This window comes from Acinetobacter sp. YH12200, from assembly GCF_013418175.1.
GTDB lineage: Bacteria > Pseudomonadota > Gammaproteobacteria > Pseudomonadales > Moraxellaceae > Acinetobacter > Acinetobacter pseudolwoffii.
The window spans coordinates 1-57,671 of record NZ_VPCO01000008.1 but is presented as its reverse complement, the minus strand read 5'-3'; the positions used below and the strand labels follow the sequence as shown (position 1 = coordinate 57,671).

Genomic DNA, 57,671 nt, shown 5'->3' with positions numbered 1-57,671 from the left:
GGATCATGGGGCTGGAAAAATCAATACCTGTGGAGCGCCGTTATTATAACCGTCAGGACTGGAGTATTGTACCGCGACGACTCACGCAACGCGTTGAACCGATTCCGCTGCAGTGGATGGGGACACAATATGATCCTCAGGCTGTAGGTCAATATCTCGCGCGAATCAATACCCAGGTACAGCGCAGATTCGACCCTCAAGCGCAGCAGCTGGCACAACGCCTATATACGCAAAGTGCTGAAGATCCACGCCGTTATGTGCAGAACATTCTGAACTGGTATCAGCAGAATAACTTTGTTTATACCCTGAAACCGGGCCAGTTGGGACAAAACCGGATTGATGAATTTCTATTTAATTCGCGGCAAGGGTTTTGTGAGCATTATGCATCGAGTTTTGTCATGCTGATGCGTTATGTCGGGATTCCTGCACGTGTGGTGACTGGTTATCAGGGTGGGGAACTGGCACCGGATCGTAAGAGTTGGGAAGTCCGGCAACTGGATGCTCATGCCTGGACAGAAGTCTGGTTAGATCAGAAATGGCAGCGCTTTGATCCGACCGCCATGATTGCGCCGCAACGTATAGATGGCGGAATGCAAAACCTGCTGTCTCAAGATGAAAGAGTCTGGTCAAATAATTCGACCTGGACATCGCAGAATAATCAGTGGATGACCAAGATGCGGGTCTGGAGCGATTATGCCAGCTACCAGTGGCAAAGCAAGGTGGTGGGTTATAATGCAGAATCGCAACAGAACTGGCTATCAAAATTAGGTCTGAGTTCGGTTTATTCGAGTATTATCGTTTTGCTCGGCAGTATTGCATTACTGATTCTAGCCTATGGACTCAGAATTTATCTAAAAGCCCGACAGGCTCAATCCCCATTTGATCGTGCTATCCAACAGTTGAATCAATCTTTAGCTGATGATCTCAAAAAACAGCCTGCGGAAACTTTTCATCACTGGATGCAGCGTTTATCCCAACAGGTTAAGATTGAAAATCAGTCTGCATTTATAGAAGCAATCCGGATTTTTGAAAAATATCTTTATTCAGGAGTAGAACTTACTGATCAAGAATTGAAAAAATTCAAGGATTTGCTTAAAACTTGTGCTGATAGTTTGAAAATCAAATGAAAAGACTTGTCTTCAGTCAGAAAAATTTATAATATGCCATGCATTCTAGGTGTATAGCTCAGTTGGTTAGAGCGCTACGTTGACATCGTAGAGGTCAGCAGTTCGAGTCTGCTTATACCTACCAAGATTCAAAAAAGCCCATTCAAAGAATGGGCTTTTTTATGACTTAATTTTAATGTAATAAATTTAATTGTTTCATAAAGTCCAGCCCGCACTCAGAAAATACAAAAATAGCAGGACTAAACTCTTAAAGTATATAAGGATTATGGCTGGTATTTTTTAGGTCATTTTAAAATCAAGATAAAATATATTTTATAAAAAATCTTTATTTAAACCTGACATATTTTAACTGAACTATTTAAAGTATCTAGTGTTCTGTATTCCGATCTAAACAAATTTAAAGCATACTCCAAGGATGTTCATCTGGCTTCATTTTAACTCAGGATGCATAAGTGAAATATTCATTTATACAACAGGCTTTCACTGGCCCCGTGGATATCGTTGGGGATATTCATGGCGAGATTGCAGCACTGGAACAACTGATTCATGTATTGGGTTATGACCGGCACGGTCGTCATCCTGAACAGCGTAAACTGATTTTTGTTGGTGATCTGTGTGATCGGGGGCAGGATAGTGTCGCGGTGATCAAGCGGGTCAAACAGCTAGTAGATGAAGGCTATGCACAATGTGTGATGGGGAATCATGAATTGAACCTGTTGACCGATACTTTTCGGGAAGGCAATGGCTGGTTTTTTGGTTCACCGCATCAGGATGATCTGAAACCTTTTGATTCCATACAGGCTTCAGCCACAGACCGTAAGTGGATTCTGGATTTTTTAAATCGCTTGCCGGTGGCGCTCGAGTCTGAGCAGCTGCGTGTGGTACATGCCTGTTGGCATCAGCAATCCATTGATCGATTACGTGATTCTCATTTCAATTCGCTCAGAGAAGCTTATGATCATTTTGTTCAGCAGACGGTGCAGGATTTACAAGCCTTAGGAATTAATGAATGCATTCAGAAAGAACAACAAAGCCATCAACATCAATTCCAAGATCCTGCCGCCACCATGCCATTACTACAGCATCTTGCGGAAAAAGAGCTGCGTGAGCAAATGCACAATCCAATTCGGGTCATCACTTCAGGTGCAGAACAGATCGCGGTGCAACCCATTTACGCCGGTGGCCGATGGCGCATGATCGATCGTTTGCCATGGTGGGACAGCTATACCGATCAAATTCCAGTGATTACCGGGCATTATTGGCGAAACTTTAACACTACTGAAGAAAAGGCCGGACTATTTAAATCGATCAATGCACTGCAATGGTATGGACAACAGCAAAACGTATTTTGTGTGGATTATTCAGTGGGCAAACGCTATCTCGATCGTCAACAGGGCATTGCGTTCAGACATCGACTTGGCGCTTTAAGATTTCCAGACAATATTCTGATCTTTGAAGATGGCACCCATTACCTGGTTCAAGGAACTTAATCAGATAGAGTCTTCAGAAGTTTTCCCCGGCAATTTGTTGAGATAAAAAAGCAGCCATTCAGGCTGCTTTTTTTAGAAGATTGCAAGTTTATTCTGCTTCGATAATTTCATAATCATGGGTAATTTCAACGCCGCCATCCGAAAGCATTTTGCTGGCAGAGCAATACTTTTCTGCAGAAAGTTCTACGGCTTTTGCCACCTGTTTCTCTTTAATGGCTTTGCCTGTCACGACAAAATGTAAGTGAATTTTCGTGAAAACTGCCGGAATTGTATCCGCACGTTCAGCCTTTAACTCACAACGTACATCGCTAATATCCTGACGAGCTTTCTTCAAAATGGTCACAATATCAAAAGATGCACAGCCACCCAGACCGGTTAAAAGGAGTTCCATTGGACGGGGACCACGGTTTTCACCGCCATATTCCGCTGAACCATCCATAATGATGGTATGACCACTTTGAGTTTTTGCTTCAAAAGCAACATTCTCTAACCAATGAACGCTTGTTTGCATTGCAACTACCTAAAAAAAGCTATAAATTTGTCAAGTAACTGTACACTAACATAAATTGGGTTGATACGGAATTTCAATCCCACTGTGTGACAAGTTCACATTAGGTCTTGTGCGATCTATACATTATCCATATTCGGAACCGTAAGCATGACTTCAAACTTTTCACAATTGAGCACAGATGCGCTTTCTCCGGGGCAATTACCAGAATCCGTGAAAGCACTGTTAAAACGTGCATATATTAATCGTTATCCAAAACGTACTACGATCATTGATGCAGGATCAGAATCTAAATCTTTGTATTTGATTTTGAAGGGGTCTGTATCCATCATTCTTCGTGAAGATGATGATCGTGAGATTGTCGTGGCATATTTAAATCCAGGTGACTTTTTTGGGGAAATGGGTTTATTTGAGGTAAATCCACAACGTACTGCAGAAGTTCGTACACGTGATGTGTGTGAAATTGCTGAAATCACCTATGAAAATTTTCATGAAATCAGCAAGCAATATCCTGATCTGAGCTATGCGGTATTTGCTCAGCTGGTACGCCGTCTGAAAAATACCACACGTAAAGTGACTGATCTGGCATTCATTGATGTTTCAGGCCGTATTGCACGTTGCCTGATCGACTTGTCTTCTCAGCCTGAGGCGATGATTTTACCAAATGGCCGTCAGATTCGTATTACCCGTCAGGAAATTGGCCGTATTGTCGGTTGTTCCCGCGAAATGGTCGGCCGTGTACTGAAGACACTTGAAGAACAGGGGATGATTGAAACCGATGGTAAAGCCATTCTGATTTTCGATGTTTCTCTGGAGGAGCCAGAAACGGTCAGTGCCGGTGAGCTCGAAGACGAATAAGTCAAAAATAAAAAAAGCAAATCTTCTGATTTGCTTTTTTTATCCCTACTTTAAAAGCACAAATTCATTTGAACATAACAATTTGGCACAAGCTTTTTAGAAAAGATAATTTAAGTCCCCTTATCATTCCGATAGGCTATAGCGCATGTGATCGCAATAAACGACCGATAAATTTTAAGGATATTTTTTTATGCAGTTCAGACCATTGGCAGATACAGGCATTCTTTTGCCGGAAATTTGTTTGGGCACCATGACATTTGGTGAGCAAAACACACAGGAAGAGGCTTTTCAGCAACTGGATTATGCTTTGGATCAGGGAATGTATTTCTGGGATACTGCGGAAATGTATCCGGTTCCGCCGAAACCTGAAACCCAGGGTGCAACCGAGCGTATGATTGGTAACTGGATTGCCTCTCGCGGTGGCCGTGACCAACTTTTTCTGGCCTCAAAAATTGCCGGTCCTTCACAAGGCGGCAGTCATATCCGGGATGGCAGAACCCGTTTCGTTGCAGATGAAATTGCATCAGCGATTGACCAGTCCTTGGCACGTCTGCAAACCGATTATATCGATTTATATCAGCTGCACTGGCCGCAACGTCCAACCAATTTCTTTGGCAAGCTGGGCTATGGTAATGCAGAAGCGGCAGAAGATCGTGCAGTAACAGATCTGGAAGAAACCTTAACCGCTTTACATCAAGAGATTCAAAAAGGCCGCATTCGTTATATCGGCCTGTCCAATGAAACCCCATGGGGCACCATGAAATTTTTACATCTGGCTGAAAAACTTGGTTTATCTAAGTTTGTCAGTGTGCAAAATCCCTATAGCTTATTGAATCGTACTTATGAAATGGGCATGTCAGAAATTGCCAAATACGAAGGTGTAGGCCTGTTGGCTTATTCACCTTTGGCATTCGGTTATCTGACCGGTAAATTCCGTCATGGTGCGCGTCCTGCCAATGCTCGGGTTACTTTATATTCGCGCTTTAGCCGCTATAGCAATCCGGAAAGTGAATGGGCGACCGAACAATATGCACAACTGGCCGAGCAGCATGGTCTGACTTTGACGCAATTGGCTTTGGCCTTTATCAAACAGCAGTTCTTTGTAACCAGTACTATTATTGGGGCCACCAATCTGGATCAGTTAAAAGAAAATATTCAGGCCTTTGAAATCGATTTATCTGAAGACGTACTGAAAGGTATTGAAGCGATTCACTGTCAGCAGCCAAATCCGGCTCCATAATTTTTATCGTTATTTAGACGCACCCTTGATTGAGGGTGTTTTTTTATTGTTGATTACACGCTTATTTTAATGAAAAAGAGTATGGGAAAGGATCGTCAAATCCGCATAATTAAAACATCATCCATAAAAGATGCTCTTATAAAAATGAATCATGAAACTACTTTGTCCCAAACAAAAGTATGAGCGAAAGCCATACGGAAGTTGCTGAACTAATTTTTCTTTATCAGTGATAAGGCCATTAATCACCTCGAGTATTGATTCAAACTGAACAGAAACTCTCTGAATTTCTTCATTTGGTAGAAGGGTTAGGACAGCATATGTAAGCCAATTTTGTTTTAAATTATCCCGATACAACTAAATAGCTTAATCAAGATGATGAGTTAGCGCTAGTCTTGGGGTCTCATTAAAAATTCTCTTTCGCTTACTTGAAATATGATTTGACTACACCAATATTATAATTGAAATCTGTATATTTTTTGATAATAAGTTTTTGAAAAATATACAAAAATAATTTGAAATCTGATTAATCGCACCCATATATCCATCAAGTAGAAAATTTGTTGTGAGGAATAACAAAAATGCGTTTTGAGAAATTTACCAATCGCCTGCAGCAAACCCTTTCCGATGCACAATCATTGGCCATGACTAAAGACCATAGCTCGATTGATGGGATTCATATTCTGGCCACCTTGATGGATGAAGCATCCAATGTCAGCTTGCTGCAGCAGGCCGGCGCCAATCTGCGTGAATTGCAAACCAAGCTGCAAACGGCCCTAAGTAATGCAGCAACCCTGAGCAATCCCTCCGCGGATATCAATCTCAGCCCTGAAGCGGCAAAAGTATTACATTTGGCAGACAGCTTCGCGCAAAAAGCCGGAGATGAGTTTCTATCTACAGATTGGGTACTGTTGGCGCTGGCAGAAACAGGTAACACAAAAACCTTATTAAACAGTGTTGGCCTAAAGGCAGAAACCTTAGGCCAGATCATTAATCAATTTCGAGGCGATGAAAAAGTCATGAGCAATAATCATGAAGATCAGCGTGATTCACTGAATAAGTACACCATTGATTTAACTGAACGTGCTTTGGCAGGTAAGCTTGATCCTGTGATTGGCCGTGATGATGAAATCCGCCGTACCATTCAGGTTCTGTCACGCCGCACCAAAAATAACCCGGTACTGATTGGTGAGCCGGGTGTGGGTAAAACGGCAATCGTCGAAGGTCTGGCACAGCGGATTATTAATGGTGAAGTACCTGAAGGACTGAAAGGTAAACGTGTTTTATCGCTGGACCTGGGATCTTTACTGGCCGGTGCCAAATACCGTGGTGAGTTTGAAGAACGCTTAAAAGCCGTTCTGAAAGATATTGCCAAACACGAAGGCGAAATCATCTTATTCATCGATGAGCTGCATACCTTGGTGGGTGCCGGTAAGGGTGATGGTGCGATGGACGCCGGTAACATGCTGAAACCGGCGCTGGCACGTGGCGAGCTGCGCTGTGTCGGTGCGACTACGCTGGATGAATATCGTCAGTATATTGAAAAAGATGCAGCGCTCGAGCGTCGTTTCCAGAAAGTCTTGGTGGATGAACCGAGTGTGGAAGACACCATTGCGATTCTGCGTGGTCTGAAAGACCGCTATGCAACGCATCACGGGGTACAGATTCTGGACTCTGCGATTATTGCTGCAGCGAAAATGTCACATCGTTATATCACCGATCGCCAGTTGCCGGATAAAGCCATCGACCTGATTGATGAAGCAGCATCACGCATTAAAATGGAACTCGATTCCAAACCAGAAGCTTTGGATAAACTGGAGCGCCGTCTGATTCAGTTAAAAATGCAGCTGGAAGCGGTGAAAAAAGATGAAGACTCAGGTGCCAAAGCTGAGATTCAATATCTGTCTGACCAGATCGCCACGGTTGAAAAAGAGTATCAGGACCTAGAAGAAATCTGGCGTGCCGACAAAGCCTTGGTTGCTGGTAATAAAGACATTCAAGTCAAACTGGATCAGGCCCGTATTGCACTGGACAAGGTGCAACGTGAAGGTGATCTGGCTGAAGCAGCACGGTATCAATATGGCGTCATTCCAGAGTTACAAAAACAGCTGGAACGTATTGAAGCAGCTGAAGAAAGTGAAGCACCGAAACTGCTGCGTGACAAAGTCACCGACAATGAAATTGCCGAGGTGGTCAGTGCGGCCACCGGTATTCCTGTGGCGAAAATGTTGCAAGGTGAACGTGACAAACTGCTGCATATGGAAGAGTTCCTGCATAACCGTGTGGTGGGGCAAGAAGAAGCCGTGGTGGCAGTATCGAATGCGGTACGCCGTTCACGTGCAGGTCTGTCAGACCCGAACCGTCCAAGTGGCTCGTTCCTGTTCCTGGGTCCAACGGGTGTGGGTAAAACAGAATTGACCAAAGCATTAGCCAACTTCTTGTTTGATAGTGACGATGCCATGATTCGTATTGATATGTCTGAATTCATGGAAAAACATTCGGTGAGCCGTTTGGTCGGTGCGCCTCCGGGCTATGTGGGTTATGAAGAAGGCGGGGTGCTGACGGAAGCGGTACGTCGTAAACCCTATAGCGTGATCTTGTTCGATGAAGTCGAAAAAGCGCATCCGGATGTGTTTAACATCTTGCTACAGGTGCTGGATGATGGTCGTTTAACTGACTCGCAAGGCCGGGTAGTGGACTTTAAAAACAGCGTGATCGTTATGACGTCGAACCTGGGTTCGCAGGATGTGCGTGAACTGGGCGTTAATGCAACACGTGATGAAGTTCGTACAGTAGTGATGAATGCGGTCTCGGAACATTTCCGTCCGGAGTTTATTAACCGTATTGATGAACTGGTGGTCTTCCATGCGCTGGAAAAAGACCAGATTCGCGGTATTGCCGATATCCAGTTGAATCGCTTGCGTCAGCGCCTGGCAGAGCGTGATATGCGTCTGTCGGTAGATGACAGTGCTTTCGATCAGTTAATTGATGCCGGTTTCGATCCGCTGTATGGTGCGCGTCCGTTAAAACGTGCGATCCAGCAACGTATTGAAAATGGCCTGGCTCAAAAAATCCTTGCAGGGGAATTCCAGCCGGGTGATACGATTCTGGTCCAGGCCGAAGCGGGTGATTTAATCTTCGAGAAAATGAAAGTTAGCTAATATTGCCTGTCCTTTTAATTTTCAGAAAACCTAGCTTCGGCTAGGTTTTTTGATGGCTGACAATTCAGGTCATATCAGTAAAAAAATTGCTTAAAAGTGACAGCTATTTTTAATATTTTGTGATGAATATTATGTTTAAGTGATTTATTTGCAAAACAATTATCTTTATTTTTTAAGATTAACTATAATTTATGTTCAATAAAAATAGATAAATTCTGAGCAAAAACTATGTCGAAAATAGTATGGGGTGGAATTGGTGTCGTGGTGTTGGCGGGGGCTGTGAGCACGGGTAATTTATATGCAGATAAGAGCTTGAAAGCGCATTATCAACAAAATTTAAAACCAGCGCCGAACATTAGTGTGCAATATACTGACTACGCTATGGGGGCTCTACAAGGCACGGCCAAGTGGAGCATGAGCATTGTGCCAGACGCGTGTAATGCCAAAGAAAAATTAGTATTTAATGGTCAAGACCAAATTCAGCGTACCTGGAAAGGCTATACCATTCATTCTCAACTCGATTTAGCACAAGGACAGGGCGCATATGCTGAATTTTTTCAGCAACCTTTAAAAGTGACGACGCAAGTCAACTGGTTGGGTGTATCGACCACACAATTACAAACCCCTGTCATCGAAAAAAAAGAAGCAGGTTTATATACCAGAATTGACCCTATACAGATCAAGTTTCAGGCAAAACAGAGTCAGGGACAACATAAAATTTTAAATATGAGTTTTGATGTGCCAGAATTGTCTATTCGTGATCAGTCTGGAAATACACAACTCAAGGGTGTGCATTTTAAAACCAATCAGGCTCTGAATGCGCAGTATTTAGAACCGGGTTATTTCGAGTTCAATATTGTCAAAATGCAGCGCCAGGATGCTAAGGCAGAAGGCTCAGGACAACTGAAAGACCTGAGCTGGCGTATGGATACCCAACTGCATGAGCGTACAGTAGATGTTCAATCAAAATTTAAAATTGCCGAAATGGGCTTAAATAATGTCCCTGCGATGCAAGATTTAGAACTCAATTGGGAGCTCAAAGACTTACAGCGTCAAAAAATGCAGATATTATTTGATATTCTGCAAAAGCAAAATAACTCTTGTCTGGAAGCAGGAAATTTTGAAAAAGATGCGATACAAGCCATGTTGGCGGTGATTAATGATGGCTTCAAGTTTGAATCGAAGCAGAATCAGTTAAAGTTAGGCACAGGCAGTATTCAGGCAGATTTAGTCGGAAAAGTAATGCCAGGCCATCAAACCACCTTGGAAAGCTTGGCAAAAATGTTCCCAAATCTGTTAGAAGTGCAAACCGATATCAGTTTCAATAAACAGGTAGTAAAAACCTTCACTCATCATTATATGCGTGCCGCAGGTAAAAATATGTCCGATCAAGAGCTGGAGCAAATGCTGAGTGCGATGCAAGCTAATCAGCAAATTCAGCGAGATGGTGATGTGTTTAAACTATCCATGCATTATCTGTATGGTGAAAAGAAGTTCTTAACTGCACAATAAGTTGTAAGTCGCTTTTTAACAGCGAATCTAAGAAGAAAAAGCCTGTTCAACTGAACAGGCTTTTGTTTTATCACAATCTAATACCAGTGATTACACTTTAGGATGGCCGATTTTCCAGGCACGGTGAATCTTCTGGTTACGCTTGAAATCAGGCCCAATGGTTTCTTGAGTAATTTCTTCGACATCATAGAACGCCAGAATTTCTTCATCCATCTCGAAACCACGATAGTTGTTCGAGAAGTACAGGGTACCATCGCTGGTTAAACGGTTCATGGCGCGTTTAAGCAAGGATAGATGGTCGCGCTGTACGTCAAACGTCCCGTAGAATTTTTTCGAGTTTGAGAAAGTGGGTGGATCAATAAAGATCAGCTCATATTGCTCATGACCTTCTTTGAGCCATTCAAAACAGTCAGATGCAAAGAACTGATGTTGTTCATCGGCGTGATCTACGGTTAAACCGTTCAGCACGAAGTTTTCCTTCGACCAGTTCAAATAGGTATTGGAAAGATCGACACTGGTGGTACTTGCAGCACCACCCAAGGCAGCATGTAGGCTCGCCGTAGAGGTATAGCTGTAGAGGTTCAGGAAGTGTTTGCCTTTGGCCTCACGGGCAATACGCAAACGCATTTGACGATGATCCAGGAACAGACCGGTATCCAGATAATCGGTCAGGTTAACCAGAATCTTGGCCTTACCTTCCTGTACGATAAAACGCTTCGATGCGGTACTTTGTTTGGTGTACTGGTTTTTACCTTCCTGACGTGCGCGGGTCTTGATAAAGATCGCATCACGGCCCAGACCGGTCACAGCGCGAATGGCTTGCAGTGCCAGGTTAAAGCGTTTCTTGGCTTTTTCAGGGTCAATCGTTTTAGGTGGAGCATATTCTTGCACATGCAGGCGCTCACCATACAGATCCACCGCGACATTAAAGTCTGGTAAATCGGCATCATACAGACGTAAACAGTGTACGCCTTCTTTGACTGCCCATTTTTTCAGGGCTTGCATATTTTTGGTCAGACGGTTGGCAAACTCCATCGCACCTTCGATTGGTTCGAATTGTTGCGGCTGCCAACCTTCCAGAAACGGACGCACCACAGCCGCAGGTTTAACCGTACCAAAGCGGATATAGATCGGCAATTTACCATTCATCAAACGCAGGATTTGCGGATCATTAAAGGCCAGCACGTCAGCCTGTTCGACTTGAGAGGCAATCACCGCCGCTTTTTGATTCGGGAAATTCTTTTGCAGTAAAGCCGATAAACCAAGATATAAAGAACGGTTCTGCGCTTTATCACCGAGACGCTCACCATAAGGCGGGTTGGTTACGAAGAAGACTTTCTTGCCTTCAGCCTGAAAATCCGGCCAGTCATTTAAAGTACGCTCTTCGATCATGATATTGTCGAGAGCAGCTTCAAAACCTGCCGCGATGATATTTTGACGTGTCGCTTTTACAGCTTCCCAGTCTGCATCGAAGGCATAGAATTGCGGTAATGGATTTTCCATTGCCGCTTGGTGGCGTTCAGCTGCTTCAGCTTTAATGCCCATCCAGAGTTCATGGTCATGGCCATTCCAGCCATTAAAACCGAAACGACGCACCAGACCCGGCGCACGGTCGGTCAGGATCATCAGTGATTCAATGATAAAGGTACCTGAACCACACATTGGATCGACAATGATGTCCGGATTAATCTGTTTAAGCTGACCTTTTTGCAAAATTGCAGCAGCCAGATTTTCCTTGATTGGTGCATCGGTCATAAAGTGGCGATAACCACGTTTATGTAATGAGTCGCCGGACAAGTCCAGACAATAGGTATGTTCTTTCTTCCCAGCCAGAATATACATGGTAATTTCTGGCTGTTTGGTATCGATACTTGGGCGTTTACCCACAGCTTCCATGAAGGAATCTACGACACCATCTTTGGCACGCAAAGTTGCGAACTGGGTATTGACCTTGATGTCACGCTCGACATGCAAGCGAATCGCAAAGGTACTTTGTGGTGCAAAAATGAGCGACCAGTCAAAGCTGATTGCACCTTCATATAGCTCTTCTGCCACATCACGGGCATCGTGAGAAAATTCAATTTCATGGGTATGAATTGGCATGAGCACACGTGAAGCCAGACGTGACCACATACAAATCCGATAAGCATTTTCCAGACTGCCTTTAAAGATTAAACGACCGGGAAAACGCTCAATATTCTGAACACCTAAGCCTTGTAGTTCTTCTTCTAATAAGGTTTCCAGACCATCGGCACAGGTGACCCAATAATTGCTTAAACGTGGAGAGGTATTCATATAATAGAGAGACCAAAAAAGATAAATAAAAAACTGCGCCAAGTTTACCGTATTTTTATATTGAAAGCTTTTTAAATTCTCTGAAAGGCCTTGCCGTGTACGAGTGAAAAATAATATTCACATGATAAATTGATGAACTGGTACGCATTTTGCTCTATACACAGCAAATCAGGCAGTCAGTCGGAGGAGAGCGATGGCTGCCTGATTTTTCAATTTTATAATGGGGGTTAAAATGTTGGACAATCAGTTACGCAACCATGACGCTTTTTCAGTGGCCACTTTAATTTATACACGTTTGAGACGTGTGTCAGGCCGGGTCGTGGATGCGCTTTATCTGGCAGAAAATCTGGACTATGCGCGGCATGTGATTGAGCTGGTAGAACAGACCCAAGATCCAGAGTTGCAGCGTTTAATCGAGCGTTTAAAACAGGTTTGGGATCTGCCTGTGGTTCGGCAGCAACAGTTTGAAAAATCTGCACATCTGCCACAGCAGGAGAAATTGGTCTCGGTTGAACCCGATCAGGACGATATTTACCGTGCACAGGTTGCACATCATTATATCGGTGCGCTGCGATAAAACGATGGGTGTGAATGTGCCAGACTGAAGCACCCATAATTTTGTACTGAAAGTCAGCAGGATGGAAAATGGTTAAATTATCTTATTGAAAAAATACATAGGAATTTCAATTTCTATTTTTATTATCGAGGTGGTTTTTGTACAAGTAGTCACATTGCCAACTACTCAGACTGGCCAATCTCTGTATAATATGTTGACTTAACGCATAAGGAATCTCTCATGCACTTGGCGGCATTGCATACACCGAGCCAGATTCAACTCAATAAAGAAGGTAATCTAAAACACTTCTTGACCATCGAAGGTCTTTCCAAAGAAACCCTGACAAAAATATTGGACACTGCGCAGTCCTTTTTTAATGACCAAAATCAGCTCATTACCAATAATTTGCTGGAAGGCAAAACGGTGATGAACCTGTTTTTTGAGAACTCTACCCGTACCCGCACTACTTTTGAAGCCGCTGCCAAGCGCCTTTCTGCCAACGTTCTGAATATCGATATTGCCCGTTCGAGTACCTCTAAAGGTGAAACCCTGCGTGACACCTTATGGAACCTTGAAGCGATGGCCGCCGATATTTTCGTGGTGCGTCATTCATCTTCAGGTGCGGCGCATTTTATTGCCAAAGATGTCTGTCCGACGGTGGCGATTATTAATGCCGGTGATGGCCGTCATGCCCATCCAACCCAGGCGATGCTGGACATGCTCACCATTCGCCGGGAAACCCATAAAAAATTTGAAGAGATGTCGATTGCCATTATTGGTGATATCAAACATTCACGTGTCGCGCGTTCAGATGTAGCTGCCTTGCAAACCTTAGGCTGCGAAGATATTCGGGTGATTGCACCAAATACCTTGCTGCCATACGGTTTTGAAGAATATGGTGATGGTGTTCGTCTATTTAATAACATGGAAGATGGCATCAAAGATTGCGACGTGATCATTACCCTGCGTATTCAAAATGAGCGGATTGATTCTCCGGCACTGGCATCGCAAGCTGAATTCTACAAGATGTATGGCCTGAACAAAGAACGTTTAGCGATGGCCAAACCGGATTGTATCGTGATGCATCCGGGTCCAATGAACCGTGGGGTGGAGATTGACTCCAGTATTGCCGATGGACCGCAGTCGGTGATTCTGAATCAGGTGACCAATGGTATTGCGGTACGTATGGCGGTGTTGGCTTTGTCAATGCAGGGCCAGCTTCAGGAACAGGGTTTGATTGCAGCGATTGCGGGTTAAGGAATAAGTCATGACTATTGTAAAAATTGAAAATGTTCGTGTGCTCGATCCAATCCAAAACACTGATTCTGTTCAGACCGTGTATCTGGAAAATGGTAAGTTCGTTGCGGAAACGGCTGCTGTCTCTGAAACCATTGATGGTCAGGGCAAATGGTTGATGCCCACCATGGTCGATCTGTGTGCACGTTTACGTGAACCGGGTCAGCAGCAACATGGCACCTTAAAATCTGAAGGTAAAGCAGCACGTGAAAATGGGATTTTGCACGTGTTTACGCCACCAGATTCAAAGCCGATCGTGCAGGACAATGGCGCACTGATTCATGGTCTGGTTGAAAAAGCCATGCTGGACGGTGGTATCTATCTTGAAGTGATTGGTGCTCAAACCCAAGGCTTGCAAGGCCAGCAACCTGCCAATATGGCCAGCTTGAAAAAAGGCGGATGTACTGCGGTGTCCAATGCCAGTGCGCCTTTTGCCAATGATGACGTGGTATTACGTACCCTGGAATATGCTGCAGGTTTAGATCTGACTGTGGTGTTCTATGCAGAAGAGCCGCAAATTGCCAAAGATGGCTGTGTGCATGAAGGCTTTATTGCCTCACGTCAGGGCTTGCCGATGATTCCAGCACTTGCTGAAACCGTGGCAATTGCCAAATACCTGTTAATGATTGAAGTGACCAAAGTTCGTGCGCATTTCGGTTTATTATCTTGTGGTGCGTCAGTAGAGCTAATCCGGATTGCCAAAGAAAAAGGCTTGCCTGTCACCTGTGATGTGGCCATGCACCAATTACATCTGACCGATGCCTTAATTGACGGTTTTAATTCGCTGGCACATGTACGTCCGCCATTGCGTGCTGAACAAGACAAAGAATTGCTACGCCAAGGAGTAAAATCTGGGGTGATTGATGCGATTTGTACCCATCATGAACCGCTGAGCAGCTCTGCGAAAATGGCGCCATTTGCTGAAACCCAGCCTGGCTTTAGCGCTTTTGATACTTATGTACCTTTTGGGATTCAACTGGTCAATGAAGGTTTGTTTACACCACTGGAATGGGTAGAAAAAGTGACTTTGGCTCCGGCACGTGTTGCACAAATGGCAGATCGCTGGACAAAAGAGGCGGGTTGGGTGCTGGTAGATCCAGAGCTAGAATGGACGCTGAACAAAGAAAGCATCGTGTCTCAAGGTAAAAATACCCCGCTGATCAATCAAAAAGTGCGAGCTAAAGTTTTAAAAACGTTCCTCGCTTAATAGATCCAGCTTTTATAAAAGTCAGCTTCGGCTGGCTTTTTTGTTTTTTGAATTCTGTGTCAGTAAAATGAGTACTCAACAAAAACAGTGAAACTTTATGATATTCATACAATTATTTACATTTTCAAAAAACTGGCATCGTTACACTGATTGAATATTAAACATTAGAAAAATCAAAAGAATGGTGACAATATGAATGTAGATCTGATGGAACGCTTAAAAAGCGATGTTACAGCGATTGTGCTACAAGGTGAAACCGAACATCTATTTGCCAAAGATCAGGCACTGAGTCAGTTCTATCCCATATTCTTAAGTATATTGCGTGCACGTCCTGCATGGATTGAAAGTTTAAGCCAGCAACTCAATCCAAAAATCCATGAACTGTTTAATGGAAATTCGGCACTCAAGCAGCAGTTTCTGGATCAACTTGATCAGAGCGCGCCACAAGATCAAATAGAGCAGACCCTGAATCGGGCCATTGTACCGACCCTCAATTTTTTACAGACCGAAGCCGGTGCTTCAAGTCCAGAAGCGATTAGTCATTTGCTGGAAACCCACGCCGACTCGATCCAGCGTGCATTACCTGTTTGGGCCGGATCGATTTTAGCGGCATTAGGTGTTTCTCCATTGGCGGGGCAGCATTTGAATCAGGCGCCTGAACTAGAACCAGAACATGCTGTTGTGGTACAGCAGCAGAAAAAAACCGGTTTTTTATGGCCGTTTATTATTTTTCTGATTCTGGCAGCTTTAATCCTGTTTTTTGTTCGTAGCTGTATGCAGGATGATGCTGAGGATTCGGCAAACCCCCAAACGACCCGTGAAATTGCCGCAGTCCAACCCGCTTCTTTACAGTTGAGTACCGGCACTAATGGTGAAATTATCAGTTGTCAGTTACAGCTGAATAATCCCCAGTATATGCAAATTTTGCAAACCGAGATTAAACAGATCTTTAATTATAATATTGGTTGTGGCGCGCTCAGCAGTGAGGTTTATCATTCGGAATTTATTGATCAGGATAGCATTCCTTCCGTTTTGAAACTGATTCAAGGCATGCCAAATGTCTCACTAGACTGGATTGGTAATCAGGTTGCTATACGTGCAGCGAGTAATGCAGAAGCAGAACGTCTGGCAACACAAATTCGTAATCTGGCCAAAAATGTCACTGTTGTGACTCAACAGCCGGTCAATAGGAGTGAGGCGATTCAGGCTGCCAATAGCGATGCAGAACAAGCATTGGCGAGTATCGAAACTGATCATGTTCAGGCCTTAGATGTTGCGACTGCACTGAATTTGCAGATTATTAATTTTGATACTGCATCGACTGCCGTACCGGAAGTGAATAAATCGCTATTGGATCAGGCTGCTGCATTATTGCAGCGTGCACCGCATGTTATTCTCAAGGTCAAAGGACATACCGATGCGCAAGGAAGTGAGGCCGAGAATAAAGTGCTGTCTGTGCAACGCGCGCAAGCAATTGTGGGTTATCTGATTGAAAAGGGGGTTGATCCTGCGCAATTGCAAGCTGTAGGCGTGGGAGAGGGCCAGCCTGTTGAACCGAATGCGACACCTGCCGGACAGTTTCAGAACCGCCGCGTAGCTTTTGAAGTGGTTAATACTGAAACAGGTACTATACGCGCAGTGGATAGCGAGGGTGTTGTAGAAAAGAAAGCCAGCTGAAATAATTTTCCAGATGAAAAAGGACGAATGATTCGTCCTTTTTATATAGCTTAAATTAAGAAAAGACCGGTGGACTATAGGTCAAAGTTCGGCCGAGGAACCAGAGTAAAAACAGCACCAGCGGGATATGAAAAACCAGTTGGGTCACGGTAAAACCGATCACATCTTTGGCCTTTAACTTCAGGATGCCCAGCATCGGCAACATAAAGAAAGGATTGATCAGATTAGGCAAGGCTTCGGCAGCATTATAAATCTGCACTGACCAGCCCAGATGAACTTTCAGATCATGCGCAGCCTGCATTACATAAGGGGCTTCAATAATCCATTTACCTCCACCGGAAGGAATGAAGAAACCCAGGATTGCCGAATAGAGACCCATCACGATAGCAAAGGTTTCCTGTGAAGCAATCGAAACGAAAAATTCGGCAATATAGTGTGATAGGGACAGATCGGCAGAATTCAGCGCATTGGTCATCATAAAGGCAATGCTGCCATATAAAGGAAACTGGATCAGCACACCCGAAATTGCTGGCACAGCCTTGGAAACGGCATTGAGAAAATTCCGTGGTGTGCCATGTAGTGCGACACCCAAAATCAGGAAGATAAAGTTATAGGTATTTAAACTGGAGATGGCCAGAATAGGATTGCTTTCGGAAAATTCGTTAAACATCCATACAGCACCTAGCACCACAATCAGAATACTTAAAATAGGTGAGTTTTCCAGCCAGTCGCCCGGACGTTTTGATGAAGATTCTTCCGGTTTTCCTTCTTCAATCTGAACCGGAAAATGTTCAATGGTTTTAATATGACTGCCTTTCGGCGCTGACCAGTAGGCAATGGCAATCGAGGCAATAATTAGAACCGCCGTCATGATCATGGATTGCGGCAGGAAAATCGTTTCGGTAAATGGAATGACACCGGTCAGATTGTAAATCGGTTCAGGCAGGCTGCTTTTATTGGCCTGTAATTGTGCAGCAGAGGAACTGATGCCGAGTGCCCAGGTGGCTCCCATCCCGATAATCGCTGCTGCGGCTGCAGCGCGGTAATCCATATTAAGTTCTTTACGTTGTGCCAGTGCAATCACGAGTAATGCAGTTAGAACTGTGCTCATGGCCCAGTTAATCAGGGAAATGAGCAGGCTGACTGTCGCGACCAATACAATCGCACCACGCCCTGAATGGGGCAGACATGCCATTTTTCGGATCAGAAGCTGCATTGGTTTTGAAACCGAAACCACATAACCGACCACGATCAGCATGCACATCTGCAAGGTAAAGGGAATCAGGCTCCAGAACCCGTCACCAAAGGAAATGGCAACGTCCTGTGCCGGCGCGCCAATTCCGATAGCGGCAATTGCGACAATGATGACACCGAGCAGGGCAAAAATATAAGAATCGGGAAACCATTTTTCTGACCAGTCACTGACGCGCAGGGCGAAGCGTTGTAAGATATTTTGTTCTGTTTGCATGATTAAAATTCATTTATTCTGCATTCATTTTTAAAATTAGAGTTTTCTTTGGTCGAAAAGAAACCCTTAAAATTTTTCATTTTAAGGGCCGGGAAAATCAAGCTGCTATTTTTTGTAAAGCCACACCCGTGACTTTCTGAATCTCCTCAAAACTGACCTCTGGTGCCAGCTCAACAAGTTGAATACCATCTGGAGTGACATCCAGCACACCTAAATCGGTAATGATCCGGTTGACCACAGCCTGTCCGGTAAGGGGCAGACTGCATTGCGCAACAATTTTAGGCGTGCCATCTTTGGCGCAGTGTTCCATCAACACCACGACTTTTTGTACCCCTGCGACCAGATCCATGGCACCGCCCATACCTTTGACTTTTTTGCCCGGAATCATCCAGTTGGCCAGATCGCCAGTTTCGGACACTTCCATGGCACCTAAAATGGCGATATTGACATGACCGCCACGGATCATGGCAAAGGAATCGGCACTGGAAAAGAAAGAAGCGCCCTTACGGGCAGTCACGGTCTGTTTACCAGCATTAATCAGGTCGGCATCGACGGTTTCAGCCGTTGGAAATTCGCCAATACCGAGCAAGCCATTTTCCGATTGCAGCCAGACGTTGATATTTTCTGGAATGTAGTTAGCAACCAGCGTTGGTAAACCAATCCCCAGGTTAACGTAGAAACCATCTTCCAGCTCTTGTGCAGCGCGCTGCGCCATTTGATTACGTGTCCAAGCCATGATCAAGCCTCCGCCTTTAAGGTCATCTGTTCAATACGTTTTTCCGGTTGGGTATTTAAGACAATTCGATTCACATAAATACCGGGCAGATGAATGTCATCGGGATCCAGCGCACCAATCTCGACAATTTCTTCTACTTCAGCCACGGTGATTTTGCCAGCCATAGCGCAGACCGGATTAAAGTTTTGTGCAGTTTTACGGAAAATCAGATTACCTGCTTTATCGGCCTTATAGGCTTTGACCAAGGCGATATCGGCAGTCAAGGATTCTTCCAGAATATAAGACTTGCCATTAAACTCACGTACATCCTTGCCTTCAGCAATCACGGTTCCGACACCGGTGGCGGTATAAAAAGCCGGAATACCGGCACCGCCAGCACGTAATTTCTCCGCCAAGGTGCCTTGTGGGGTCAGTTCGACTTCCAGTTCGCCACTCAGGTATTGACGTTCGAATTCTTTATTCTCACCAACATAAGATGAAATCATTTTTTGAATCTGTTTGGTTTCCAGTAAAACGCCCAAACCAAAACCATCGACTCCGGCATTGTTGGAAATACAGGTCAGATTTTTGGCACCGGTCTGTTTCAATGCGGCAATCAATGCTTCCGGAATACCGCATAAACCAAAACCTCCGACTGCCAGTGTATGTCCATTCTGAACCACGCCGTCTAAAGCGGCCTCTGCACTGTCATAAACTTTATTTGACATTTTTTACCTCGATTTATTCTTGTCTTGCAGATTCCTTTTTGGTCAGGAAACTACTGATGTATATCCTTGAGGACTTGTATCGTGTCCGGGTATTGCTATTGTTAGGCACAGGCTTTTTGCCAATAGGCATTGGCATAATTGGAGGGATTATTGCGCTGCAACACCTCACTGATATTACGGCTGGCCTGCATCAGGGCATCCAGTTGAATACCGGTTTCAAAGCCCATATTCGAGAGCAGGTAATACAGGTCTTCAGTTGAAACATTGCCTGAAGCACCCTTGGCATAAGGACAGCCACCCAGACCGGCAATGGATGAATCAAATACCCGGATGCCTTGTAACAGCGACTGGTAAATATTGGCGATGGCCATGCCATAGGTATTATGGAAATGACCTGCCAAAACCTTGGTATCGATCTGAGCCAGGCAAGCATCCCAGACTTTTTGCACCCGATCCGGTGTGGCTGTACCAATGGTTTCACCCAACGACACTTCATAGCAGCCCATATCCAGCAAACGTTGGGTGACTTTGACCACCTGTTTCGGATCAATCGCACCTTCATAAGGGCAGTCCACCATACAGGACACATAACCGCGTACCCGAATATCATTGGCTTTGGCGGCCGCCATCACATCGGCAAACTTCTCCAAGCTTTCATCAATCGAGCAATTGATATTTTTGCGGGTAAAGCTTTCGGACGCTGCGGTAAAGACCGCAACTTCCTTGCAACCCACCGCCAGCGCTGCTTCAAAGCCCTTCAGGTTTGGGGTGAGTAAACTGAACTGAATATTTGGGTCTTTGGGCAAGCCGGCAAACAGCTGATCGCTGTCTGCCATTTGTGGCACCCATTTGGCTGAAACACAGGAACCGACTTCAATCGCCTGTAAACCGGTTTTCATCAGATCCAGAATCAGATTTTTCCGATCATCCAGCGTTAATGGCGTTTTTTCATTTTGCAGGCCATCGCGTGGCCCGACTTCTACAATTTTGACAAATTCGGTCATGCAACATCCTCCGTCAGTGGCTGGAACTCAAGCAGTTCATCACCGGCTTTGACCTGATCACCTTTCTGGAAATATGAACTGGCGATGATGCCGTCATGTGGTGCACGAATCGAGTATTCAATTTTCATCGCTTCCAGCGTCATCAAGACATCGTCTTTTTTGACCTTGTCATTGGCAGCGACCAGTACTTGCGTGATCACACCTGGCATTGGTGCAGTGAGGTTGTTTTCTGTCCCTTGATCATCATGCTGATCATAATCCGGCTGGATAGACTCGAATTTATGTGTCTGACCATTCTGGAACAGGGTAATGCCATGTTCAGTCTGGCTAAAGGCCAGTTTTTGCTGTTTGCCTGCCAGTTGCAAAGCTAAAGTATGTGCATCAATCAACTGACCTTGTAGCTGAATCTGCTGACCATTATAAGTGGCGATAAAACCTTGCTCTTGCGTACTGAACTGAACTTTAAGCATAATGCCATTGCGTTGTAATTGCACTGTATATGCATTTTGCTGATTCAGGCGCCAGAAAGCGTGTTGTTGCCAGACTGAGTTATTCGCAACCGGGTTTTGAGCTTGGCGTGATAATAATTCGATGAATGCAGCACTAACGATCAGTTCAGCATTGATCTCAGTCGAAGGTTTTAATAAGAACTCTTCTTCACGTTGAATCAGGCCGGTATCCAGATGGGCATTTTTAAACGAATCACACAGCACCAAACGGTCGAGGAATGCAATATTATTGCCCAAACCATCCACATGGAAATGGCCCAGGGCATGATGCATTTGCGTTAAAGCAGCTTCGCGGTTTTTGCCCCAGACAATCAGTTTGGCAATCATCGGATCATAATAGGTGCTGATTTCATCACCTTCGACAATACCGCTATCGACACGTACACAGTCACTTTGCTCCGGATAATGCAGGTAGCTGATCTGACCAATCGCAGGAATAAAGCCTTTTTCCGGTTCTTCGGCATAGACACGGGCTTCGAGTGCATGTCCATGAATCTGCAATTCATGCTGTTGCTTTGGTAAAGGCTCACCAAAAGCTACGCGCAGTTGCCATTCCACCAGATCCTGTCCGGTAATCATTTCCGTCACTGGATGTTCAACCTGAAGACGGGTGTTCATTTCCATGAAGTAAGCTGTGCCGTCTTGCTCCACGATAAACTCGACTGTACCGGCACCGACATAATTTACTGCACGCGCAGCATCGATTGCTGCCTGACGCATCGCCTCCAGTTTGTCTTCCGGCATTTTCGGTGCAGGCGCTTCTTCCAGCACTTTCTGGTGGCGACGTTGTACCGAACAATCACGCTCAAACAGATGTACATAGTTGCCGTGAGTATCACCAAACACCTGAACTTCAATATGACGTGGTTGAATCACATAACGTTCAATCAGTACATCTTCATTACCAAAACTAGAGCGTGCTTCACTCTTACATGAAGCAAGCGAGCTAAGAAAATCTTCGCTGCGTTCCACTAGACGCATGCCTTTACCACCACCGCCAGCACTGGCCTTGATCAGCACCGGATAGCCAATACTGTCAGCCTGCTGTTTCAGGAAGTCGGCATCCTGATTGCTACCGTGATAGCCCGGGGTTAAAGGCACACCAGCTTTTTCCATCAACGCTTTAGAGGTGGCTTTGAGACCCATCGCCAAAATGGCATCGACAGGCGGGCCAATAAAGACAATATTATTGTCCTGACAGGCCAGGGCAAACTGGTCATTTTCCGACAAAAAGCCATAACCTGGGTGAATTGCTTGCGCACCGGTGTTTTTGGCCGCCTGAATAATACGTTCGATCTGTAAATAGCTTTGTGCTGCTGGCGATTCACCAATATAGATCGCTTCATCCGCCAGTTTGACATGCTGTGCCTGTGCATCGGCATCGGAGTATACGGCAACGGTGGCAATACCGAGTTTTTTTGCTGTACGAATCACACGGCAGGCAATTTCACCACGGTTGGCAATTAAAATCTTTTCAAACATCGTAGCATCCTTCTTGTTGTTATGCCGTGGTCTTGATCCAGGCCGGGCTTTGTTTGTTTAAAAATGCATTCAGTCCATTTTTCGCCTCATCTCCCTGGCGAATATGGGCAATATGCTGTGCTGTTTTAAGAAGTAAATCTTCGGTCAAAACCTGTTGGTCGACCAGTTGAATCAGTTGTTTTGAGGAATTTTGTGCAGCAGGGCCACCGAGTAACAGGGCTTCCACAATTTCATCAATTTTGCTGTCGAGCTGTTCCGGTGGAGTGACTTCATGCGCCAGTCCAATGGTTTTGGCCTGTTCCGCAGAAATTCGCTCGGCGGTCAGGAAATAACGTGAAGCCTGACGCGCACCAATCGCACGAATCACATACGGGCTGATGGTCGAAGGTGCCAGACCTAGGCGTACTTCAGAGGTGGCAAACTTGGCATCGGTGCTGGCCACGCAAATATCACAAGCTGATGCCAGACCCATACCACCGCCAAAAGCAATGCCATGCACCCGGGCGATGGTTGGCTGCTTTAAAGTCGCTAGGCTTTGCAGCATTTTCGCCAGTTTTAATGCATCTGCTTCGTTGTCTGCTTGAGAAGCCTGACCGGCCTGCTTCATCCAGTTCAGATCGGCACCAGCCGAAAAGCTTTTGCCGCGCCCTGCCAGAATCACCACACGTACATCATCACGGCTATTTAAAGATTGGAAGCAGCGATACAATTCTTCAATGACCTGAGTATTAAAGGCATTGTGCAGTTCAGCGCGATTAATCCAGACAGTTGCCACTTGATTTTGCTGTTCGAGCTGTAAAAATTGATATGTCATTTTTTTCACCTCTTACATGCGGAACACGCCAAACTTGGTCGGCTGGATTGGCGCATTCAGTGCTGCAGCTAAACTAAGACCTAACACTTCACGAGACTGGGCAGGGTCAATGACACCGTCATCCCATAAACGTGCAGAGGCATAATAGGGATGACCTTGGCGTTCGTACTGATCACGAATTGGCTGTTTAAACTGATCTTCTTCTTCCGCAGACCAGTTAGCGCCTTTGGCTTCAATCTGATCACGTTTTAAGGTCGACAATACGCTGGAGGCCTGTTCACCGCCCATCACTGAAATACGTGAGTTTGGCCAAGTCCACATAAAGCGTGGTGAATACGCACGGCCACACATACCATAGTTGCCGGCACCAAATGAGCCGCCAATCACCATGGTCAGTTTAGGCACATTGGCATTGGCCACAGCCATCACCAGTTTGGCGCCATTTTTGGCAATGCCTTCATTTTCATACTGGCGGCCAACCATAAAGCCAGTGATATTCTGAATAAACAGCAGCGGAATATTGCGCTGACAGCACAGCTCAATAAAATGCGCACCTTTTTGTGCTGACTCGGAAAACAGAATGCCGTTATTGGCAATAATCCCGACTGGCATACCGTATAGGCTGGCAAATCCGGTAATCAGGGTAGTACCAAATCGAGCCTTGAATTCGTCAAAACGCGAACCATCGACAATCCGGGCAATCACTTCACGGACATCAAAAGGTTTACGCGAATCTGTTGGCACGATACCGTATAGCTCTGAAGCATCAAACAAAGGTGCTTCCACATGTTCAGGCAACGGATTTGGTTTTTTATTTAAATTGGCCACAATATTGCGGGCAATTTCCAGGGCATGCTGGTCATTTTCAGCCAGATGATCGGCTACACCGGAGAGGCGGGTATGCACATCACCACCACCAAGGTCTTCACTGGAAACCACTTCACCGGTTGCTGCTTTGACCAGTGGCGGGCCACCGAGGAAAATGGTTCCCTGATTGCGCACAATAATAGTTTCATCCGACATGGCAGGCACATAGGCACCACCCGCCGTACAACTGCCCATTACCACGGCAATCTGGGCAATGCCTTGGCTCGACATACGCGCCTGATTATAGAAAATACGTCCGAAGTGATCACGATCCGGGAAGACTTCATCTTGTAGCGGCAAATAGGCACCGCCAGAATCGACCAGATAAATACAGGTCAAATGATTCTGCTCGGCAATTTCCTGAGCACGTAAATGTTTTTTCACGGTCAATGGATAATAAGTGCCACCTTTAACAGTCGCATCATTGGCAATAATCATGCAGGTCACGCCATTGACCTGACCAACGCCAGCGACCACGCCCGCAGCAGGCACATCGTCCTGATAGACCTGATAGGCAGCCAGTTGTCCAATTTCAATAAATGCCGTACCAGGATCAATCAGATGATCAATACGTTCTCTGGCCAATAATTTACCGCGATCCAAATGTTTTTGACGGGCAGTTTCACCCCCACCCAAGGCAATTTTTTGGACTTTCTGTTTCAGGTCTTCGACCAGATTTTGCATCGCCGTCTGGTTGTTTTTAAATTCGTCGCTGCGAATATTAATTTTGCTCTTTAATTGATTCATGCCGAACATCCTTGTCTATTCTTGTGATTTATTTTTTAGGCAGTTTCATTAAACAGTTCGCGGCCAATCAGCATGCGGCGAATTTCTGAGGTGCCTGCGCCAATTTCATACAGTTTGGCATCGCGCCATAGACGTCCCGCAGCAAACTCGTTGATATAACCGTTGCCACCCAAGGTTTGAATGGTTTCGCCCGCCATCCAGGTGGCTTTTTCAGCTGCATATAAAATCGCACTGGCGGCATCTTTACGCAGGCTACGGCTATGCTCTGCCTTGTCACATTCTGCGCCAACTGCATAGACCAGGGCTTTACAGGCCAGCCAGGTGGAATACATGTCAGCAATTTTGCCCTGCATCAACTGGAATTCACCCAGCGCCTGACCAAACTGTTTACGATCATGAATATACGGAATCACGGTATCCATACAGGCATCCATAATGCCGAGTGGGCCTGCACTTAAAACAGCACGTTCATAGTCCAGACCGCTCATCAGCACTTTGGTGCCATTGCCGACACCGCCGAGCACGTTTTCTTTTGGCACTGCGACATTGTCAAAAAATAGTGGATAAGTGTTTGAGCCACGCATGCCGAGTTTGTCTAGGTGCGTACCGTGACTAAACCCCGGCATATTTTTTTCAACCAGAAAAGCGGTCATGCCTTTGGCACCGGCTTGTAAATCGGTTTTTGCGTAGACCACCAGTACATCGGCATCGCCGCCATTGGTGATCCACATTTTCGAACCATTCAGCAGGTAATGATCACCTTTGTCTTCAGCTTTGAGTTTCATGCTGACCACATCGGATCCGGCATTGGGTTCGGACATGGCCAATGCACCGACATAATCACCAGATACCAGTTTGGGCAGATAGCGCTGTTTCTGTTCTTCACTGCCATTACGCTTAATCTGGTTTACACATAGGTTAGAATGTGCGCCATAGGACAAACCAATCGATGCTGAAGCGCGGGAAATTTCCTGCATGGCAATGATGTGCGCCAGATAACCGAAATTTGAACCGCCATATTCCTCACTGACCGTCAGACCGAGCAGGCCCATCTCGCCAAATTTTTTCCAAAGGTGAGCAGGGAATTCATTGTCACGGTCCACTTGTTGAGCAATTGGAGCAATTTCCTTGGCGCAAAATGCAGCCACTGAATCACGAAGTGCAATAAGTGTTTCGTCCAAACCGAAATCCAAGCTTTGTAAATTCATTGTTCATCCATCCTGTGGTTCTATTTGTTGTATCCAAAAAAGCATTTTTGTTGTGCTTGTTATTTAACATACATCGAAAATTTAAAAAAGTGAATCAATATTCACAAAATGATTTACAATTCATTTTATCTTGTTGAGATTAATTTTATGAGTTATAAAAGATCATCATTGATGCAGGAACGAATGGAGCAAAATCGCTTGGCGATCTTGCAATCTGCTCGTGAGCTGATTACTCAAGGGGGCTTTAAAGAGGCGTCGATTCAGGCGATTGCAGAACGTGCAGGCGTTTCTACAGGCTTGGTATATCGATATTTCGAAAACAAGAATCAGATTTTGATTCAGGTTTTGTCAGAAGCAATTCGGCTTGAGATTGAGATTTTAAATCACATTGCTGCCTCGGATTTATCGCCAAAACAGAAATTGCAAAAATCTGTTACAACTTTTGTGAAGCGAGCCATGAACAGCCCCCAGTTGGCGTATTCGCTGATGTTCGAACCGGTCGATCCGGAAATGGAACATGAGCGTTTTCACAGTAAACAGCTAATCAAGCAAAGCATTAAGGAAATTTTGGCTGAAGGAAAAGTCAATGGCGAGTTTGAATTTGAAGATTTAAATACCGCAGCGCTGGGTGTGGTTGGTTCCATGACCTTTGTGGTAATTGAACCTTTGAATCCATCTCGGAATATCAGGTTTGATCAAAATTATAAGGATCACTTTGTCAAACAGATTGCCGATTTTTGTGTCAACGCAGTACGTCGACAGGAGGGAGTAGCAGGAGCATAAAACACAAAAAAACAGGCAGGAAGACAGGGTTGTCGTGGTCAAAAAACAATTAATAGAGTTGAAAATCAGAATTACAAAGAATCAAGGAGATCGATTCAATGACACAAGTACGGTTAAGCTATGCCTACGGAACAAGCAGCCAACCCTTATTGGGCATGACAATTGGCGAAAAATTTGATCAGGCATGCGAACAGTATGCATATTCTGATGCAATCGTCAGCTTGCACCAGAATGTGCGTCTGAGCTATCAGCAGTTGCAGCAGCAAGTGAATGCTTTTGCCTGTAGTTTGCAGAAACTGGGCCTGGAAAAAGGTGACCGTCTGGCCATCTGGTCGCCGAACTGTGTGGAATGGACCATTACCCAGTTTGCTGCATTTAAGGCCGGGATTATTCTGGTGAATTTGAATCCAGCTTATAAAAGTAATGAACTGGAATATGTCTTAAACAAGGTCTCCTGTAAGGGACTGGTGATTGCAGCGCAGTTTAAAACCACTGACTATCAGGAAATTCTGACTAAAATTGCTCCTGAGCTAACACAGACTGAAAGTAAATTACTCAATGCAGAGCGTCTGCCGCATTTGAAGCATGTGATTAAAATTGATGAACAGGAACATCCGGGTCTACATCGTTTTCAGGACTTATTGGTGGAACCAAGCGCAAACGCCTTAGAAAAATTGCAGCAAATTTCGAGTGAATTGCAGTTTGATGAAACCATCAATATTCAGTTCACCTCGGGTACAACGGGGAATCCGAAAGGTACTATGTTGACCCATAACAATATTTTAAATAATGGCTATTTTGTCGGTGAAGCCATTCATTTAAGTCCAGAAGATCGGGTTTGTATTTCGGTACCACTGTTCCACTGCTTTGGTATGGTGATGGGAAATCTGGCCTGTATTACCCATGGTTCAGCCATGATTTATCCATCTGCCGTTTTCAATCCTCTGGAAACCCTCAAAGCCATTCAACAAGAAAAATGTACGGCGGCTTATGGGGTGCCGACCATGTTTATTGCCATTCTTGAGCATGAACAGTTTGATGAATTTGATCTGAGCAGTTTACGTACCGGCATTATGGCCGGCAGTCCATGTCCACAGGAAATCATGCAGCGTGTGATTGAGCGGATGCATATGTCAGATATCACCATTTGCTATGGCATGACTGAAACCGCACCGGTCAGTGCGCAAAGCTCTACCGCAGACTCCATTGAACAGCGTGTTACGACAGTCGGCCGGGTACATCCGCATCTGGAAGTGAAAATTGTCGATGAAGATGGCAAGGTGGTGCCGCGCGGACAACTCGGTGAACTCTGTGTGCGTGGTTATTCGGTGATGCTCGGTTATTGGGAAGATCAGGATAAAACTGCAGAAGTAATTGATAATGCGCGCTGGATGCATACGGGTGATATTGCTGAAATGGATGATGAAGGCTTTGTCAAAATCAAGGGGCGAATCAAGGATGTCGTCATTCGTGGCGGTGAAAACCTGTTCCCCAAAGAAATTGAAGACTTCCTTTATACCCATCCTGCGGTTTCAGATGTTCAGGTGATTGGTGTGCCAGATCATAAGTATGGTGAAGAACTCTGTGCCTGCATCATTTTGCATGAAAACGATCCGTGTACTGAAGAAACTATTCGCCAGTATTGTGCCGAGCATATCTCACACAATAAAGTGCCGCGCTATGTGCGTTTCTTCCATGAGTTCCCGATGACAGCTTCCGGTAAGGCGCAGAAGTTTAAATTACGTGAATTTATGCGTGAAGAGTTGAACTTAAAGGAAATAGCTTAAGTATTGTTTAGTTTTTGAGATTGGTGAATTCTTCAACTTTTTTATCATTAAAAAAAGTTGAAGAGAAACTATTAAGAAAAAGCGAAAGATCTGCACAGCCTCACTTAGAAAGAAAGATTTTAATTTTAACGTGTAGGCCATGCTTTGACTTTCGATGGGCTAAAAGTAAACAAAAGCCCTTTATTTTGCTGAAGGGACATCCATGTCCCTTCAGCAAAATGGCGACATTCATGTCGCCTGTCATGTGATTAGATTTAGGATAATGGTCGAAAATTTAAAACCTTTAGATGGAATCTTTATCAATATTGTAATAACTGATAAACCTAATGCTCTTTAGTCTGTTGAATGGTGTGAGGTAAAGTGAAAATATGGCAAAAAACTTCCATAGTGAACTCGTCGTCGCTAATTATGATGAGCACATCCGTAAACTGATTCCCGGCTATGAACTGGTACATCAGCAAATTGATGCCATTCTAACCACTCATTTACCTGAAATTGCCCATATATTGGTGGTTGGTTGCGGGACAGGCTATGAGCTATCTTATCTGTTGCAACGCCACCCAAACTGGACATTTACTGCAATTGATCCATCGGCGACTATGCTGGAACAGGCGCAGAAAAATATTGGGTTAGGCCTGGGATCGCAGCGGATTCGTTTTATTCAGACAGATACACAAAGCTTAAATCAAGATAATCAGTTTGATGCGGCTCTAGCAATTTTGGTGGCACATTTTATTCCATCAGAAAATAAAGCTGAATTTTTTCAGGATATATCCGATAGTCTTAAGACTGATGGAATCCTGTTAACCTATGACTTGATGCAACCTGAAAATGAAACTGAATTAAAAATCTTGCAAAAAATGGCACAGCAGACAGGACTCAGTATTCAACAAAGCGAAAAAATGATTGAACGATTACAGCAGGATTTTCATTTAATCTCTGCCCAAGATTTAGCAGCGCTTTTAACCAAAGTCGGATTTAAACATAGCAAAATTTACTGTCAAATCATGAATTATTATGGTTTTTTTATACAGAAATAAGCATAGCTAACTGAAACAGTTAACTAGAAATTTAAATATAAGATTCAAGGAAGTGTAAAAACAATGTCAGCCTACTATCGTTTCATCAACCGCGAACAGCATGCCGATGGCAGCAGCACTGCTTATTATGAATCTAATATTCATGCGCAAGGTGCATGGAATCCGCATGAGCAGCATATGGCGCCCGCGACTGGCATTATTTGTGCAGAACTGGAACAGTTTCAGCCACGTGCAGAGATGCGCATTGGCCGGGTGAGTCTGGATATCTTTGGACTGATTGCTTTTGGTGAATTTTCCATTACTACGCGCATGATTCGTCCGGGTAAAACCATCGAACTTATTGAAGCAGAAATGTGTGCCAACGGGAAAACCTGTATTGTGGCACGTGCCTGGAAAATGATGACTTCGGATACCCGCGCGATCGCCGGTCTGGAAGATTTTCCGGTTCAGCACCCTGAAGACCTGCCGGTGTGGGAAGGGATGCGCTGCTGGCCAGGTGGTTATATTCAAAGTATTAATACCCGTGCCCATGTCGATCATCGTGCGGGCAAAGGTATCGTCTGGTTATCCAATGCCCTGGAAATGGTAGAAGGTCAGACGACCAGCGACTTTAGCCGTTTGATGGGAATGGTGGATACAGCCAATGGCGTGGTGCCGCGTCAGGATCCAAATGCGGGATGGGGCTTTCCAAATCTGGACTTGCAGATTCATTTGCATCGTTTACCTAAAGGCACATGGCTAGGACTAGAAGTGCTACAGCAATATGGTGAAGATGGCATTGGTTTAACCAGTGGAATTTTACATGATCTTCATGGGCCATTTGGCCGCAGTGAGCAAATTTTAACGCTACGTAAATTTTAAAATCTGATTCACATAAAAAGGACGAATTGCTTCGTCCTTTTTTTATTGGCATGCTATGCGCAATTATTCTGGAAGATCAGTAAATGCGGATTAGTATTATTGGGGCAGGTCGAGTTGCTTTTCATCTTGCCCAAGGCTTAAATGGACAGCATGAGCTTGTACAAATCTATAGCCGCAGTTTTGCCAAGGCAGAGCAGCTGGCATCTAAATTTAAGGCTCAGGCAATTAACGCTCCTGAATTACTGCATTCCGAAATTGATCTTTTAATCATTGCTGTCAGTGACCAATCCATTCGATCTGTCATCGAGCAGGTACATGCCTATCTTCCTGATGTACTGATTGTGCATACCTCTGGCAGTACCCACTTAAACGTTTTGCAGGATGTTCACCCACGTTCAGGCGTATTTTATCCTTTACAGACTTTTAGTCTGGAGCGTGACATCGACTGGTCGAATACGCCTTTATTTATTGAAGCGGATAATGCTGAAGATCAAGAAAAACTGCATGATCTAGCAAATAGCCTAAGCAATAGAGTCTATCACTATAGCTCTGAACAACGCTTAAGTTTGCATCTGGCCGCAGTATTTGCCTGTAATTTCAGTAATTATTGTTATGATATGGCCAAACAGATTGTCGAGGCCGAGCAGGTCGATTTCAGTCTGCTGTATCCCTTAATACTAGAAACTGCCCATAAAGCCACAGAAAATGATCCAAGGCAGATGCAGACTGGCCCCGCCATGCGTGGTGATCAAAATATCCTGAATATGCATCAGCAGATGCTCGTTCATATGCAGCGGGAAGATTTGCAAAATGTCTATCAGTTGTTGAGCCAGCAGATTCTCACGCGTCATCAAAAATGAAGAAGCTAATGATTTATCTACAGAGCAGGGTTCAAAGACAAATTTTCTCTATAAAAAAGCGCTGACATTTCAGCGCTTTTTTAGACCTAGATTAAGAAATTTTCTTGAAGATAAAGTCATTAATCTTGTGACCGGCTTCAATGCCGCGACGCTCAAACTTGGTTTGTGGACGCCAGTCAGGACGAGGATAGCTGTTGCCTTTACCTGCGAGGTTTTCCAGACGTGGACGTTCTTCCAGAACTTCAAGCATCCATTCTGCATATGGTTCCCAATCCGTTGCAGCATGGAAGGTGCCGCCCAGCTCCAGCTTTTGCTCAACCAGTGGCATACGTTCATGTGAAACAAAACGACGTTTAAAATGACGTTTTTTCTGCCATGGATCAGGGAAGTAAAGCTGAACCGTATTGATACTATTGTCCGGCATTTCACGCAGCACTTGAATCGCATCAGCATCCAGTACACGTAAGTTGGTTACGCCGGCCATACCTGCTTCATAGATACACTGCGCAATGCCTGGTACATGAACTTCAATCCCGACAAAATTACGCTCGGGATTGGCCTTGGCCATCAGCACCAGAGAACGGCCCATACCAAAACCGATTTCTACCGTTAAAGGACGCTCAGGATGTTCAAAGTGTTGACGTAAATCGCCCACCGGATATTCCAAAATTAAGTGACCATATTGTTCAAGCGCAGTACGTTGAGAGGTGTTCAGCGGCATTGAGCGGCGCATAAACGTCACGATTTCACGGTGCTCGCTTAAATTGTCCAGCTCCACGACTTGCTGGTCTAATTGATCGTTCGACATAACTTTGGCAAATCTAAAAATTCAGAATGCGGTATTTTAAGTCCTGAGCCGAGCAAGTCAAACTTTTCTCGGTATTTCTCCATAAAAATCGGCAAGATCTTCCAGATACAATAAAAGAGCCAAGCGAGGCTCTTTTATTAATCATCATGCCTCAGCTCCTAAAACGGTCAATCAAGGTGCTGCTGGCTTCATTTAAACCAATCACGGTCACCTCTATACCTTGAGCTTTAAATTTCTGGATGACGTTATTCAGCATATTGACTGAAGTCACATCCCAGATATGTGCATGGGTCAGATCCAGCTCGACATGTGCAAGCTTTTCTTTAAAGTCAAAGAACTGATAGAATTTTTCTGAACTACTGAAAAAAATCTGTCCGGAAATAATATAGCTGCGGGAGTGAGCTGAATTTAAATGGGTAGATACATGCACGGTTCTTTCCAGTTTATTAATAAAGAACAGGGCAGAAAGTAGCACGCCAACAAATACACCCAGTGCCAGATTATGGGTGGCTAAAACCACCAGCACCACCGCAATCATAACCACATTAAATTCCAGCGGATGTTTATTGAATTGTTTGACTGAACCCCACTGGAAAGTGGTAAAGGCGACCATCACCATAATCGCCACCAAAGCCGCCATCGGAATATAAGCCAGCCAGTCTTTCAGAAACACCACCAGGCACAGCAAAAATACACCGGCAATCAGCGTCGATAAACGGGTTCGTGCACCGGAAGACACATTAATAATCGATTGACCGATCATGGCACAACCGGCCATGCCACCCATAAAACCACTGACAATATTGGCCATACCCTGACCACGACATTCCTGATGACGGTCACCTTCAGTTCCGGTGACTTCATCAATTACAGTCGTGGTCATCATGCTTTCCAGCAAACCGACAGTCGCCAGCGTCAATGAATAAGGCAGTACAATTTGTAGGGTTTCCAGATTGAGCGGAATCTCCGGCAGCAGGAACACTGGTAAGGTGTCCGGAAATTGCCCCAGATCACTCACGGTTCGCATATCTGTACCCAAGAACAGCGCCAGTCCACTCAGCACGATGATGCAAATTAGCGGAGAAGGAATGGCTTTACCAATTTTAGGCAGATAAGGAAATAGATAGATAATCGCCAGACCCATGGCAATAAACAGATAGCCCATCCCATCCATTTTTTGCATCTCGGGAAGCTGTGCGACAAAAATCAGAATTGCCAATGCATTCAAAAATCCATACACCACAGCTTGCGAAACAAAGCGCATCAACTTGGCCACTTTAAAATAACCGGCAATGACCTGAATAATTCCGGTCAGAATAGTCGCTACCAGCAGATATTGCAGTCCATGGTCTTTTACCAGCGTAATCATCAGCAGTGCCATCGCACCCGTAGCCGCTGAGATCATGGCAGGGCGGCCGCCAAAAAAAGCAATCGTCACAGCAATACAAAACGAAGCATAGAGACCGACCTGCGGATCGACGCCAGCAATTGCAGAGAAGGCAATCGACTCGGGAATTAAGGCCAGTCCAACCACCAAACCTGCGAGTACATCAGTCCGAACATTGGAAAACCATTCTTCTTTTTTAAGGCTAATCACGAAATATCATCTAAATTTGGAAAACCTGGGTATCTTAAACAGATGCGGTCAAAAATCTACAGAGATGGGCTTGAAAAAGCCGTTAATTTCCTGAATATTGAATGAGTAAATGTCCTGAGGGGCAGTTACGCTTTTTTGCAATTTACAGGTTTGATCACTTGAAAGTTTGACAGAAGCGATTTAAAACATAGAGAAGTGTATAACAAGGATCAGAAATGAAGCTTTACTATTCGCCGGGTGCATGCTCACTGGCAGCTCATATTATTTTAAATGAAATTAATGTCGATTTTGATTTGGAACGTGTTGACTTAAAAACACATAAAACAGAGAAAGGTACGGATTATTACGAAATTAATCCTAAAGGCTATGTACCAGCCTTAGAAATTAATCCTGGTCTGATCCTGACAGAAAACGTAGCCATTTTACCTTTTCTGGCTCAACACGATCCAAAACAAGATCTGATTCCACCATCTGGAATGGGGCGTGCCAAAGTTCTGGAATGGCTGGGTTATCTCAATTCAGAATTGCATGATGCTTATGCGGTGTTCTTTGGTGGCAAGTTATCCGATGATGAAAAGAAAAAAGCCTATGCAGAAGTCGATCGTCTATTAAGTTATATCGACAAAGCGATTGCTGAATCAGACAATGACTATCTGGTTGATGATAACTTTGGCCCAGCCGATGCTTATCTGTTTGTGTTGACCAATTGGTCGAATCATATTGAGCATGATTTAAGTCCGTATAAGAATATTATTCATATCCGCAATAAAGTCGCAGAGCGTCAGTCTGTACAGATTGCAATGCGAGATGAAGGTCTAATTCCATAAATGAGTATTCATCATCAGGCTTAAAAAACCGCTTTATTGAAAGCGGTTTTTATTTGTCAGTCTTCATCATTAAAGTGTGAATAGAAATTAACAAAATCAATATTCTTTAAATGAAATCGCTGATGAGACTTGAACGTCGATCATCGCGTTGCAGTTGAGTAGCGCCAGCGTACATCCTTATTTTTATTATCGAGTGTTCATTATTATAAAAGCTCGATCAAATAGCTGAATGATTTAAGCTTAAATTGTGCGCATGAATTTTAGTCAAAAAAATAAGGACTCCTGAGAATCCTTATTTGAAAAATGATCCAAGACTTTAAATATTATTTAAAGAAATAACCAGTTTCCGGCGAGCTGGCATTGGCCATACGTTTGCGTGGCATACGGCCGGCCAGAAAAGCTTCACGGCCAGCTTCGACTGCTTTTTTCATGGCTGAGGCCATGAGTACCGGATTCTGTGCAGCCGCAATCGCCGTATTCATCAGTACACCATCACAGCCCAGTTCCATCGCAATTGCGGCATCACTTGCAGTACCAACACCGGCATCGACCAGTACAGGCACTTTAGCATTTTCTTTAATAATCGACAGGGTATGTGGATTGAGAATTCCCAAGCCCGAACCAATCAGACTGCCCAAAGGCATAATTGCCACACAGCCCATGCTTTCCAGTTCTTGCGCCACGATTGGATCATCCGAAGTATAGACCATGATCTCAAAGCCATCGTCAATCAAGGTACGTGCAGCTTTCAGGGTTTCGGTCACATTTGGATATAAGGTCTTTTCATCGCCTAAAACTTCAAGCTTGACCAGATTATGGCCATCAAGGAGTTCACGCGCCAGCATACAGGTGCGAACGGCACTATTTGCATCGAAGCAACCTGCGGTATTTGGCAAAATGGTATATTTTTCCGGAGGAATGACTGACAGCAGATTCGGCTGATCTGGATGCTGTCCAATATTGACCCGACGAATCGCGACAGTAACAATCTCTGCGCCACTGGTTTGAATGGCTTGCTGAGTTTCATTTAAATCTTTATATTTGCCTGTGCCTACCAAAAGGCGAGACTGGAATTGGCGTGAACCAATCTGTAATAAATCTTGCATAATTGTCCCGAGTATTAGCCGCCACCGACCGCGTGAATAATTTCTATTTTGTCTGTATCGCAAATCGGCGTATTGCCTAATTTGCTTTTAGGAATAATCATTTCATTGACTTCAACTGCAAAACGCTTACCCTCAAGAGCCATACTCTGAATCAGTTCCAGCAGATTCTTGCAGTGAGTTTCCTGTTGTTCGCCATTGATATAAATCATCATTCTAGCTACCCTCCATGATTAAGTGATTTTCAGACTTATCTGGCGTATTTTAAAGCATTCCAAGCCAGAATTAACCATCCTGCAATCATTAAAGCACCACCAATTGGCGTAATTGCGCCTAATCCACGTGGTAAACCCAAGGCCATGATATACAGTGAACCAGAAAATAATAAAATACCGACCTGAATTAGCCAAAAACTCCATTGAATCGGGAGTGTCGGAATGACTTTCGCGAGCAAGGCCAGAATAAGCAAACCTAAGGCATGATAGAAAAAATAATCCGTTGCCGTTTGCCACCAGCCGAGCTGGGCTTCAGTCGCGCGCGCTTTTAAACCATGTGCACCAAAGGCACCGAGCATCACGGCAAGCGCCAAGTTGAGTGCTGAAATCGCAATCCACATTTGAATTGATCTTCCTGATAAAGTTTGCGCTCAACCTTAGCATAAATTCAAAATTCGGACATAAAAAAGCCTTCATCAAAGAAGGCTTTTTCAGATTAAATCAATAACAGAATTTGGTATTAATTGGAGGACATCGCCACTTTAATTTTTTCCATGGCATTTTTTTCGAGTTGGCGAATACGTTCCGCGGAAACGTTATATTCGGCGGCCAGCTCATGCAGGGTTGATTTCTCGTCATCTAGCCAGCGGCGCTGCAAGATATTACGTGAACGATCATCGAGCTGATCCATGGCTTCGTGCAGAGCAGAGGTACTTTGTTCCTCATAATCCTCATTTTCAATCAGACGGGCCGGATCATAACGGTTATCTTCAAGATACAAAGCCGGTGCAACATAAGTTGAACCTTCATCATCGTCATCGCCGGAAGCATCAAAAGCAGCATCATATGCCGTCAAACGGCCTTCCATCTCCAGAACTTGTTCTGGTGTGACATTTAAATCATTGGCAATCGACTGTGCTTCTGCGAGGGTCAACTTTTTCGATGATTTTTTCAGGCTACGCAGATTAAAAAACAGTTTACGTTGCGCTTTGGTGGTGGCGATTTTAACAATACGCCAGTTACGGATCACATATTCATGAATTTCCGCCTTAATCCAGTGCACAGCAAATGACACCAAACGTACGCCCATATTCGGGTCAAAACGTTTTACAGCTTTCATCAGACCCAGGTTGCCTTCCTGAATCAGGTCGCCTTGTGGCAGACCATAACCTGCATAACTGCGTGCAATATGCACCACAAAACGCAAATGTGACATGACCAGCATTTTTGCTGCATCTAAATCCTGGTCATAGTAATAGCGTTCAGCCAACTCTTTTTCTTGTTCGGCCGTTAAAATCGGAATCTGATTGACAGTGCTGATATAAGCACCGAGGTTGACCCCTGGCGCCGATAATGACAGGGGCATCAACTGATTGCGGCTGTCACTCATGTGTTCTCCTTGAAGTGCGGGATAACCCTAAACATAGGTTTTATCTTAATCCAATCTCTCCGCAAATAATGGATATTTGGGTAGAGAAATGTAAAAAAGTATACGAAACTAAGATAAACAGTTTAATTGAAAATTTTTAAGATTCAATCAAGTAGTGAAACTCTAAATCAGAAATTTTTCTTGATTCAAGCTTGAGTTGATGAATCTGGCAATAACGGCTGACATCCGTCTGACTATGTGGATCAGAGGATTTGAGCAAGAAAGTTTTCTGATTACCGGCCTTTAGTGCCCGTTTTAACATTAATAGCGGCATCGGGCAGGGTTTTCCCATGGCATCGATAAGACAATATTGCTGTGGATTTTGCGACATTAGGGTTTCATTCATATAGCAAAAAAATGACAATAAATAGTAACAAAGAAGCGCAGGGAACCAAACTGCTTTAATAAAAATCACGATCTAAAAGAAGATATAAAGTCTTTTGACAATTTTCATGAAAAAAATAACTAAATCAAACAGAACATGCTAAAAAAAATCTATTAATTGTGATAAACCCATGTTAAGCTCGTTGCGTATTTGGGACTTTGAATAAACAAAGTGATTGTTTTTCACCCTATTACATAAATGGATGTAACCGGGATTTTGTTGATAGTTTTACAGAATGATTACAAGCTTAAAAATAATATTTTCAAACTTGTTTGCTCTGCTGTTTGCAACACCGGGTGGTCCTTCTTTTAGTTTCAATGAGGATTAACTTATGACAGCTGCTCGCGAACAAGGCGTAGTTAAGTGGTTTAACGATACTAAAGGCTTCGGCTTTATTCAACGTAACGGCGGTGATGACGTATTTGTTCATTTCCGTGCTATCCAAGGTGACGGCCACCGTTCACTTCGTGATGGTCAACGCGTTGAATTCAGTGTTGTTAAAGGCCAAAAAGGCTTTCAAGCTGAAGAAGTTCAACCATTAGACTAATCTTCGGATTAAGCTAAAAAGAAAACGCTCCAATATAACTTGGGGCGTTTTTTGTTTATACTATCCCCATCTTAGTGATTACCCAAGTAGAGCACCGCTTTATGTCATCTGGTTTTGAAACCTTAAATTTACATCCCAATCTAAAAAAAGCGATTGATGCTTTAGGCTTTACCACCATGACGCCTATCCAGCAGAAGGTTTTAAAATTCACGCTGGCAGGACATGATGCCATTGGCCGCGCACAGACAGGTACAGGTAAAACTGCAGCTTTTTTAATTAGTATCATGAATGATCTATTAAATAACCCAATTCAGGAGCAGCGTTATCGTGGTGAACCGCGTGCCCTGATTTTGGCACCGACCCGTGAACTGGCACTGCAAATTGAAAGCGATGCACAGGATCTGGCCAAATATGCCGGTCTCAATGTCGTGACTTTGCTGGGTGGTGTAGATTTTGACAAGCAAAAGAATCAACTAAATAAAGCACCTGTCGATATTATGGTCGCGACACCCGGTCGTTTGATCGATTTTGTCGAGCAAAAAGAAGTCTGGCTGGATCAGATTGAATTTCTGGTCATTGATGAAGCGGATCGTCTACTCGATATGGGCTTTATTCCTTCAGTGAAACGCATTGTGCGTTTTTCGCCGCGTAAGGAGCAACGTCAGACTTTAATGTTCTCTGCAACATTCAGCTATGATGTACTAAATTTGGCCCAGCAATGGTTATTTGAACCGGTCACAGTTGAAATTGAACCGGAAAAGAAAACCAATGCCGATGTCGAGCAACGGGTGTATATGGTAGCTAAGGCCGATAAATATAAACTGTTGCAAGAAATCTTGCGTGATGAGCCGATTGAAAAGGTGATGATTTTCGCCAACCGTCGTGATCAGGTGCGTAAGCTTTATGATCATTTAAAACGTGATGGTTATAAGGTGGTCATGCTGTCTGGTGAGATTGCTCAAGACAAGCGTCTAAAAATGCTAGACCAGTTCAAAAATGGTAAGCACAACATCATGATTGCAACAGATGTTGCGGGTCGTGGTATTCATGTGGATGGTGTTTCACATGTGGTGAACTTCACTTTACCTGAACAGTCAGATGATTATGTACATCGTATTGGACGTACTGGCCGTGCGGGAACACGTGGTGTGAGTATTAGTTTCCTTGCCGAAGATGATGCGTTCTATCTACCAGAAATTGAGAAGGCGATTGGACAGAAATTGCCTTTGACCCGTCTGGAAGGTTATTGCTAATCCAGATTAAAAAAACCGCTCTTCAAGAGCGGTTTTTTTTATGACCATGTGATCTGGACTTATTTGGCCTGACAACGGAAAGTCAAAATGGTTTGATAGTCATCATTCTGGTTTAAACCGGTATTGGTGCCTGCGATATTACCTAAAACAGTCGCTGCTGCCTGAATCATTTGTCCAGTCTGATCATCAACGACACCTTTTAATGCCCCGTTATAACCCGTCTTTTCATCGATAATAATCGCAGTAGCTTTCGAACCACAGGTTTTGCTGGCAGCATTAATGGCATTATTTTTAGCAGTTAGTTGATTTTTACCTAATCCGGTAACCTCAAACTGATTGTTTTCTTTCTGAATTGCCAGTGAGGTTGGGTTAGAAGCGCAGGCAGTTAAAAGTAGAGCTGAAGCTGCTAATCCGCTGATCGCAATTGTTTTTTTCATGATAAAATCTCGGGTGAAAACAGAATTAAGCTTATTTGAGCATAGTAAAGCGCACAGAATTTGGAGCTGTTGTATAAGTTTGGAAATTTTTAGTGTGACTCTATGCTAAAAAAGTAATTCAGCTAAGCATTTCATTGATTAAAATAAAAATATTGTAATGTTCTTTAGTGATTTTTGCGGCTAAGTCGCGGTGAAGTTTATAGAGTATTACAGCTGGAATATGCTAATCTTGAAAACAGTTTTTAAGTATAGATCTACAAAGCAATGACGGAATCCGTGGTCGACATCGTTCATCAAAATATTCACCAACGTCAATCAATAGGACATTTGCTGGCACCGGCACCGAATGCAGAACAGCTGGAGCTGGCTTTTCAGGCGGCATTGACAGCACCGGATCATCATCGGTTGAAACCCACCACCTTTGTGGTGATACCTGATGCACAGCGTGAAGCATTTGGGGAGCTGTTGTCTCAGGCACTGGTCGATCTGGGTGAAACTGAAACGGTACAGATTGAACGGGTCAAGAATCATCCATTCCGTGCGCCACTATTGGTGTTGGCTTTAACGCGTTTGCAGGATCATCCTAAAGTTCCACATTTTGAACAGATTCTCAGTTCAGGTGCCGCCATACAGAATTTTCTGTTATCACTTCAGGTTCAGGGTTTCTCGACCATGTGGCGCAGTGGTGCTGTAGTCGAGTCTGGCCTGTTTAAGCAGGCATTAGGAATTTCAAAAGATGATTTGGTCTCGGGTATTATTTATATTGGCACTGCAGCAAAAGCAATTCCAGCACGCGCAGAGATTCAGACCAGTAATTTTGTAAGTTATTGGAATCAGAACGGTTAATTTGCACGGTATAACAGGGTATTAAAAATAACATGTCAGAATTAAATTTTTCAGCACTGGTCGAGCCGGTTGCAGTCGATCATAAGACCGCTTTAAGAGTCACGGTGTTGGGTGGGGGCAGTTTTGGTACCGCAATGGCCAATACCGCAGTGCGTAATGGTTGTAATACCATGATCTGGATTCGTGATGAAGCTGTTGCGGCAGATATCAATGCCACGCATATCAATAAACGTTATTTGCCCGATTTCCAGCTGGAAGAAAACTTACTGGCTGTGTCGGATCTGGAACTGGCTGTGCGTGATCGTGATATTATTTTAGTCGCGATTCCAAGTCATTCTTTTCGGGATGTCCTGCAACAAATCAAGCCTTTTATCACCTCACAAGCCGTGATTTCACTCACCAAAGGGATTGAAGCCAAAACTTTTAGCTTCATGAGTGATATTATTCGGGAAGTATTGCCAGAAGTGCCTTATGGAGTGTTGTCCGGGCCGAATCTCGCCAAGGAAATTGTGGCAGGTCAGCCGGCAGGAACCGTGATTGCCAGCGAATCTGAGCTGGTACGTTATGCCGTACAGCAAGCCTTACATAGTGCCTTGTTCCGTGTTTTTGCCAGTGATGATGTACATGGTGTAGAACTCGGTGGTGCCTTGAAAAATATCTATGCCGTCGCGATGGGGATGGCAGCCGCGTATAACGTGGGTGAAAATACCAAGAGTATGATCCTGACCCGTGCACTGGCCGAAATGAGCCGTTTTGCGGTAAAATTGGGCGCGAATCCGCTGACTTTCCTCGGGCTTTCCGGTGTGGGTGATTTATTTGCGACTTGTAGCAGTCCGCTGAGTCGTAATTATCAGGTTGGTTTTGCCTTGGGCAAAGGCAAGACTTTGGAGCAGGCTACTACTGAACTGGGTCAAACTGCAGAAGGGATCAATACCATCGTACAGGTCAAGGCGCGTTCCGAAGAACTGGATGTCTATATGCCAATTACTTCTGCCTTGTATGATGTGATTTTTGAAGGTGCACCACCACTCAGCATTGCATTGTCATTGATGAAAAACGGTCATCGCAGTGATGTGGAATTTGTCTTGCCACATCATCAAGTCTGATCTATAACACAAAGGGACTGTATGTGAATTGTCATATTGGCCAGTTATCATGCAGGCAAAAGAAAATAAGGAAACCCAATGCAACTGACTTTAGTGCGACATGGTGAGGCTGCTCCACCAGTCAATGGCAATGATAGCAAGCGTCCATTGACGGAGCGTGGTCATCAGCAGGCTGAGCAAACTGCACAGTTCTTAAAAAATATGATTAAACCTGAAGTATTTGTGGTCAGTCCCTTATTGCGTGCGCAGGAAACCCTGGCCCATCTGCAGCAGTATTTTCAAGATGTGCCGGTGGTGATCTGTAATGCGATTAAACCCGATGATGATGCCAAGGTCGCGGTTGAATGGTTGTCGCAACTGCCTTATGAATCGATTGCCGTGGTGTGTCATATGAATGTGGTGGCGCACATTTCTTCTATTTTGCTGGCGGAGTCTTTTCATCCCTATGCATTGGCAGAAGCACGTATCTATGCGCAGCCAGTCATTGCCGCGGGTTTGTCGACAACAGTTAAAAGTTTTATTCCTACATTATAAAAACCAATTAAAACGGTAGTACACAATCGATGTTGTATTTATGGATGCCTGAGGCCAATGGGGTTTGGCAATGGTCAACTGGGGAATTCTGGAATACTGCGGAAACACTTGAGCAGTTGATTCAGGAGATCCAGGCTCATCATGGCGAAGAAGCAGTAGTGTTTTTCCCGAGCCGTCATGTGCAAATTTTGCAGCAGACTTTGCCCAAGAGCCAATATAAAAAAATGGGCAATGAGGGCATCAAGTATCTGCTTGAAGAATATGTGGTGCTGCCCGTCGATGCCATGAAAGTGCTGCATCATTTTCAGCAGCCTGATCAGGTCAGTATTATGGGGATTGCGAATTCGACCCTCGAGACCTTGCAGTATTCTCTCAACCTGATTCCCGTCAAGCTGGCGGCTTTGCTGCCAGACTTTTTGGTACTGCCAGTTCCTGAAGCCAATCAGCGGGTGATTACCCAAATTGGTGGGCGCTTGTTGGTACGAGAGGCAGAATATATCGGCCAGTCGCTGGATGATCTGAGTCTGTATCTGGATTATCAGCCCAAAGATTTGCATTATAAAGTCAGTAGTCTGAATCAGGATCAGTTAAGTAGCCTAGAAGCATTGGTCACACAGGAGCAGTTAGAATCTTTTCAGTATGTCCTTCCGGTATTGAAAAAACCTAAACAGCATGCGTTTAATGTATTGCCCAAAGCCAAATCTGAAGGTGCCATTTCCGGTTACTGGAAAGCATGCGCAGCTGTATTTCTGGGCATATTAGTCTTACAGTTTAGTTATGATGCGGTGCGCTGGTATCAATATAAAAAAGTGGCAAATCAGACCGCTGCACAGGCCGTTGATCAGTTCAAGTACTGGTTTGGGCAAAATTATCCGGTCACTGAGCAGAATATCAAAAGCCAGTTTGAAGGGCAGTTGCGTCAAAGCCAGATCGCCGATACACAGGCATTACAGCTGATTAGTCGGATTGGACCAGTCTTGATGCAGAACCAGATTGTGGCACAACGGATCAATTATGATGCGTCTGTGTTGAGTATGGAGCTTAAAGCCAATTCATCAGATATGCTAAATGCATTGACCAAGCAATTGAGTCAGCAAGGCTTTAAAGTGGAGCTGGGGAATATTCAGGCCAGCGGAACAGGTGCCATTGGGCTGGTGAGGGTACAATAATGAAAGCCATCGAAGCGCTACAAAATCGCATAGATCAATCTTTTGAAAAACTGAGGGATTATCTGGACAGTCTCTCGGCACGTGAACGGGTATTGGTGATTTTTACCACTATTTTTGTAGTTGTGGCTGCGGTCAGTTCAGCACTCTGGTATATGCATCAGGCAGCAGACACCCAGCAGAAACGTTTAAATCAGCTGAAAGATACCATTGTCTGGATGCAAAGTAATGCAGTCACCATAAAGCCTGCTGGAGACATGCAGCTGGATGCCGCAGAGAAAGTACAGCGGGTGGCACAGCAACAAGGTCTTTCGGTTGCATCCCAGCAAATAGATGGAAAAATTCAATTGGCGGTCATGCATGAAAATTATGCAGTTTTGGCAAACTTCCTGACTCAACTGGCACAAATGGGTCTAAGTGTTGAGAAAATGGAACTAAATAATGAAGCAGGACAGATTAAATTAACCGCGACCGTGCAATAAACGGTAAAAATAAAGATTTGCAAAGCATGGTTTTTTTGTCAGCCTATGCCTATAATATGCCGACTTAAAAAGCAGTAGACTTTTCTAGATATGTTGTATTCTCTAGCCCGCCCTTTGTTGTTTTCTTTAGCACCAGAGCGTGCACATGAGCTGACACTATCACTATTAAAATCATCCCATAAAATGGGCTTGATGCGTCAAAATGTTACTGCAAAACCTGTAACCTGTATGGGAATCGAATTTCCCAATCCAGTAGGGCTTGCGGCAGGTTTAGACAAAAATGGTGCTTATATTGATGCCCTTGCTGGTCAAGGTTTTGGTTTTATTGAAATTGGTACCATTACGCCGCGACCGCAAGCAGGCAACCCTCATCCGCGTTTGTTCCGTCTGCCGCAGGCCAAAGCTATTATTAACCGTATGGGCTTTAACAATGATGGCGTGGATCAGCTGGTTGAAAATGTCAAAGCTGCCAAATTTAAAGGCATTCTCGGTATCAATATCGGTAAAAACGCTGATACTCCGGTAGAAAAAGCAGTAGATGATTACCTCATCTGTTTAGAAAAAGTCTATAATTATGCTTCTTATATTACCGTCAACATTTCTTCTCCCAATACCAAAAACCTGCGCAGCCTGCAAAGTGGTGATGCACTGACCGAACTGCTGGAAACACTGAAGAAGCGTCAGCTTGAATTGGCTCAGGAATACCAGCATTATGTACCTTTGGTACTCAAAGTGGCGCCTGATCTGGATAACAGCGATATTGCCTTTATTGCCAAACAGTTATTGCAATTCAAGATCGATGGCCTGATCGTGACTAATACCACACTGTCACGTGAAGGGGTAGACGGTCTGGCGCATGCAGAGGAGGCAGGTGGTCTATCTGGCGCGCCAGTCTTTGAGAAAAGTACCGCATGTCTGGCTGCATTTGCTGCGGTATTAAAAGGACAAATTCCATTGATTGGTGTGGGTGGTATTCTTTCAGGTGTAGATGCTGCTGCCAAGAAACAGGCAGGCGCCAGCCTTGTACAAGTTTATAGTGGCCTCATCTATACCGGACCTAAACTTGTAAAAGATTGTGTAGACGCACTTTAAATCCTATGAATGCCATTGATATCTTTCTACTGATTATCTTGCTCATTGGAGGGCTCAACGGTTTGCGTCAAGGATTTATTAAAGCCTTTGCGAACTTAGTGGGATGGATCTTTGCCCTGATTGTTGCGGCAAAATATTCAACGCTACTTGCGCCGTCTATGGTTGCTCTGAGTACAGATCCAGTCGTACAAAAGATTGCGGCCTTCGCCTTTATCGTCCTGCTGATTGTAGTTCTGACCTGGATCGTTACTGCACTGTTGAACCGTATTTTAAAGAGTTTTAAACTGGGTCCTCTCAACCGTCTGGCGGGTGGTGTCTTTGGTAGCCTGAAAGGTTTGCTGATTGTCCTGATTACCATGCAGGGGATTGGCCCGTGGGTAGAAAGCTCACCGCACTGGAAACAGTCCAAGTTTATTCAAGCCTTATTGCCTTATGCGCCTTGGGCGACTCAAATGTCGAAAGAAGCCGCGAATGGCGCACTACAACATATCAAACCTGAAGGGGCATCGAAACCTTCAGCTTCATCATCTGAAACATCGTCCAAGTCTGGAGCTGCAGATGAGTCTACAAATAATCCTTTTTATTAATCCTAGCTTGTCTGCGAGGTTGCTATGTGTGGAGTAGTTGGTATAGCTGGTAAATCACCCGTTAACCAAATGTTGTTTGATGCATTAACGATGTTACAACATCGTGGACAAGATGCAGCTGGGATCGTGACATGTGATGAAGGACGTTTATTCCTGCGAAAAGACAATGGTATGGTGCGTGATGTATTCCACACCCGTCATATGCGTGCCTTGAAAGGAAATTACGGTATTGGTCATGTGCGTTATCCAACAGCCGGTTCATCGAGTAGTGCAGAAGCACAGCCGTTTTATGTGAACTCGCCGTACGGGATTACCCTGGCACATAACGGTAACCTGACCAATGCCGAAGAAATTCATGATGACCTGTTCAAAACTGACCTGCGTCATATGAACACCGATTCTGATTCAGAAGTTCTGTTAAACGTGTTGGCGCATGAATTGCAAAAACACGGCAAACTGGTACCGACGTCGGAAGATATTTTCCATGCGGTGACGCGTGTGCATGAGCGTTGCAAAGGTGCTTATGGTGTGGTGGCGATGATTACCGGTCAGGGTCTGGTGGGCTTCCGTGATCCAAACGGTATTCGTCCATTGATTTACGGTTCACGTGAAACGGAACAGGGCATGGAGTATATTATTGCTTCTGAGTCTGTTGCGATTACTGCGCTGGGCTTTAAGGTTGAGCGTGATATTCTGCCAGGTGAAGCAGTATTTATTGATTTAGAAGGTAACTTCTTTACCAAGCAATGTGCCGTAAATGCTGAATATCGTCCTTGTATTTTTGAATATGTTTATTTTGCCCGTCCGGATGCCATTATTGATGGTATCTCAGTGTATAAAGCACGTCTGAAAATGGGTGAGAAGCTGGCGCAAAAAATTCTGCGCGAGTGGGGTGAAGAGCATGATATCGATGTGGTGATTCCGATTCCGGATACTTCACGTACTTCTGCATTGGAACTTGCCAATATGCTGGGTGTGAAATTCCGTGAAGGTTTCATGAAAAACCGTTATATCGGTCGTACTTTTATTATGCCAGGTCAGCAACTACGTAAAAAATCGGTACGTCAAAAACTGAACCCGGTTGAGCTTGAATTTAAAGGTAAAAACGTACTATTGGTCGATGACTCGATTGTACGTGGTACGACTTGTAATGAAATTATCCAGATGGCACGTGATTCTGGCGCGAAAAAAGTCTTCTTTGCTTCTGCAGCACCGATGGTGAAATATCCAAACGTGTACGGTATCGATATGCCGGCAAAATCAGAGCTAATTGCCTCAGATCGTAGCGTTGAAGAAATTCGTGAAATTATTGGTGCAGACCGTTTGGTGTTCCAGGATCTGGAAGATTTAAAAGATGCAGTTCGAACCACCAAAGTGCCAGATTTGAAAGATTTTGACTGTTCGGTATTTGACGGCGTTTATGTCGCGGGTGGTATTGATGCGCAGTATCTGGATGATCTACAGCAAAAACGTAGTGACAGTGCCATGAAAGAAGGGAATTACATCGATGTGAATATCGATGCAGCTTCTGTGGATTTAACTGGCGTACGTGAAGTTTAAGCGCTTAAAATCATCATGAAAAAGCGGGAATTTCCCGCTTTTTTGTTTTATGATGAACCCATTGAAAATAATCTTAACTAGGGTTCTACATTGCGCAACGTAGGATATGATTTTATAAAAAACAAGAATATCGTATTGCCTGTAAGCTTCTGCTTGATTGCTGTGCTGTTAACTATTTTTATTATCAATACCGTTGTTGGTCTATTCGTTTTTTATGTTGATTCTACCCAGTCTATTTTCTGGCATATGCTCAGTCCTTATCTGATTGCGTTGCTGTTATGTGTGATGCTGATCTCGGTCATCTATGAATTTTATCTTTTCCGGAATGGCGGTTATTCGCTGGCAAAACAGATGGGAGCGCGCCGTCTCAGTCCGATGGAAAGTATTCCTGAGGAAAGTGCGGCACTGCAAATTACCCAGCAGCTGGCCGATACCTTTTTAATTGAACCTCCGGCGGTGTATGTACTGCCCGATGAAGTTGGAGTTAATGCACTGACGGCGGGATTTAGCCCGCGAGATACCGCGATTATTCTGACCTGGGGTGCGGTACAAACTCTGGATAAAGTCGAGCTATATGGTTTACTCAGTCACGAATTTAATAAAATTCTGTCGGGTGAAACTGCGGAAAATACCCGCTTAAAAATTTTGTATAGCAGTTTAACCACCTTTAGCCAGTGGGGCAGCAAAATTGCCAAATCTGGTTTCTATCGAACTGGCATTCGACGTGAAAATAAGTTTGAAACCTTTTATGTCGCAATTGGCGCAGTAATCTGGCTGATTGGCAGTTTAGGGGTATTGATCACACGCTTTATTAAATATATTTCACTGGGTGGACGCACTTTTAAGAATGACCAGAAAACTCGCCGCCTGATTCAAAATGATGCCAATATCCAGACTTTACTCAGAATTCATGTGCATCATTCCGGTTCGCAAATCTATAGTGAATATGCCGAATCCATTTCCCATATGTGTTTTGCCAATTCCTTGAGTCCGCAAAACTGGTTGAACATTCACCCGAACATCAATCAGCGCATCTATGAATTAAATCCTGCCCTGATTCAGGATTTGCAGCTCGAGAACTTGAAGAAACTCAAGAATCAGCCTTTATTCAGTTTATTTCGTTCTCTGGAAGAAGTGGTGCCCGAGACTGCGATGAGCTGGAGTTCGCCACAGCCTCTGCCGTTGTTGCGTCTATCTCCAATCAGTTTTGCAATTAAAGATGCGATCAAGCCACTGAATCCAGAGCTGCGGCTGAGTATGCCGCGTCCGGAGTTGCTTGAACGTGCATTGCAGACGGCGACCGGCTCGCGTGAAGTCATGGTTGCCATCTTGATGATTCGTCAATATCGTGAATTTATTCCGACTGAGGCTGAGGTGAGCCGCGCCATTGTAGATTCACTGCTGAATCTGGATGGGCGGGTGCATATTTCGATTTTCCAGCAAGCTTGTAAGAATATTGGCGGGATGCCCACCACAGTTGCACGTCAGTTTTTGATGAAACTGGCACGAATTATTCAGGAAGATGGTGAAATTGGCTTGCTCGATGCCTTATTGCTGGAATGTGTCAAATATGAACTGAATCTATTGCCTGCACATATTCCAACAGCTTTGGATGAAGTTAAGCCCCAGATTGTGCGTCTGATTGATGCCTTGTTGCATGTGCAGCAGATTAATAGCGGAAACCAGCTTGAGGTTCGCGAACGCATTTTAAACCGGATTTTGTCGGCTCGAGAATTGGACTTATACAATGAAATTTCTGATGAGCCGATTGATCTGGCGGAAATTCTGAATGATATTGCGGGACTTTTACTGCGTGAACGTCTCGGGATTTTGGGTATCGCAGAAGCCTGTTTGTGGAGCGACCGTATTGTGACTCAGGACGAACTGGATGTGATGGAACTGCTTTATTGGCGCTTGGGTTTTGAGGCAGAGCAGATTATTCAACAAATGTTGAAGAAAAACAGTTTAACCATTATGTAAAAAAGAAGACAACAATTCACAGTTTGAAACTGCATCTGTTATAACAGAGGCAGTGATTTAATTGAGTATTAAAAGTACAGTTTTTAGCAGGCAGATCGACTTTGTATTAGAATCCATCAGGATAAAAAAGAAAAGCGGAAAAAGTTCGGCAAAGTAGAGGCAATCCGGCTAAAATGTTCAGCCTGAAATTGGTGATGATGAAAAGATGATAGGGCATCAGCGTGACATACTGGCAACATTAGGAATTGATCTCTGGATTCCTAGGGACAGCGCATGTCAGCCACATCAGGTCTCGATCTGGCGTGATCAGGCCGCACCAGAATTTCACAGTGACATTGTCTTGCCTCAGTCCAAGCAGCCCGAGGTATTTACAGATCTATCAATTCCTGAGCCGGTTATTCAACCCGAAGCTGAAGTCATGCCCGTGGTATCAGTGCCCACGCCAGTACTGGTTCAGGAACAGCGTGAAATCATACAAATTCCGCCATTTAGTTTGCAGATTTTAAGTCTGGCCTATTGCAGTATTGTGATTGATGCGACTGCAATGACTGAAGAAACCCAGAATTTATGGACGAATATCCAGCGTGCAGTGGTCAGCGAGTTTTGTGAGCTGAACTGGCCATTTCCTTGGGCCAATGTTCAGGATGGGCGCGGTGTGGACTCTTATATTCAGGGTTTTCTCGATGGGATGAGTGCCGAGAAAAATATTATTTTTTTGGGAACTGTACCTTATATTTCAAATAGTAAAATAATCCAGTTGGCTTCTTTACAGGAAATGCTAGATCAGCCAATTCTGAAAAAACGTTTATGGCAGTTTATGCAAAATAGGTCTGCCAGCTTGAAATAATATGAGTTTGGAATAAAAAATATGAAACAAAAAGTGGTTGTATTTAGTCAGATCGATGCTGATATTCAAAATAAACTTGAACAACATTATGATGTCGCTTATATACAACCCAAGTTAGGCGATGTGAACCGGCAGCTTTTGCAGGAGGTTCAGGATGCCGATGGCATGATTGGTGCAGGTCGATTGCTGAATCGTGACAATCTGGCGACTGCCACCCGGCTTAAAGTCATTTCTAGTGTCAGTGTCGGTTATGACAACTATGAACTTGATTATTTAAATGAAAAAAATATCTATCTCAGCCATACCCCGCATGTACTGACTGAAACCACGGCAGATCTGGCTTTTACATTGCTGATGTCTGCGGCACGTAAAGTGGCCTATCTGGATCACTGGACCAAACAAGGACAATGGCAGCGTACTGTTGGTGAAGCACAATTTGGTCTGGATATTTTTGGAAAAACTTTAGGTATTATCGGTCTGGGTCATATTGGAGCTGCAGTTGCACGTCGTGGTTTTTATGGTTTCAATATGAATATTTTGTACCATAACCGCCGTGAAAAACCAGAATTGGCCCAAGGCCTGAATGCACAGTATTCTGACTTAGATGAACTATTACAGCGTTCCGACTTTGTCGTTATTGCGGTTGACTTAAATGCTGATTCTAAAGCGCTGATTGCAGCGGCTGAGTTGGAAAAAATGCAACCACATGCGGTATTGGTGAATATTTCACGTGGCTCAGTCATTGATGAGCAGGCTTTAATTGACGCTTTAAAAGCCAAGCAGATTTTTGCTGCCGGTCTCGATGTCTATCAGAAAGAACCGCTAAAAGAATCAGAATTATTCCATTTGGATAATGTCGTTACCTTACCGCATGTGGGTTCGGCTACCGCCGCCACCCGTAAAAAAATGGCCGAATTGGCCTATCAGAATCTGGTGGATGCTTTAGAAGGGCGAGTGCCACGCTATGTGGTTAATCCTGAGTTTCAATAATATTAAATAACATTTTCTTGCGTATATGCCCATTTTTCAATGCTATATTCAAGGCAGCTTAGAACAATAGATTTAGAGATTTTTCATTGAAACGATTGGCGTTGGCGTGTGGCTTAACGATGTGCATGGTGACAGGGCATAGCTCTAGCCATGATTTTAATCAAGCGACTGCACACTTTTCTGTGCCTGATATTGGTACAGGCGTGGGTTTACTCGATCAGCAAAAAGAAAGAATGATCGGTGAAAAAGTCTATCGCGAAGTGCATAAGCAAATGCCAGTCATGCAGAATCCATGGCTGGAAGACCAGCTGCTGTCGGTATTTTCTCATATTCTCAGTCAGACTCAGTTACAACAGCCCATTGGTTTACTGGTGATTAATGATCCACAAATTAATGCTTTTGCTGTGCCGGGAGGGCTGTTTGCTCTTAATGCTGGTTTAATCAATTCAGCCCGAAATATGGATGAAGTGGCGGGGGTGATGGCGCATGAAATTGCACATGTCACACAACGTCATTACAGTCGCTCTCAAGATGCTTTTAAAGGGCAGGGTTTGCTGGCATTGGCCGGAATTTTGGTCGGGGCGTTGGTGGCCTCTCAGGCGGATGGTGATGCGGGTGCTGCGGTGATGATGGGTTCGCAAGCCGCGTTGATGGATAAACAGCTGACTTATAGTCGTAATCAGGAGCGTGAAGCAGACCGAATTGGCATGCAATATATGTATCGTTCGGGCTATAACCCGCATAGTATGGCTGACTTCTTCGAAGTCATGCATCGCTCGACCAGTCGCTTAAGCTTCCTGCCGGATTTCTGGTTCACCCATCCACTGACGACTGAGCGTATGAGTGAAGCACGTTTGCGTGCCAATCAGCTGCCTGCGGTCAAACCTAAGCTGAATGATCAGGACTTTGAGATTATCAAATGGTATAGCAGGGTGCTGTCTCGCCAGACCAGTGAGGAGCAGCTCAGTTTGATGAATCGGCAGAATAATTTTGCCGGTCAGCTTGCTTTGGCTGCCTACCAGATACAGCAAAGTGATTTTCAGGCCGCACAGGCTGCTTTAGATCAGGCGAAAAAGCATAACCAGATGCATCCTTTATTGGTCTTGTTTCAGACTGATATTTACTTAGGTCAGAACCAGTTGAATGCAGCGTTGAAAAGTGTGGCTTCGGCAGCGCGGATCATGCCGGAAAACCGCGCACTCAATTATAAATATGCAGAAGTCTTGATTCGTGCCCAGCAACCTGATCAAGCTAAACAGATTGTACAAAAGTTTTTGAATGCCAATTCCCGCGATGTGAGCGGCTGGCGACTGATGCAACTGGCGACCAATGCAGAGCCAGCATCGGCAATCAAGGCCGCCAATGTGCTGCGTTATCGTGCAGAAGTAGAATACTGGTCCGGTTATGAGGAAACCGCCATCAAGTCATTATTACATGCACAGCGTACAGCGAAAAATAATCAATCTTTATCGGCAACCATTAACCAACGCCTGAAACAGATGCAGCAGGCACGTCAATATAAAATTTAAGCCTTAGTCAGGTTTTAAGCTTTTTATATCAGGATGATATGGTCAGGATATACTGAATCGGGCTACAATCTTTTTTAATGATCAGTGCGATTAAATCTGAAGCATGCTATGAAGAAAATATTATTGGGCATCTGTCTATTGGGGTGGAATTATGCGGTATTTGCTGCGAGTGCTGTTGAGTATGTAGACGCGGTAGAGCGTATTAATACTGACTATAAAAAGGAATCGCGTCAATTTTTGGGTGGTTTGAATCCGCAGCAACAAGGTTTTAGCGCAGCACAGAATTCACATTTTTGTAGTATTGTGCAACGTTATGCCGATCGCTTGTATCAGGCGGCTGACCAAAATCGTGCTTATCTGGATCGTCAGTTTCAGAAGATAACTAAACAGGATGTGATTATAGAAGTGAAATCTTCAAAAGAGATGCAATTGCTGAAACGTTATCAGGTTGACTGTTATTTGCAATAAGAATACGTTAAGAACTGTCTTTTATAAAAAGTCAGTTCAACGTTAAAGATCGAATATTAGAGAAGTGGGATTAAGCAAGTTTCGCTTTAATTTTAGCTGAAACTTGTGCAGGATCGGCGCGCCCGGCTATGAGCGGACGCAGAGAATTCATCACCTTACCCATATCTTTCATGCTAGTAGCTTCTTGCGCTGCAATCGTTTGCGCAATGATGGAATCAAGTTCTTCCTCAGTCATAGCTTCTGGTAGAAATTGAGATAACACCTCAACCTCGGCTTGTTCCTTACTAGCTAAATCTTCTCGACCAGCACCATCAAAGGCCTTGATCGATTCTTTACGTTGTTTAATTTGTTTTTCAATGACCGCAAGAACTTGAGCGTCGTCAAGTTCTTTGCGCTCATCGACTTCGATTTGCTTAATTGCCGCCTGTAGACCACGTATGACCGTCAGCTTGGACATTTCTTTGGCACGCATTGTTGCTTTCAAAACATCCGTGATTTGGTCTTTTAAAGTCGTCATTATTTAATCCAGGCAGTCAATCACAAATTAATCTTAGTAAAGGCGAGTCGTACGTACTGATTCACGCGCCAATTTCTTTTGGTAGCGTTTAACAGCAGCAGCTTTTTTGCGCTTACGTTCTTGAGTTGGTTTCTCGTAGAATTCACGCTTACGTACGTCAGCTAGAACACCCGCTTTTTCGCATGAACGTTTGAAACGACGGATAGCTACGTCTACTGGTTCGCCTTCTTTCAATTTAACTTGTGGCATGAAGAATCCTCATAAAGTTATGGATAAGATCGCAGGCCGAATGCCTGTGATCACAAGTGAAGGTCAGTATTTTACTCATTTACATCTCATACCACAAGCCTATAATAGTGACTGCAATAGAATTGATACAGGTTATAGGCAGTTTAATGATCGTTTTAGGCTTGGAAACGTCGTGTGATGAAACAGGACTTGCGCTGTATGACAGCGAGTTGGGCTTACGCGGGCAGGTGCTTTATAGCCAGATTAAACTGCATGCAGAATATGGCGGTGTGGTTCCAGAGCTGGCGTCACGTGATCATGTGCGTAAACTAATTCCATTAATGAATGAATTATTGGAGCAAACTGACGTCAAAAAATCGGAAATTGATGCCATTGCATATACGCGTGGGCCGGGTTTAATGGGCGCATTAATGACAGGTGCGTTGTTTGGTCGAACTTTGGCCTTTGCACTGAACAAACCGGCAATTGGTGTTCATCATATGGAAGGGCATATGCTTGCACCATTATTGTCTGAAACAGCGCCAGAATTTCCATTTGTGGCGCTGTTGGTCTCTGGTGGGCATTCACAGCTGATGGCAGCCTATGGCATTGGCCAGTATGAATTGCTGGGTGAATCGATTGATGATGCAGCCGGAGAAGCATTCGATAAAGTGGCGAAAATGATGGGTCTGCCCTATCCAGGTGGGCCAAACATTTCCAAACTGGCTGAACAAGGCAATCCTGCTGCTTTTGCTTTCCCACGTCCAATGCTCCATCAAGGGCTGGAATTCTCATTTAGCGGTTTAAAAACTGCTGTATCTGTACAAATGAAAAAACTGGGTGATGAAAACCGTGATGCAGATATTGCAGCAAGTTTTCAGGAAGCCATTGTCGATACCTTGGTGAAAAAGTCAGTTAAAGCATTGAAACAGACGGGCTTGAAGCGCTTAGTGATTGCCGGTGGTGTCAGTGCCAACAAACGCTTACGTGAGCGTTTAGAAGCAGATTTAGCCAAAATTAAAGCGACTGTTTATTATGCAGAACCGGCACTCTGTACTGATAATGGCGCGATGATTGCCTTTGCCGGTTATCAGCGTTTAAAAGCAGGCCAACAGGATGGCTTGGCGGTGACGACGACACCACGTTGGCCAATGACGGAATTAACCAATCCTGCGGAAGTATAAATTCAGCTTGACAGAAAGAGGCTTAGGCCTCTTTTTTTATGGTTAATTCTTTAATGAAAACTTATGAAACGATGTGTTGTGAATATTTATTTTTATAGCTGTTATAAGATAAATACACGCTATTAAATACAGAAAAATAGTTTAATACTTCCAATTTTATATCACTCATATTTTGGCAAATGTGGAGCAGGGGTTACTTCGGATGGAGAATATAAATTTTAAAAGTTTTCAGGATGCTGGGCAGGCAGTATTACAGTTTCTGCATCAGCATTTTGGCTTTAATTTATGGATGATCACCCGAGTAGAAGCTAAGGACTGGATTGTGCTGCAAAGTGAAGATCATGGCTACAATGTACAAGCTGGACAGGTTTTTCAATGGGCCGACTCTTTCTGTTCTCATATGGTGGCAGGTAAAGCACCTAAAATTGCCCCTCGTTCTGAAGATATTCCGCTTTATGCGACTGCACCGATTAACCAGCAGGTGAGTATCAAGGCTTATATTGGTCAGCCTTTAATCAATGAAGATGGTAGTCTGTTTGGAACACTGTGTGCGATTGATCCGGAAATCAAATCCGAAGCGATTCTTCAGGATATGGGAATGGTCGAGTTATTTGGTCAACTACTGAGTTCGATTTTGCAGGCGGAACTGCGTCAAAGCGAGCAGATCAGACAACATGAATTATTGCAGGAAGAAGCCAGTAAAGATGAGTTAACTGGATTATATAACCGGCGTGCCTGGAAAAAACTGTTACGGGCAGAAGAAGAGCGCTGCAAACGGTATGGTCATCCTGCTGCTGTATTATTTATTGACCTGAATGACCTCAAAAAAGTTAATGACAGCCTAGGGCATGATGAAGGGGATAAGCTGCTTCAGAAAGCGGCTCAGGTGCTCCGGGAAAATGTACGGATTAATGATATTATCGCCCGTCTGGGTGGAGATGAGTTCGTAATTCTGAGCATTGAAAATGATGAGTCTAGTAATGTGAGTCTGCTTGAACGTTTGATCGAAGCGTTTAGCACGGCAAACATCGGAGCAGCAATTGGTATGGCAATGCGCCATCCAGCGCATGGTTTATTTGAAGCACTCGCACAAGCGGATAGGAATATGTTTGAGTATAAACGTCTGAATAAAGCAACATAATTTTTCAAGATATTGAAATATAATGGGTAAAATTATTTTTTAGATTGTAAACGGGTTAAATAGAGTAATAAAAACACAGCCATTTATGGCTATATAAATAGCCCAACATCAAAATTATTGTTCTCTTTGTTGTTAGGCTATAAGTATTTATTTGAATAGGCCTTGGCTTAAATTGTTAAGCATGCCATTCATGACTGCCATGCTGGCATTGGTACAGTTTTCTACAAACTTATCTTTTAGTTCTTTGTTTTTGCGGGCTTCAATCTCACACTTTTGTACGACTTTTTGTGCTTCTTCAAGATGTTCAGCATAATATTCTTGTGTCTTAACTTGGCTGCATGCTGTCATTAGTGTTATCACGCAAGTGATTAATAATGTTGTTTGGATTTTCATTGCCTAAACCGTTAATTTAAATATAAAAAATGAAAAGCTAGTCTAAAGTAAAAGTTGCTTAAAAAAAACAATCCTTTACACTAAAGTCTAGCTTTTTAAGTATATTTAAATAATTGTAATACATTGTTTTTTTATATATTTAACAACACAATTACTTTTTCCGGAAAATCGCTTTTCTAGGAGGATGATACATTTTAATGGTTTGCCATATAGAGCTGATTTTAACGCTTAGTTTACAAATATGATGCATTTTATTACAGATAATGTTTCTTATTTATTCGACTAAAAAATTACTCAAGCCTAAGACTGATCAGCAAGAACAGCAGGCTAGCCGCTCATTTTTTCATGATCTATGTCATTTAATATTTACATTAAATTTACAGAAATAACAGTTCCTTTAATGAATGATGAAACGTGCCAAACAGAAGCAGTGCCAAGAAAAAATATCAATCGGCAGTTATAGCGTTTGGCTGTTCACTTTTGAGATGGTTAATCTTTAGGGTGTGTCCTCATTTGGCTTTGCACCAAATAAATATACAGGCTATACGAATCATAGATTTATAATTGCGTGCCAGTTTATCAAATCGAGTTGCAATAGCACGGAAATGTTTTAATCTCGCAAA

Annotated in this window: 54 protein-coding genes, 1 tRNA gene and 1 pseudogene (1 of these 56 running past the window's edge); 34 read left to right on the top strand and 22 right to left on the bottom strand. The window is 44.0% G+C overall.

The genetic code is table 11. The features are described 5' to 3' along the window. The 3 genes from FTU90_RS07110 to FTU90_RS07100 form a co-directional block, all read left to right on the top strand. Positions 1-1,127, top strand: the 3' portion of a protein-coding gene (locus FTU90_RS07110; protein WP_180072106.1) for a DUF3488 and transglutaminase-like domain-containing protein. 865 nt of this gene lie to the left of the window's left edge; 1,127 of the gene's 1,992 nt are visible here — the last part of the coding sequence; the start codon falls outside the window, past its left edge; the stop codon is at positions 1,125-1,127. A 47-nt stretch (positions 1,128-1,174) separates the two neighbouring features. Further along, a tRNA-Val gene (locus FTU90_RS07105) sits at positions 1,175-1,251 on the top strand. A gap of 328 nt (positions 1,252-1,579) precedes the next feature. Continuing rightward, entirely contained in the window at positions 1,580-2,617 is a 1,038-nt protein-coding gene (locus tag FTU90_RS07100) for a metallophosphoesterase (RefSeq protein ID WP_180072105.1), read from the top strand. An 88-nt stretch (positions 2,618-2,705) separates the two neighbouring features. On the opposite strand, the gene FTU90_RS07095 is transcribed toward FTU90_RS07100, so the two are convergent. Continuing rightward, positions 2,706-3,128 (bottom strand): OsmC family protein, encoded by a 423-nt coding sequence (locus FTU90_RS07095; protein WP_005171632.1) that lies wholly within the window; start codon positions 3,126-3,128, stop codon positions 2,706-2,708. Positions 3,129-3,275: 147 nt separating this feature from the next. Between FTU90_RS07095 and crp the strand changes: the two genes are divergently transcribed. From crp to FTU90_RS07075, 4 genes are all read left to right on the top strand, one after another. Further along, positions 3,276-3,983, top strand: a complete 708-nt coding sequence (crp, locus tag FTU90_RS07090) for a cAMP-activated global transcriptional regulator CRP (protein ID WP_005171629.1) — start codon at positions 3,276-3,278, stop codon at positions 3,981-3,983. Positions 3,984-4,173: 190 nt separating this feature from the next. Further along, positions 4,174-5,223 carry an NADP(H)-dependent aldo-keto reductase gene (locus FTU90_RS07085; protein WP_100355096.1) on the top strand — a complete coding sequence of 350 codons (1,050 nt, stop codon included), beginning with the start codon at positions 4,174-4,176 and terminating at the stop codon, positions 5,221-5,223. A gap of 578 nt (positions 5,224-5,801) precedes the next feature. After that, positions 5,802-8,381, top strand: a complete 2,580-nt coding sequence (gene clpB / locus FTU90_RS07080) for an ATP-dependent chaperone ClpB (protein WP_180072104.1) — start codon at positions 5,802-5,804, stop codon at positions 8,379-8,381. A gap of 228 nt (positions 8,382-8,609) precedes the next feature. Continuing rightward, positions 8,610-9,893, top strand: a complete 1,284-nt coding sequence (locus FTU90_RS07075) for a DUF945 family protein (RefSeq protein WP_005096528.1) — start codon at positions 8,610-8,612, stop codon at positions 9,891-9,893. Positions 9,894-9,983: 90 nt separating this feature from the next. On the opposite strand, the gene rlmKL is transcribed toward FTU90_RS07075, so the two are convergent. Continuing rightward, on the bottom strand, positions 9,984-12,188 hold the full coding sequence (rlmKL, locus tag FTU90_RS07070) for a bifunctional 23S rRNA (guanine(2069)-N(7))-methyltransferase RlmK/23S rRNA (guanine(2445)-N(2))-methyltransferase RlmL (RefSeq protein WP_005096529.1): 2,205 nt from the start codon (positions 12,186-12,188) through the stop codon (positions 9,984-9,986). 232 nt (positions 12,189-12,420) lie between these two features. Here rlmKL and FTU90_RS07065 point away from each other — a divergent pair, with 232 nt between their 5' ends. The 4 genes from FTU90_RS07065 (at position 12,421) to FTU90_RS07050 (ending at position 16,924) form a co-directional block, all read left to right on the top strand. Further along, a complete protein-coding gene (locus FTU90_RS07065) occupies positions 12,421-12,765 on the top strand; it encodes a hypothetical protein (RefSeq protein WP_180072103.1) in 345 nt (114 codons plus the stop codon). A gap of 219 nt (positions 12,766-12,984) precedes the next feature. Beyond that, the gene (locus FTU90_RS07060; RefSeq protein WP_100355094.1) at positions 12,985-14,001 is read left to right on the top strand and encodes an aspartate carbamoyltransferase catalytic subunit; all 1,017 of its coding nucleotides are present in this window, start codon (positions 12,985-12,987) and stop codon (positions 13,999-14,001) included. 10 nt (positions 14,002-14,011) lie between these two features. Beyond that, positions 14,012-15,247 (top strand): dihydroorotase, encoded by a 1,236-nt coding sequence (locus FTU90_RS07055; RefSeq protein WP_159137939.1) that lies wholly within the window; start codon positions 14,012-14,014, stop codon positions 15,245-15,247. A gap of 192 nt (positions 15,248-15,439) precedes the next feature. After that, entirely contained in the window at positions 15,440-16,924 is a 1,485-nt protein-coding gene (locus FTU90_RS07050) for an OmpA family protein (protein WP_180072102.1), read from the top strand. A gap of 55 nt (positions 16,925-16,979) precedes the next feature. Here FTU90_RS07050 and FTU90_RS07045 read toward each other — a convergent pair whose 3' ends face one another. The 8 genes from FTU90_RS07045 to FTU90_RS07010 all read right to left on the bottom strand — a co-directional run bounded on the left by FTU90_RS07045 (position 16,980) and on the right by FTU90_RS07010 (position 26,466). Next, positions 16,980-18,392 (bottom strand): short-chain fatty acid transporter, encoded by a 1,413-nt coding sequence (locus FTU90_RS07045; protein WP_005096535.1) that lies wholly within the window; start codon positions 18,390-18,392, stop codon positions 16,980-16,982. Positions 18,393-18,489: 97 nt separating this feature from the next. Then, positions 18,490-19,128 (bottom strand): CoA transferase subunit B, encoded by a 639-nt coding sequence (locus FTU90_RS07040; RefSeq protein ID WP_005096536.1) that lies wholly within the window; start codon positions 19,126-19,128, stop codon positions 18,490-18,492. Between the two features lie 2 nt (positions 19,129-19,130). Beyond that, positions 19,131-19,835 (bottom strand): CoA transferase subunit A, encoded by a 705-nt coding sequence (locus tag FTU90_RS07035; protein WP_074382978.1) that lies wholly within the window; start codon positions 19,833-19,835, stop codon positions 19,131-19,133. Positions 19,836-19,936: 101 nt separating this feature from the next. Beyond that, a complete protein-coding gene (locus FTU90_RS07030) occupies positions 19,937-20,839 on the bottom strand; it encodes a hydroxymethylglutaryl-CoA lyase (RefSeq protein ID WP_005171595.1) in 903 nt (300 codons plus the stop codon). Then, the gene (locus tag FTU90_RS07025; protein WP_180072101.1) at positions 20,836-22,830 is read right to left on the bottom strand and encodes an acetyl/propionyl/methylcrotonyl-CoA carboxylase subunit alpha; all 1,995 of its coding nucleotides are present in this window, start codon (positions 22,828-22,830) and stop codon (positions 20,836-20,838) included. The genes FTU90_RS07030 and FTU90_RS07025 overlap by 4 nt, the downstream gene beginning before the upstream one ends. A 19-nt stretch (positions 22,831-22,849) precedes the next feature. Beyond that, the gene (locus FTU90_RS07020) at positions 22,850-23,644 is read right to left on the bottom strand and encodes an enoyl-CoA hydratase/isomerase family protein (protein ID WP_074382975.1); all 795 of its coding nucleotides are present in this window, start codon (positions 23,642-23,644) and stop codon (positions 22,850-22,852) included. 12 nt (positions 23,645-23,656) lie between these two features. Beyond that, positions 23,657-25,258, bottom strand: coding sequence for a carboxyl transferase domain-containing protein (locus tag FTU90_RS07015; RefSeq protein ID WP_179999576.1), 1,602 nt, complete (start codon positions 25,256-25,258; stop codon positions 23,657-23,659). A 35-nt stretch (positions 25,259-25,293) separates the two neighbouring features. Next, on the bottom strand, positions 25,294-26,466 hold the full coding sequence (locus FTU90_RS07010) for an isovaleryl-CoA dehydrogenase (RefSeq protein WP_005096545.1): 1,173 nt from the start codon (positions 26,464-26,466) through the stop codon (positions 25,294-25,296). Between the two features lie 147 nt (positions 26,467-26,613). On the opposite strand from FTU90_RS07010, the gene FTU90_RS07005 reads away from it, so the two are divergent. The 5 genes from FTU90_RS07005 (at position 26,614) to FTU90_RS06985 (ending at position 31,797) form a co-directional block, all read left to right on the top strand. Continuing rightward, positions 26,614-27,249 (top strand): TetR/AcrR family transcriptional regulator, encoded by a 636-nt coding sequence (locus FTU90_RS07005; protein WP_035337915.1) that lies wholly within the window; start codon positions 26,614-26,616, stop codon positions 27,247-27,249. Positions 27,250-27,347: 98 nt separating this feature from the next. Next, positions 27,348-29,036, top strand: coding sequence for an AMP-binding protein (locus tag FTU90_RS07000; RefSeq protein WP_180072100.1), 1,689 nt, complete (start codon positions 27,348-27,350; stop codon positions 29,034-29,036). A gap of 368 nt (positions 29,037-29,404) precedes the next feature. Then, the gene (locus tag FTU90_RS06995; RefSeq protein WP_180072099.1) at positions 29,405-30,076 is read left to right on the top strand and encodes a class I SAM-dependent methyltransferase; all 672 of its coding nucleotides are present in this window, start codon (positions 29,405-29,407) and stop codon (positions 30,074-30,076) included. A gap of 63 nt (positions 30,077-30,139) precedes the next feature. Beyond that, the gene (locus FTU90_RS06990; protein ID WP_005096553.1) at positions 30,140-30,937 is read left to right on the top strand and encodes a thioesterase family protein; all 798 of its coding nucleotides are present in this window, start codon (positions 30,140-30,142) and stop codon (positions 30,935-30,937) included. A gap of 83 nt (positions 30,938-31,020) precedes the next feature. Beyond that, complete coding sequence (locus FTU90_RS06985) at positions 31,021-31,797, top strand: Rossmann-like and DUF2520 domain-containing protein (protein ID WP_180072098.1); 777 nt, start codon at positions 31,021-31,023, stop codon at positions 31,795-31,797. Between the two features lie 91 nt (positions 31,798-31,888). On the opposite strand, the gene trmB is transcribed toward FTU90_RS06985, so the two are convergent. After that, positions 31,889-32,605 carry a tRNA (guanosine(46)-N7)-methyltransferase TrmB gene (trmB, locus tag FTU90_RS06980; protein WP_005096556.1) on the bottom strand — a complete coding sequence of 239 codons (717 nt, stop codon included), beginning with the start codon at positions 32,603-32,605 and terminating at the stop codon, positions 31,889-31,891. 151 nt (positions 32,606-32,756) lie between these two features. Beyond that, positions 32,757-34,202, bottom strand: coding sequence for a SulP family inorganic anion transporter (locus FTU90_RS06975; protein ID WP_159137935.1), 1,446 nt, complete (start codon positions 34,200-34,202; stop codon positions 32,757-32,759). 215 nt (positions 34,203-34,417) lie between these two features. On the opposite strand from FTU90_RS06975, the gene FTU90_RS06970 reads away from it, so the two are divergent. Beyond that, positions 34,418-35,029, top strand: a complete 612-nt coding sequence (locus tag FTU90_RS06970) for a glutathione binding-like protein (protein WP_005171574.1) — start codon at positions 34,418-34,420, stop codon at positions 35,027-35,029. Positions 35,030-35,352: 323 nt separating this feature from the next. Here FTU90_RS06970 and FTU90_RS06965 read toward each other — a convergent pair whose 3' ends face one another. From FTU90_RS06965 to FTU90_RS06945, 5 genes are all read right to left on the bottom strand, one after another. Beyond that, a complete protein-coding gene (locus FTU90_RS06965; RefSeq protein ID WP_100329789.1) occupies positions 35,353-36,135 on the bottom strand; it encodes a thiazole synthase in 783 nt (260 codons plus the stop codon). A 14-nt stretch (positions 36,136-36,149) separates the two neighbouring features. Continuing rightward, complete coding sequence (gene thiS, locus FTU90_RS06960; protein WP_159137934.1) at positions 36,150-36,347, bottom strand: sulfur carrier protein ThiS; 198 nt, start codon at positions 36,345-36,347, stop codon at positions 36,150-36,152. A 35-nt stretch (positions 36,348-36,382) separates the two neighbouring features. Further along, a complete protein-coding gene (locus FTU90_RS06955) occupies positions 36,383-36,748 on the bottom strand; it encodes a DUF423 domain-containing protein (protein WP_005096565.1) in 366 nt (121 codons plus the stop codon). Positions 36,749-36,867: 119 nt separating this feature from the next. Continuing rightward, positions 36,868-37,737: an RNA polymerase sigma factor RpoH gene (gene rpoH, locus FTU90_RS06950; RefSeq protein ID WP_005096567.1), complete on the bottom strand. Its 870-nt coding sequence runs from the start codon at positions 37,735-37,737 to the stop codon at positions 36,868-36,870. Between the two features lie 136 nt (positions 37,738-37,873). Further along, positions 37,874-38,107: a sulfurtransferase TusA family protein gene (locus tag FTU90_RS06945; protein ID WP_257222388.1), complete on the bottom strand. Its 234-nt coding sequence runs from the start codon at positions 38,105-38,107 to the stop codon at positions 37,874-37,876. A 385-nt stretch (positions 38,108-38,492) separates the two neighbouring features. On the opposite strand from FTU90_RS06945, the gene FTU90_RS06940 reads away from it, so the two are divergent. Together FTU90_RS06940 and rhlB are read left to right on the top strand one after the other, a co-directional pair. Next, positions 38,493-38,708 carry a cold-shock protein gene (locus FTU90_RS06940; RefSeq protein WP_004280099.1) on the top strand — a complete coding sequence of 72 codons (216 nt, stop codon included), beginning with the start codon at positions 38,493-38,495 and terminating at the stop codon, positions 38,706-38,708. Between the two features lie 101 nt (positions 38,709-38,809). Then, on the top strand, positions 38,810-39,961 hold the full coding sequence (gene rhlB / locus FTU90_RS06935; protein ID WP_005096570.1) for an ATP-dependent RNA helicase RhlB: 1,152 nt from the start codon (positions 38,810-38,812) through the stop codon (positions 39,959-39,961). Positions 39,962-40,020: 59 nt separating this feature from the next. Here the strand turns inward: rhlB and FTU90_RS06930 are convergent, their stop codons facing one another. Next, complete coding sequence (locus FTU90_RS06930; RefSeq protein WP_005171568.1) at positions 40,021-40,398, bottom strand: hypothetical protein; 378 nt, start codon at positions 40,396-40,398, stop codon at positions 40,021-40,023. 264 nt (positions 40,399-40,662) lie between these two features. On the opposite strand from FTU90_RS06930, the gene FTU90_RS06925 reads away from it, so the two are divergent. The 13 genes from FTU90_RS06925 to FTU90_RS06865 all read left to right on the top strand — a co-directional run bounded on the left by FTU90_RS06925 (position 40,663) and on the right by FTU90_RS06865 (position 53,585). Beyond that, positions 40,663-41,244 carry a nitroreductase family protein gene (locus FTU90_RS06925; protein ID WP_180072096.1) on the top strand — a complete coding sequence of 194 codons (582 nt, stop codon included), beginning with the start codon at positions 40,663-40,665 and terminating at the stop codon, positions 41,242-41,244. Between the two features lie 32 nt (positions 41,245-41,276). Further along, positions 41,277-42,350 (top strand): NAD(P)H-dependent glycerol-3-phosphate dehydrogenase, encoded by a 1,074-nt coding sequence (locus FTU90_RS06920; RefSeq protein WP_074382969.1) that lies wholly within the window; start codon positions 41,277-41,279, stop codon positions 42,348-42,350. Positions 42,351-42,428: 78 nt separating this feature from the next. Next, positions 42,429-42,884 carry a phosphohistidine phosphatase SixA gene (sixA, locus tag FTU90_RS06915; RefSeq protein ID WP_005096577.1) on the top strand — a complete coding sequence of 152 codons (456 nt, stop codon included), beginning with the start codon at positions 42,429-42,431 and terminating at the stop codon, positions 42,882-42,884. A 29-nt stretch (positions 42,885-42,913) separates the two neighbouring features. Then, positions 42,914-44,053 carry a type II secretion system protein GspL gene (gene gspL / locus FTU90_RS06910; protein WP_074382968.1) on the top strand — a complete coding sequence of 380 codons (1,140 nt, stop codon included), beginning with the start codon at positions 42,914-42,916 and terminating at the stop codon, positions 44,051-44,053. Next, entirely contained in the window at positions 44,053-44,532 is a 480-nt protein-coding gene (gene gspM, locus FTU90_RS06905; RefSeq protein ID WP_180072095.1) for a type II secretion system protein GspM, read from the top strand. Before gspL ends, gspM begins: the two co-directional genes overlap by 1 nt. Positions 44,533-44,622: 90 nt before the next feature. Continuing rightward, complete coding sequence (locus FTU90_RS06900) at positions 44,623-45,624, top strand: quinone-dependent dihydroorotate dehydrogenase (RefSeq protein WP_180072094.1); 1,002 nt, start codon at positions 44,623-44,625, stop codon at positions 45,622-45,624. Between the two features lie 5 nt (positions 45,625-45,629). Then, a complete protein-coding gene (locus FTU90_RS06895) occupies positions 45,630-46,211 on the top strand; it encodes a CvpA family protein (RefSeq protein WP_180072093.1) in 582 nt (193 codons plus the stop codon). Between the two features lie 24 nt (positions 46,212-46,235). After that, on the top strand, positions 46,236-47,771 hold the full coding sequence (purF, locus tag FTU90_RS06890; RefSeq protein WP_180072092.1) for an amidophosphoribosyltransferase: 1,536 nt from the start codon (positions 46,236-46,238) through the stop codon (positions 47,769-47,771). 90 nt (positions 47,772-47,861) lie between these two features. After that, positions 47,862-49,751 carry a M48 family metalloprotease gene (locus tag FTU90_RS06885; protein ID WP_180072091.1) on the top strand — a complete coding sequence of 630 codons (1,890 nt, stop codon included), beginning with the start codon at positions 47,862-47,864 and terminating at the stop codon, positions 49,749-49,751. Positions 49,752-49,956: 205 nt separating this feature from the next. Then, positions 49,957-50,598, top strand: coding sequence for a hypothetical protein (locus tag FTU90_RS06880; RefSeq protein WP_005096584.1), 642 nt, complete (start codon positions 49,957-49,959; stop codon positions 50,596-50,598). 21 nt (positions 50,599-50,619) lie between these two features. Continuing rightward, positions 50,620-51,588, top strand: coding sequence for a D-glycerate dehydrogenase (locus FTU90_RS06875; RefSeq protein ID WP_180072090.1), 969 nt, complete (start codon positions 50,620-50,622; stop codon positions 51,586-51,588). A gap of 86 nt (positions 51,589-51,674) precedes the next feature. Further along, positions 51,675-53,117, top strand: coding sequence for a M48 family metalloprotease (locus FTU90_RS06870; protein WP_218944592.1), 1,443 nt, complete (start codon positions 51,675-51,677; stop codon positions 53,115-53,117). A 108-nt stretch (positions 53,118-53,225) separates the two neighbouring features. Continuing rightward, the gene (locus FTU90_RS06865; RefSeq protein ID WP_004729945.1) at positions 53,226-53,585 is read left to right on the top strand and encodes a hypothetical protein; all 360 of its coding nucleotides are present in this window, start codon (positions 53,226-53,228) and stop codon (positions 53,583-53,585) included. 70 nt (positions 53,586-53,655) lie between these two features. On the opposite strand, the gene FTU90_RS06860 is transcribed toward FTU90_RS06865, so the two are convergent. Both FTU90_RS06860 and rpsU read right to left on the bottom strand, forming a co-directional pair. Next, positions 53,656-54,102: a GatB/YqeY domain-containing protein gene (locus FTU90_RS06860; RefSeq protein WP_004729943.1), complete on the bottom strand. Its 447-nt coding sequence runs from the start codon at positions 54,100-54,102 to the stop codon at positions 53,656-53,658. 33 nt (positions 54,103-54,135) lie between these two features. Beyond that, the gene (rpsU, locus tag FTU90_RS06855; RefSeq protein ID WP_001136722.1) at positions 54,136-54,351 is read right to left on the bottom strand and encodes a 30S ribosomal protein S21; all 216 of its coding nucleotides are present in this window, start codon (positions 54,349-54,351) and stop codon (positions 54,136-54,138) included. 146 nt (positions 54,352-54,497) lie between these two features. Between rpsU and tsaD the strand changes: the two genes are divergently transcribed. Further along, positions 54,498-55,514, top strand: coding sequence for a tRNA (adenosine(37)-N6)-threonylcarbamoyltransferase complex transferase subunit TsaD (gene tsaD / locus FTU90_RS06850; RefSeq protein ID WP_005171546.1), 1,017 nt, complete (start codon positions 54,498-54,500; stop codon positions 55,512-55,514). A gap of 202 nt (positions 55,515-55,716) precedes the next feature. Continuing rightward, the gene (locus tag FTU90_RS06845; RefSeq protein ID WP_180072089.1) at positions 55,717-56,655 is read left to right on the top strand and encodes a sensor domain-containing diguanylate cyclase; all 939 of its coding nucleotides are present in this window, start codon (positions 55,717-55,719) and stop codon (positions 56,653-56,655) included. Between the two features lie 147 nt (positions 56,656-56,802). Here the strand turns inward: FTU90_RS06845 and FTU90_RS06840 are convergent, their stop codons facing one another. Both FTU90_RS06840 and FTU90_RS06835 read right to left on the bottom strand, forming a co-directional pair. After that, positions 56,803-57,048, bottom strand: a complete 246-nt coding sequence (locus FTU90_RS06840) for an EexN family lipoprotein (protein ID WP_180072088.1) — start codon at positions 57,046-57,048, stop codon at positions 56,803-56,805. A 509-nt stretch (positions 57,049-57,557) separates the two neighbouring features. Then, a pseudogene (locus tag FTU90_RS06835) lies at positions 57,558-57,671 on the bottom strand (IS5/IS1182 family transposase); the annotation flags it as partial.

Bases quoted from the DNA above. Each gene is read 5' to 3' on its own strand.
- FTU90_RS06955 (WP_005096565.1), bottom strand. From the start codon at position 36,748: ATGTGGATTGCGATTTCAGCACTCAACTTGGCGCTTGCCGTGATGCTC.
- tsaD (WP_005171546.1), top strand. From the start codon at position 54,498: ATGATCGTTTTAGGCTTGGAAACGTCGTGTGATGAAACAGGACTTGCG.
- FTU90_RS06840 (WP_180072088.1), bottom strand. From the start codon at position 57,048: ATGAAAATCCAAACAACATTATTAATCACTTGCGTGATAACACTAATG.
- FTU90_RS07025 (WP_180072101.1), bottom strand. From the start codon at position 22,830: ATGTTTGAAAAGATTTTAATTGCCAACCGTGGTGAAATTGCCTGCCGT.
- FTU90_RS07045 (WP_005096535.1), bottom strand. From the start codon at position 18,392: ATGCAAACAGAACAAAATATCTTACAACGCTTCGCCCTGCGCGTCAGT.
- FTU90_RS07010 (WP_005096545.1), bottom strand. From the start codon at position 26,466: ATGAATTTACAAAGCTTGGATTTCGGTTTGGACGAAACACTTATTGCA.
- FTU90_RS06925 (WP_180072096.1), top strand. From the start codon at position 40,663: ATGACGGAATCCGTGGTCGACATCGTTCATCAAAATATTCACCAACGT.
- FTU90_RS06845 (WP_180072089.1), top strand. From the start codon at position 55,717: ATGGAGAATATAAATTTTAAAAGTTTTCAGGATGCTGGGCAGGCAGTA.
- FTU90_RS07035 (WP_074382978.1), bottom strand. From the start codon at position 19,835: ATGTCAAATAAAGTTTATGACAGTGCAGAGGCCGCTTTAGACGGCGTG.
- FTU90_RS06895 (WP_180072093.1), top strand. From the start codon at position 45,630: ATGAATGCCATTGATATCTTTCTACTGATTATCTTGCTCATTGGAGGG.
- FTU90_RS07015 (WP_179999576.1), bottom strand. From the start codon at position 25,258: ATGAATCAATTAAAGAGCAAAATTAATATTCGCAGCGACGAATTTAAA.
- rpoH (WP_005096567.1), bottom strand. From the start codon at position 37,737: ATGAGTGACAGCCGCAATCAGTTGATGCCCCTGTCATTATCGGCGCCA.
- sixA (WP_005096577.1), top strand. From the start codon at position 42,429: ATGCAACTGACTTTAGTGCGACATGGTGAGGCTGCTCCACCAGTCAAT.
- FTU90_RS06945 (WP_257222388.1), bottom strand. From the start codon at position 38,107: ATGTCGCAAAATCCACAGCAATATTGTCTTATCGATGCCATGGGAAAA.
- rlmKL (WP_005096529.1), bottom strand. From the start codon at position 12,188: ATGAATACCTCTCCACGTTTAAGCAATTATTGGGTCACCTGTGCCGAT.
- crp (WP_005171629.1), top strand. From the start codon at position 3,276: ATGACTTCAAACTTTTCACAATTGAGCACAGATGCGCTTTCTCCGGGG.
- clpB (WP_180072104.1), top strand. From the start codon at position 5,802: ATGCGTTTTGAGAAATTTACCAATCGCCTGCAGCAAACCCTTTCCGAT.
- FTU90_RS06990 (WP_005096553.1), top strand. From the start codon at position 30,140: ATGTCAGCCTACTATCGTTTCATCAACCGCGAACAGCATGCCGATGGC.
- FTU90_RS06860 (WP_004729943.1), bottom strand. From the start codon at position 54,102: ATGACGACTTTAAAAGACCAAATCACGGATGTTTTGAAAGCAACAATG.
- thiS (WP_159137934.1), bottom strand. From the start codon at position 36,347: ATGATGATTTATATCAATGGCGAACAACAGGAAACTCACTGCAAGAAT.
- FTU90_RS07000 (WP_180072100.1), top strand. From the start codon at position 27,348: ATGACACAAGTACGGTTAAGCTATGCCTACGGAACAAGCAGCCAACCC.
- FTU90_RS07065 (WP_180072103.1), top strand. From the start codon at position 12,421: ATGTTGGACAATCAGTTACGCAACCATGACGCTTTTTCAGTGGCCACT.
- FTU90_RS06865 (WP_004729945.1), top strand. From the start codon at position 53,226: ATGAAGAAAATATTATTGGGCATCTGTCTATTGGGGTGGAATTATGCG.
- FTU90_RS06970 (WP_005171574.1), top strand. From the start codon at position 34,418: ATGAAGCTTTACTATTCGCCGGGTGCATGCTCACTGGCAGCTCATATT.
- FTU90_RS06875 (WP_180072090.1), top strand. From the start codon at position 50,620: ATGAAACAAAAAGTGGTTGTATTTAGTCAGATCGATGCTGATATTCAA.
- FTU90_RS07095 (WP_005171632.1), bottom strand. From the start codon at position 3,128: ATGCAAACAAGCGTTCATTGGTTAGAGAATGTTGCTTTTGAAGCAAAA.
- FTU90_RS06930 (WP_005171568.1), bottom strand. From the start codon at position 40,398: ATGAAAAAAACAATTGCGATCAGCGGATTAGCAGCTTCAGCTCTACTT.
- rhlB (WP_005096570.1), top strand. From the start codon at position 38,810: ATGTCATCTGGTTTTGAAACCTTAAATTTACATCCCAATCTAAAAAAA.
- FTU90_RS07085 (WP_100355096.1), top strand. From the start codon at position 4,174: ATGCAGTTCAGACCATTGGCAGATACAGGCATTCTTTTGCCGGAAATT.
- FTU90_RS07050 (WP_180072102.1), top strand. From the start codon at position 15,440: ATGAATGTAGATCTGATGGAACGCTTAAAAAGCGATGTTACAGCGATT.
- FTU90_RS07060 (WP_100355094.1), top strand. From the start codon at position 12,985: ATGCACTTGGCGGCATTGCATACACCGAGCCAGATTCAACTCAATAAA.
- FTU90_RS06995 (WP_180072099.1), top strand. From the start codon at position 29,405: ATGGCAAAAAACTTCCATAGTGAACTCGTCGTCGCTAATTATGATGAG.
- rpsU (WP_001136722.1), bottom strand. From the start codon at position 54,351: ATGCCACAAGTTAAATTGAAAGAAGGCGAACCAGTAGACGTAGCTATC.
- purF (WP_180072092.1), top strand. From the start codon at position 46,236: ATGTGTGGAGTAGTTGGTATAGCTGGTAAATCACCCGTTAACCAAATG.
- FTU90_RS06880 (WP_005096584.1), top strand. From the start codon at position 49,957: ATGATAGGGCATCAGCGTGACATACTGGCAACATTAGGAATTGATCTC.
- FTU90_RS07020 (WP_074382975.1), bottom strand. From the start codon at position 23,644: ATGACATATCAATTTTTACAGCTCGAACAGCAAAATCAAGTGGCAACT.
- FTU90_RS06985 (WP_180072098.1), top strand. From the start codon at position 31,021: ATGCGGATTAGTATTATTGGGGCAGGTCGAGTTGCTTTTCATCTTGCC.
- gspL (WP_074382968.1), top strand. From the start codon at position 42,914: ATGTTGTATTTATGGATGCCTGAGGCCAATGGGGTTTGGCAATGGTCA.
- FTU90_RS06900 (WP_180072094.1), top strand. From the start codon at position 44,623: ATGTTGTATTCTCTAGCCCGCCCTTTGTTGTTTTCTTTAGCACCAGAG.
- FTU90_RS06920 (WP_074382969.1), top strand. From the start codon at position 41,277: ATGTCAGAATTAAATTTTTCAGCACTGGTCGAGCCGGTTGCAGTCGAT.
- FTU90_RS07055 (WP_159137939.1), top strand. From the start codon at position 14,012: ATGACTATTGTAAAAATTGAAAATGTTCGTGTGCTCGATCCAATCCAA.
- gspM (WP_180072095.1), top strand. From the start codon at position 44,053: ATGAAAGCCATCGAAGCGCTACAAAATCGCATAGATCAATCTTTTGAA.
- FTU90_RS06965 (WP_100329789.1), bottom strand. From the start codon at position 36,135: ATGCAAGATTTATTACAGATTGGTTCACGCCAATTCCAGTCTCGCCTT.
- FTU90_RS07075 (WP_005096528.1), top strand. From the start codon at position 8,610: ATGTCGAAAATAGTATGGGGTGGAATTGGTGTCGTGGTGTTGGCGGGG.
- FTU90_RS06940 (WP_004280099.1), top strand. From the start codon at position 38,493: ATGACAGCTGCTCGCGAACAAGGCGTAGTTAAGTGGTTTAACGATACT.
- trmB (WP_005096556.1), bottom strand. From the start codon at position 32,605: ATGTCGAACGATCAATTAGACCAGCAAGTCGTGGAGCTGGACAATTTA.
- FTU90_RS07030 (WP_005171595.1), bottom strand. From the start codon at position 20,839: ATGACCGAATTTGTCAAAATTGTAGAAGTCGGGCCACGCGATGGCCTG.
- FTU90_RS07040 (WP_005096536.1), bottom strand. From the start codon at position 19,128: ATGGCTTGGACACGTAATCAAATGGCGCAGCGCGCTGCACAAGAGCTG.
- FTU90_RS07005 (WP_035337915.1), top strand. From the start codon at position 26,614: ATGAGTTATAAAAGATCATCATTGATGCAGGAACGAATGGAGCAAAAT.